Origin of the sequence: Gracilibacillus dipsosauri, from assembly GCF_003176895.1 — a bacterium.
Lineage (GTDB): Bacteria > Bacillota > Bacilli > Bacillales > Amphibacillaceae > Gracilibacillus > Gracilibacillus dipsosauri.
In genome coordinates, this window is the sequence record NZ_QGTD01000008.1 from 575,739 (window position 1) to 633,409 (window position 57,671).

General features: G+C 37.2%; 46 protein-coding genes, 1 pseudogene and 1 other annotated feature (2 of these 48 cut by a window edge). Of the genes and pseudogenes, 11 read left to right on the plus strand and 36 right to left on the minus strand.

Going from position 1 to position 57,671, the window contains the following annotated elements:
• Positions 1 to 351, minus strand: the start of a protein-coding gene (locus tag DLJ74_RS09925) for a beta-galactosidase (RefSeq protein WP_109984334.1). It extends 1,662 nt beyond the left edge of the window; 351 of the gene's 2,013 nt are visible here — the first part of the coding sequence; it begins with the start codon at positions 349 to 351; its stop codon lies off the left edge, out of view.
• Positions 352 to 558: 207 nt separating this feature from the next.
• Here DLJ74_RS09925 and DLJ74_RS09930 point away from each other — a divergent pair, with 207 nt between their 5' ends.
• Positions 559 to 1,089: a DUF6944 family repetitive protein gene (locus DLJ74_RS09930; protein WP_109984335.1), complete on the plus strand. Its 531-nt coding sequence runs from the start codon at positions 559 to 561 to the stop codon at positions 1,087 to 1,089.
• 80 nt (positions 1,090 to 1,169) lie between these two features.
• On the opposite strand, the gene DLJ74_RS09935 is transcribed toward DLJ74_RS09930, so the two are convergent.
• From DLJ74_RS09935 to DLJ74_RS09950, 4 genes are all read right to left on the minus strand, one after another.
• Positions 1,170 to 2,093: a manganese-dependent inorganic pyrophosphatase gene (locus tag DLJ74_RS09935; protein ID WP_109984336.1), complete on the minus strand. Its 924-nt coding sequence runs from the start codon at positions 2,091 to 2,093 to the stop codon at positions 1,170 to 1,172.
• Between the two features lie 95 nt (positions 2,094 to 2,188).
• Complete coding sequence (locus DLJ74_RS09940; protein WP_109984337.1) at positions 2,189 to 3,433, minus strand: glutamate-5-semialdehyde dehydrogenase; 1,245 nt, start codon at positions 3,431 to 3,433, stop codon at positions 2,189 to 2,191.
• The gene (gene proB, locus DLJ74_RS09945) at positions 3,426 to 4,553 is read right to left on the minus strand and encodes a glutamate 5-kinase (RefSeq protein WP_109984338.1); all 1,128 of its coding nucleotides are present in this window, start codon (positions 4,551 to 4,553) and stop codon (positions 3,426 to 3,428) included. The genes DLJ74_RS09940 and proB overlap by 8 nt, the downstream gene beginning before the upstream one ends.
• A 145-nt stretch (positions 4,554 to 4,698) precedes the next feature.
• Positions 4,699 to 4,910: a binding site (T-box leader), on the minus strand.
• Positions 4,911 to 4,955: 45 nt separating this feature from the next.
• Positions 4,956 to 6,029, minus strand: a complete 1,074-nt coding sequence (locus DLJ74_RS09950) for a branched-chain amino acid aminotransferase (RefSeq protein ID WP_109984339.1) — start codon at positions 6,027 to 6,029, stop codon at positions 4,956 to 4,958.
• 139 nt (positions 6,030 to 6,168) lie between these two features.
• Between DLJ74_RS09950 and DLJ74_RS09955 the strand changes: the two genes are divergently transcribed.
• The gene (locus DLJ74_RS09955; RefSeq protein ID WP_425454578.1) at positions 6,169 to 6,930 is read left to right on the plus strand and encodes a CBS domain-containing protein; all 762 of its coding nucleotides are present in this window, start codon (positions 6,169 to 6,171) and stop codon (positions 6,928 to 6,930) included.
• A 117-nt stretch (positions 6,931 to 7,047) separates the two neighbouring features.
• On the opposite strand, the gene DLJ74_RS09960 is transcribed toward DLJ74_RS09955, so the two are convergent.
• Positions 7,048 to 8,544, minus strand: a complete 1,497-nt coding sequence (locus DLJ74_RS09960; protein WP_109984340.1) for a glutamate synthase subunit beta — start codon at positions 8,542 to 8,544, stop codon at positions 7,048 to 7,050.
• 15 nt (positions 8,545 to 8,559) lie between these two features.
• Positions 8,560 to 13,113 (minus strand): glutamate synthase large subunit, encoded by a 4,554-nt coding sequence (gltB, locus tag DLJ74_RS09965; RefSeq protein ID WP_109984341.1) that lies wholly within the window; start codon positions 13,111 to 13,113, stop codon positions 8,560 to 8,562.
• 129 nt (positions 13,114 to 13,242) lie between these two features.
• Between gltB and gltC the strand changes: the two genes are divergently transcribed.
• Entirely contained in the window at positions 13,243 to 14,145 is a 903-nt protein-coding gene (gltC, locus tag DLJ74_RS09970) for a glutamate biosynthesis transcriptional regulator GltC (protein ID WP_054788443.1), read from the plus strand.
• Positions 14,146 to 14,194: 49 nt separating this feature from the next.
• On the opposite strand, the gene DLJ74_RS09975 is transcribed toward gltC, so the two are convergent.
• The gene (locus DLJ74_RS09975; RefSeq protein WP_109984342.1) at positions 14,195 to 15,073 is read right to left on the minus strand and encodes a 5'-3' exonuclease; all 879 of its coding nucleotides are present in this window, start codon (positions 15,071 to 15,073) and stop codon (positions 14,195 to 14,197) included.
• Positions 15,074 to 15,168: 95 nt separating this feature from the next.
• On the opposite strand from DLJ74_RS09975, the gene msrA reads away from it, so the two are divergent.
• Positions 15,169 to 15,690, plus strand: a complete 522-nt coding sequence (gene msrA / locus DLJ74_RS09980; protein WP_109984343.1) for a peptide-methionine (S)-S-oxide reductase MsrA — start codon at positions 15,169 to 15,171, stop codon at positions 15,688 to 15,690.
• A gap of 10 nt (positions 15,691 to 15,700) precedes the next feature.
• Here msrA and DLJ74_RS09985 read toward each other — a convergent pair whose 3' ends face one another.
• Together DLJ74_RS09985 and DLJ74_RS09990 are read right to left on the minus strand one after the other, a co-directional pair.
• Positions 15,701 to 16,351, minus strand: a complete 651-nt coding sequence (locus DLJ74_RS09985; RefSeq protein ID WP_109984344.1) for an HAD family hydrolase — start codon at positions 16,349 to 16,351, stop codon at positions 15,701 to 15,703.
• A 28-nt stretch (positions 16,352 to 16,379) separates the two neighbouring features.
• On the minus strand, positions 16,380 to 16,940 hold the full coding sequence (locus DLJ74_RS09990) for a DinB family protein (protein ID WP_109984345.1): 561 nt from the start codon (positions 16,938 to 16,940) through the stop codon (positions 16,380 to 16,382).
• Positions 16,941 to 18,018: 1,078 nt separating this feature from the next.
• On the opposite strand from DLJ74_RS09990, the gene DLJ74_RS10000 reads away from it, so the two are divergent.
• Both DLJ74_RS10000 and DLJ74_RS10005 read left to right on the plus strand, forming a co-directional pair.
• Positions 18,019 to 18,393, plus strand: a complete 375-nt coding sequence (locus DLJ74_RS10000; RefSeq protein WP_109984347.1) for an ArsR/SmtB family transcription factor — start codon at positions 18,019 to 18,021, stop codon at positions 18,391 to 18,393.
• Positions 18,390 to 19,265 (plus strand): aldo/keto reductase, encoded by an 876-nt coding sequence (locus DLJ74_RS10005; RefSeq protein WP_109984348.1) that lies wholly within the window; start codon positions 18,390 to 18,392, stop codon positions 19,263 to 19,265. Before DLJ74_RS10000 ends, DLJ74_RS10005 begins: the two co-directional genes overlap by 4 nt.
• 173 nt (positions 19,266 to 19,438) lie before the next feature.
• On the opposite strand, the gene DLJ74_RS10010 is transcribed toward DLJ74_RS10005, so the two are convergent.
• The 11 genes and pseudogenes from DLJ74_RS10010 to DLJ74_RS10055 form a co-directional block, all read right to left on the minus strand.
• Positions 19,439 to 19,939 carry a DinB family protein gene (locus DLJ74_RS10010; RefSeq protein ID WP_109984349.1) on the minus strand — a complete coding sequence of 167 codons (501 nt, stop codon included), beginning with the start codon at positions 19,937 to 19,939 and terminating at the stop codon, positions 19,439 to 19,441.
• Positions 19,940 to 20,013: 74 nt separating this feature from the next.
• Positions 20,014 to 20,931, minus strand: a complete 918-nt coding sequence (locus DLJ74_RS10015) for a helix-turn-helix transcriptional regulator (RefSeq protein ID WP_109984350.1) — start codon at positions 20,929 to 20,931, stop codon at positions 20,014 to 20,016.
• A 65-nt stretch (positions 20,932 to 20,996) separates the two neighbouring features.
• Positions 20,997 to 21,107: pseudogene (locus tag DLJ74_RS10020) on the minus strand (penicillin-binding protein); the annotation flags it as partial.
• A gap of 108 nt (positions 21,108 to 21,215) precedes the next feature.
• Positions 21,216 to 21,683, minus strand: a complete 468-nt coding sequence (locus tag DLJ74_RS10025; RefSeq protein WP_054788437.1) for an NUDIX hydrolase — start codon at positions 21,681 to 21,683, stop codon at positions 21,216 to 21,218.
• Positions 21,684 to 22,048: 365 nt separating this feature from the next.
• Positions 22,049 to 22,699, minus strand: a complete 651-nt coding sequence (gene hisIE, locus DLJ74_RS10030) for a bifunctional phosphoribosyl-AMP cyclohydrolase/phosphoribosyl-ATP diphosphatase HisIE (protein ID WP_109984351.1) — start codon at positions 22,697 to 22,699, stop codon at positions 22,049 to 22,051.
• Complete coding sequence (gene hisF / locus DLJ74_RS10035; protein ID WP_109984352.1) at positions 22,689 to 23,447, minus strand: imidazole glycerol phosphate synthase subunit HisF; 759 nt, start codon at positions 23,445 to 23,447, stop codon at positions 22,689 to 22,691. The genes hisIE and hisF overlap by 11 nt, the downstream gene beginning before the upstream one ends.
• Positions 23,444 to 24,070, minus strand: a complete 627-nt coding sequence (hisH, locus tag DLJ74_RS10040; RefSeq protein ID WP_109984353.1) for an imidazole glycerol phosphate synthase subunit HisH — start codon at positions 24,068 to 24,070, stop codon at positions 23,444 to 23,446. Before hisH ends, hisF begins: the two co-directional genes overlap by 4 nt.
• Complete coding sequence (gene hisB / locus DLJ74_RS20445) at positions 24,067 to 24,654, minus strand: imidazoleglycerol-phosphate dehydratase HisB (protein ID WP_054788435.1); 588 nt, start codon at positions 24,652 to 24,654, stop codon at positions 24,067 to 24,069. The genes hisH and hisB overlap by 4 nt, the downstream gene beginning before the upstream one ends.
• Before the next feature lie 3 nt (positions 24,655 to 24,657).
• On the minus strand, positions 24,658 to 25,941 hold the full coding sequence (gene hisD, locus DLJ74_RS10045) for a histidinol dehydrogenase (protein WP_181397496.1): 1,284 nt from the start codon (positions 25,939 to 25,941) through the stop codon (positions 24,658 to 24,660).
• Positions 25,938 to 26,558, minus strand: a complete 621-nt coding sequence (hisG, locus tag DLJ74_RS10050) for an ATP phosphoribosyltransferase (RefSeq protein WP_109984354.1) — start codon at positions 26,556 to 26,558, stop codon at positions 25,938 to 25,940. The genes hisD and hisG overlap by 4 nt, the downstream gene beginning before the upstream one ends.
• Entirely contained in the window at positions 26,555 to 27,679 is a 1,125-nt protein-coding gene (locus tag DLJ74_RS10055) for an ATP phosphoribosyltransferase regulatory subunit (protein ID WP_109984355.1), read from the minus strand. The genes hisG and DLJ74_RS10055 overlap by 4 nt, the downstream gene beginning before the upstream one ends.
• Before the next feature lie 194 nt (positions 27,680 to 27,873).
• Here DLJ74_RS10055 and hisJ point away from each other — a divergent pair, with 194 nt between their 5' ends.
• Positions 27,874 to 28,710 carry a histidinol-phosphatase HisJ gene (gene hisJ, locus DLJ74_RS10060; RefSeq protein WP_342767737.1) on the plus strand — a complete coding sequence of 279 codons (837 nt, stop codon included), beginning with the start codon at positions 27,874 to 27,876 and terminating at the stop codon, positions 28,708 to 28,710.
• A 42-nt stretch (positions 28,711 to 28,752) separates the two neighbouring features.
• Here hisJ and DLJ74_RS10065 read toward each other — a convergent pair whose 3' ends face one another.
• From DLJ74_RS10065 to DLJ74_RS10080, 4 genes are all read right to left on the minus strand, one after another.
• Complete coding sequence (locus DLJ74_RS10065) at positions 28,753 to 32,358, minus strand: dynamin family protein (RefSeq protein WP_109984356.1); 3,606 nt, start codon at positions 32,356 to 32,358, stop codon at positions 28,753 to 28,755.
• Between the two features lie 155 nt (positions 32,359 to 32,513).
• The gene (gene parC, locus DLJ74_RS10070) at positions 32,514 to 34,967 is read right to left on the minus strand and encodes a DNA topoisomerase IV subunit A (RefSeq protein WP_109984357.1); all 2,454 of its coding nucleotides are present in this window, start codon (positions 34,965 to 34,967) and stop codon (positions 32,514 to 32,516) included.
• Between the two features lie 21 nt (positions 34,968 to 34,988).
• On the minus strand, positions 34,989 to 36,941 hold the full coding sequence (gene parE / locus DLJ74_RS10075; protein WP_109984358.1) for a DNA topoisomerase IV subunit B: 1,953 nt from the start codon (positions 36,939 to 36,941) through the stop codon (positions 34,989 to 34,991).
• A 110-nt stretch (positions 36,942 to 37,051) separates the two neighbouring features.
• Positions 37,052 to 37,462 carry a CoA-binding protein gene (locus DLJ74_RS10080; RefSeq protein WP_054788427.1) on the minus strand — a complete coding sequence of 137 codons (411 nt, stop codon included), beginning with the start codon at positions 37,460 to 37,462 and terminating at the stop codon, positions 37,052 to 37,054.
• Between the two features lie 215 nt (positions 37,463 to 37,677).
• Here DLJ74_RS10080 and plsY point away from each other — a divergent pair, with 215 nt between their 5' ends.
• From plsY to yidD, 3 genes are all read left to right on the plus strand, one after another.
• Complete coding sequence (gene plsY / locus DLJ74_RS10085; RefSeq protein WP_109984359.1) at positions 37,678 to 38,262, plus strand: glycerol-3-phosphate 1-O-acyltransferase PlsY; 585 nt, start codon at positions 37,678 to 37,680, stop codon at positions 38,260 to 38,262.
• Positions 38,263 to 38,473: 211 nt separating this feature from the next.
• Positions 38,474 to 39,397 (plus strand): GTP cyclohydrolase FolE2, encoded by a 924-nt coding sequence (gene folE2 / locus DLJ74_RS10090; protein WP_109984360.1) that lies wholly within the window; start codon positions 38,474 to 38,476, stop codon positions 39,395 to 39,397.
• Between the two features lie 3 nt (positions 39,398 to 39,400).
• On the plus strand, positions 39,401 to 39,640 hold the full coding sequence (gene yidD / locus DLJ74_RS10095) for a membrane protein insertion efficiency factor YidD (protein WP_109984361.1): 240 nt from the start codon (positions 39,401 to 39,403) through the stop codon (positions 39,638 to 39,640).
• A gap of 63 nt (positions 39,641 to 39,703) precedes the next feature.
• On the opposite strand, the gene DLJ74_RS10100 is transcribed toward yidD, so the two are convergent.
• From DLJ74_RS10100 to DLJ74_RS10130, 7 genes are all read right to left on the minus strand, one after another.
• On the minus strand, positions 39,704 to 40,012 hold the full coding sequence (locus DLJ74_RS10100) for a hypothetical protein (RefSeq protein WP_109984362.1): 309 nt from the start codon (positions 40,010 to 40,012) through the stop codon (positions 39,704 to 39,706).
• Positions 40,012 to 40,434 carry an acyl-CoA thioesterase gene (locus DLJ74_RS10105; protein ID WP_109984363.1) on the minus strand — a complete coding sequence of 141 codons (423 nt, stop codon included), beginning with the start codon at positions 40,432 to 40,434 and terminating at the stop codon, positions 40,012 to 40,014. The genes DLJ74_RS10100 and DLJ74_RS10105 overlap by 1 nt, the downstream gene beginning before the upstream one ends.
• On the minus strand, positions 40,431 to 42,704 hold the full coding sequence (locus DLJ74_RS10110) for an AAA family ATPase (protein WP_109984364.1): 2,274 nt from the start codon (positions 42,702 to 42,704) through the stop codon (positions 40,431 to 40,433). Before DLJ74_RS10110 ends, DLJ74_RS10105 begins: the two co-directional genes overlap by 4 nt.
• A gap of 70 nt (positions 42,705 to 42,774) precedes the next feature.
• Positions 42,775 to 43,371 carry a TlpA family protein disulfide reductase gene (locus DLJ74_RS10115; RefSeq protein ID WP_109984365.1) on the minus strand — a complete coding sequence of 199 codons (597 nt, stop codon included), beginning with the start codon at positions 43,369 to 43,371 and terminating at the stop codon, positions 42,775 to 42,777.
• Between the two features lie 183 nt (positions 43,372 to 43,554).
• Positions 43,555 to 49,506: a metallophosphoesterase gene (locus tag DLJ74_RS10120; protein WP_109984366.1), complete on the minus strand. Its 5,952-nt coding sequence runs from the start codon at positions 49,504 to 49,506 to the stop codon at positions 43,555 to 43,557.
• Between the two features lie 438 nt (positions 49,507 to 49,944).
• The gene (acnA, locus tag DLJ74_RS10125) at positions 49,945 to 52,650 is read right to left on the minus strand and encodes an aconitate hydratase AcnA (RefSeq protein ID WP_109984367.1); all 2,706 of its coding nucleotides are present in this window, start codon (positions 52,648 to 52,650) and stop codon (positions 49,945 to 49,947) included.
• A gap of 283 nt (positions 52,651 to 52,933) precedes the next feature.
• A complete protein-coding gene (locus tag DLJ74_RS10130; RefSeq protein WP_109984368.1) occupies positions 52,934 to 54,028 on the minus strand; it encodes an ATP-binding protein in 1,095 nt (364 codons plus the stop codon).
• A 218-nt stretch (positions 54,029 to 54,246) separates the two neighbouring features.
• Here DLJ74_RS10130 and DLJ74_RS10135 point away from each other — a divergent pair, with 218 nt between their 5' ends.
• The gene (locus tag DLJ74_RS10135) at positions 54,247 to 54,732 is read left to right on the plus strand and encodes a DUF2621 family protein (protein WP_109984369.1); all 486 of its coding nucleotides are present in this window, start codon (positions 54,247 to 54,249) and stop codon (positions 54,730 to 54,732) included.
• Positions 54,733 to 54,758: 26 nt separating this feature from the next.
• On the opposite strand, the gene DLJ74_RS10140 is transcribed toward DLJ74_RS10135, so the two are convergent.
• The 4 genes from DLJ74_RS10140 to tkt form a co-directional block, all read right to left on the minus strand.
• The gene (locus DLJ74_RS10140) at positions 54,759 to 55,184 is read right to left on the minus strand and encodes a Na(+)/H(+) antiporter subunit B (protein WP_054789275.1); all 426 of its coding nucleotides are present in this window, start codon (positions 55,182 to 55,184) and stop codon (positions 54,759 to 54,761) included.
• Between the two features lie 18 nt (positions 55,185 to 55,202).
• The gene (locus tag DLJ74_RS10145) at positions 55,203 to 55,907 is read right to left on the minus strand and encodes a cytochrome c biogenesis CcdA family protein (RefSeq protein WP_109984370.1); all 705 of its coding nucleotides are present in this window, start codon (positions 55,905 to 55,907) and stop codon (positions 55,203 to 55,205) included.
• Positions 55,908 to 56,068: 161 nt separating this feature from the next.
• The gene (locus tag DLJ74_RS10150; protein WP_109984371.1) at positions 56,069 to 56,293 is read right to left on the minus strand and encodes a YneF family protein; all 225 of its coding nucleotides are present in this window, start codon (positions 56,291 to 56,293) and stop codon (positions 56,069 to 56,071) included.
• Between the two features lie 158 nt (positions 56,294 to 56,451).
• Positions 56,452 to 57,671: the 3' portion of a transketolase gene (gene tkt, locus DLJ74_RS10155; protein ID WP_109984372.1), read on the minus strand. It continues 781 nt past the right edge of the window; 1,220 of the gene's 2,001 nt are visible here — the last part of the coding sequence; its start codon lies off the right edge, out of view — the gene reads right to left on this strand; the stop codon is at positions 56,452 to 56,454.

The window sequence follows — 57,671 nt, forward strand, 5'->3', positions numbered from 1 at the left end:
ATATTGCTGTCTTGACCCAACTTGATAAGGTACACCATTCTCTTGCACGGCTAAAATTTCTGGATATTTTTTTGATAGCCATGCTGGCGGGGAAGCAGTAGCTGTAGCAAGCGCAACACCAATCCCATGTTCATGCAAAATTTCTAAAACACGGTCTAACCAGCTAAAATCAAATTGACCTTCTTCTCGTTCCAGTACGGACCAACTAAAGATCGCAACAGAGACAAGATTCACACCTGCCTCCTTCATCAATTGAGCATCTTCTAGCCATGTTTTTTCGTCCCACTGTTCAGGATTGTAATCTCCACCAAACGCTATATGTGGCATTACTTCTTGTATATTTTGGACCATGTTAATCCCCCTAAGCTACACAAGTAAAATTTTACTTATGTTTTTACTAGTAGTAATTCTATCTTATTTGAATGCGTTATCATATTCAACCCTTTTTATAAATTTCTCTGATTATTATAGATGTACAATCTAATTTTTCATGGTTACATACCATAGTAGAAGATAAGAGGTAGATCGGAAAAATTCAATTAGAAAAGGGGAAAGAGTATGAGTAAAGAGGATAAAGAGCTTTTCGGAGGCTGGATTCAAGCAATTGGAACCATCCTTTCTGCCATTGCCAACACCCCTCATTTTGGTTTATCACAAACTATATCCCAAGACTTAAAAGTTGTTGGCAATACGATGCAAGCTACCGGTAATGCACTAGCAGTAGATAAATTATCTCAAAAGGATCTATCTGATGTCGGAAACGCTATCCAATCGATCGGTAATCTAACCGTCATCGGCTCATTGAAATTTCCTGTATCCAATCAATTAAAACAAGGATTAAACATAAAAGGAAATCTACTTCAAGCATTAGGGAGCGGGATCTCCTTCTCAGATAGCTTAAAGGATTCATTCCAAATCAGTACGGTTTACAACGCCTATGGTAACCTATTACAAGCAATTGGGAATAGCATGCAGGCTCTAGCTTCAAAAGCCGGATCAAATAGTACTATGATGAATACGATCGGAAATTGGATTCAAGCAATTGGCGCGATTATGACAGCAATATCAGAAAGCTTGGAGAAACTCTAGACCAGCGAAGACTGTTTTAAATTAGAAGACTCTTTCATCCAACATAAAAAAATAGGGAGTTTTTCTCCCTATTTTTTTAACTAAAATGCTTGGTTTAATGGTGGCACAATTTGTTTTTTACGTGATACGACACCAGGTAATTTTGCGATTTTATTTTCTAATGTAACCTGGAATGCCTCTGCTACTTTTTGCTCTTCTTCTCCTACAGCAAGAACAACAGAGTCATTGTTCAAAATGTCGGTAATGACAAATACAAATAATTTTAATCCTTTATCTGCAACGGTCTGTTCAATCACTGGTTCTATTTCACTTCGAATGGCTATAACGTCGTTAACATCTACAGTATTTACTTGAGCAATCTCAACTTTATTCCCATTCATATCAAATTCTTTCGCATCTAAAGAAATAAGCTCGGTTGGCGACTTGTCACTTAGATCCGCTCCTGCTTTTAACATATCTAATCCAAAGCGTTCAGCATCTACTCCGGCAATCTCTGCCAATTCCTTGGCTGCTTGGACATCTTCGTCTGTACAGGTAGGTGATTTAAATAGTAAAGAATCTGAGATGATAGCAGAGAGCATTAATCCTGCTATTTCCTTTTGAATTTCAACATTCTTCTCTTTATATAATTTATTTAATATGGTGGCTGTACAGCCAACTGGTTCCGCACGATAGTATAAAGGATCCTTCGTTTCAAAATTAGCAATTCGATGATGATCAATGACTTCCATTACTTTGACTTGATCAATATCGTCCACACTCTGTTGACTCTCATTATGATCAACAAGTATAACTTGACCGACTTCATTTGCGACTGTGTTTACAAGTCTAGGTGCAGTTTGGTTAAAATAATCTAACGCGAAGCTCGTTTCATTATTCACTTCTCCTAGTCTAACTGCTTCAACGTGTTCCCCTAATGCTTTTTTTAATTCTGCATAAGCAATCGCAGAGCAAATGGTATCTGTATCTGGATTCTTATGACCAAAGATTAATGTTTTTGCCATGTTACTACTCCTTTTTTTACCAAGATTTATCTACCAACCTATTATATAAAAATAAAAGATAGTTGAATAGTGTTATCAAATGAGTTCTTTAAATTCTACTTAATTTGCCCATTTCCATGTAATAAATATTTAGTGGAAGTTAATGCTTCTAAGCCCATAGGTCCTCTTGCATGAAGCTTTTGTGTACTAATACCGATTTCTGCTCCAAAACCAAATTCAAAGCCATCTGTAAATCTCGTAGATGCATTATGGTATACTGCCGCTGCATCTACCTCATTCATAAATGCTACTACATTTTCGTTATTTTCTGAGATAATTGCTTCCGAATGGTTGGTACCGTATCGATTAATATGGTCAATGGCATCCTCAACGGTATCCACTACTTTCATTGCTACAATCTTATCTAAATATTCTGTTTCATAGTCTTCTTCTGTTGCTAGAGTAACAGTATCATTATTTTCAGCTATTACTTCGTCACCATGGATCTCTACTCCGGCTTCTTGTAAGGCGAACAGTAAATCTTTCAGATATTGACTCGCCCATTGTTTTTGAACTAGAATCGTTTCGATTGCATTACATACACTAGGACGTTGGGTTTTCGCATTAATCGCAATTTCAATCGCCATTTTTTTACTCGCTGTTTCATCAATAAATAGATGACAGTTACCCGCACCTGTTTCAAGTACTGGAACGGAAGAATTAGCTACGACAGTATCAATCAATTTTTTACCACCACGTGGGATGAGCACATCTAAATATTCGTTTAACTTAAACATCTTAGAGGCTGTTTCACGGCTTGTGTCCTCTAAGAGCTGTACGGCATCACTTGGTAGGGAGGATTGCCTTAGAGCATCATGTATCACTTTCACGAGTGCCGTATTGGAATGGATAGCAGATGAGCTTCCTCTTAATAGAACGGCATTACCTGTTTTTAAGCAAAGGCTAGCAGCATCAATCGTAACATTCGGTCTTGCTTCATATATCATCCCGACCACTCCAATTGGAACCCGTACTTTCTCGATTTCCAAATCGTTTGGTCTCTTCCATGATTCCAAGACATTCCCAATTGGATCCTCCAACTCTACAAGCTGAAGTAATGCATCTGCCATATCCTTGATCCGTTTTTCGTTCAACACTAATCGGTCGATGAGAGATTCATGTAAACCATTTGCACGACCTCTTTCAATATCTTTTTGATTTTCGGCAATAATAAACTCTTTTTTGTCTCTTAAAGCTTTTGATAATAGTTCTAGCGCTTCATTTTTTTCTTTCGTTGTACTTGTTGCTAAGCTCGTAGTAGTTGCTTTTGCTAGACTTGCCTTTTTTATTAAATCACTCATTTTGATAAGCCTCCTCCATTAATAATACCATTTTGTCCCGGTGAATTACTTCTGGTTTGTTTCCCATCGTGATCTCCATCGCTACCTGGCTAGATTCACCCTTCGCTAAAATCATAGCTTTCGATGAATAATTAACCTGTCCTTTCGCAATCACACGTTCATTAAAAATTACCTCTACGACAGAGCCTGCTTCAAACTCTCCATCAATCCATTTGATACCAGCAGGCAGCAAGCTTTTGCCATTGTGTACAATCGCCTCGCTTGCCCCTTGATCAACATAAATTTTGCCGGATATTGGTGAATGAAAGGCTATCCATTGCTTCTGCTTACGGATACTATTGGTTAAATGCTCCCCGATATATGTTCCGTCTCCTCGATTAGCCAGTATATCAAGTAGCTTATTTTCCCCAGTTCCTGTACCTACAAAGACCCGGACGCCAAGAGACAGTGCCGTCTTAGCTGCAAGTATTTTGGATTTCATTCCACCAGTACCAAATTTCGTTCCAGACTCATGCTTGGTTTGCTGTAATATTTGGTCTGTAATCCCTGTTAAACGATCATAGCGAACAGCCGTTGGATCAAGCTTAGGATTTTTATCATACAACCCATTTATATCTGTTAACATGATCAAAAAATCTGCATGAATTAACCCGCTAACAAGGGCAGAAAGCATGTCGTTATCTCCAAAGGTTAGTTCATCAATAGCAACCGTATCATTCTCATTAATAATTGGCAAAACATTACGCTTCATTAATTCAGTCAATGTGGAGTAAACATTGCTATACTGAACTTCATGACTAAATACGTCTCTCGTTAATAGAAGCTGAGCAGCTACAATGCCATATTTTTTGAAAGCATCTGTATATGCCTCAACGAGAAGCCCTTGACCAACTGCAGCTGCAGCCTGTTTACCTTGAATGGTAACAGGTCTTGTCGGGTAACCTAGGTCGCCAAATCCTGCTGACACGGCACCGGAAGAGATAAGGACAACCTCATAGTGCTGCTCAATTAGCTTTGCGATCGCAGCAGTATGCTCATCTATCTTCTTTAAGCTAAGGCCTCCATTTTTATTTGTTAAAGAACTACTACCAATTTTTACTACAATACGTTGCTTTGCCATCCCATTCACGCCTCAATTCAACATTTAATAATATGAGCAAAACTCAGCTTCTCGCAATCTTCTTTTAGCGAAAGGCTTTGTGTCTTATACTATAATCCATCGGGTATTTATCTTTCTGTAATAAAAAAACTCTTCTCCCCTGTATGACAAGGACGAAAAGAGTTGTTCCGCGGTACCACCTTTTATTGACAGTCAAAAGACTATCCACTTGACTCTTTAACGCAGAGCTACGATTAAGTAAGACTTAACTGTTCATAGAATAGGTTCATTGGTTGAGCGGGTAATGGAGCTTTTCAGCCTAGGAACTCCAATCTCTACTACCATCTTCCAACTACTAGTTCTAATCATCACATTATCTATTCTTCTCTTTATTATAGAAAATTTAACAAACGATCTCAAGTCTTATTTCACTTTTATTATCCAATTAAATGGATCTTCTTCTGTTCCATACTGAATTCCTGTTAATGTATCGTAAAGTTTACGCGAGATCTCACCTGTTTTCCCTTGATTGATGATCATTTTTTGATCATCCCAGTTCAATTCACCAATTGGAGAAATAACGGCAGCTGTACCAGAGCCAAATGCTTCTTCTAATTCTCCTTTTTGATAACTATCAAAGAGCTCCTGCATCGTAATTCGTCGCTCCACAACCGGAATGTTCCAATAGTTCAACAATTCAATCACAGAATTTCGCGTTACACCATTTAAAATACTGCCATTTAACATTGGTGTAATCACTTCTCCATTAATTTTGAAAAATACATTCATGCTTCCTACTTCTTCAATGTATTTCTTCTCCACACCGTCTAACCAAAGAACCTGGGCATATCCTTCTTGTTCTCCGATCACTTGGGCTTTTAAACTAGAAGCATAATTTCCAGCCGTTTTGGCTTCTCCTGTACCGCCTTTTACTGCTCTAACGTAATCATTCTCCACAGCAATCTTTACGGGGTTAATACCTTCCTTATAATATGAACCAACTGGGGATAAAATAACGATAAATTGGTAAGTACTAGATGGAGATACTCCCAAATAAGGCTCTGTTGAAATAATAAAAGGTCGAATATACAATGAAGTACCCGGAGTATCTGGAACCCATTCATGGTCAATATGAACGAGGTGTTTGATCGCATCAATCGCAAATTCTTCATCAATTGCTGGAATACACATTCTATCATTCGATCGGTTGAGACGCTCCATGTTCTTATCAGGTCGAAATAGTTGAATCTGTCCTTCTTTCGTTTTATAAGCTTTTAGTCCCTCAAACACGGTTTGTCCATAATGAAAAATCATAGCAGCTGGATCTAATGAGATCGGTTCGTACGGAATGATTCGAGGGTTATGCCAGCCTCTTTCTTCACTATAATCCTGGATAAACATATGATCCGTAAAATATTTACCGAACATTAGTTGGTCTGATGCAGGTTTTGGCTTTGGTTGTTCGTTTTTGATTACTGTAATGGTATATTGTGACATAAAAAAGACTCCTTATACATATAAATAGATTTCATCAAAGAGGAAAATAATCTCTAACCTATATTTTATTACTAAAACAAGCAAAAACTCAACTATAAATAATTAAAATTTTCAAACAATTAATTGCTGAATTCAGGTGGTGGTATTTTTGGAAGAAATTAGAGAGAAGCGTAATTTATCAGAAAGGTTCGAGGTAGCCTTTAATCAAATACACGACCAGCTTTGTATATATGCAAATGAGCCAAATCATCACATATCTTTTACAGAAGTATTGGCAAAGGCGAAATCACACCATAAAATGATTTCTACTCATTATGATTTACTAAAGCAATGTAGTAAGTTGCGTAATGCCATGGTTCATCGAAAAATAAAGGAATCCTTCTACATTGCAGAGCCACATGAGGAGGTTGTTAGGGAAATCGAAAAACTAGCTGATGTTTTACTCTCACCTCCCACTTCAAGCAGTATTGCTTCACACCCTGTTGAATTTTTTTATGTAGATGCACCACTAAGCAAGGTACTCGCTTGTATCGAAGAAAAGAAATTTTCTCAATTTCCCATTTATGAAGATAAGCAATGTTTAGGATTGTTAACAGAAGGTGCCATCTTACAATGGATTGCTCGGCATTTATTAAGCAGTAAACAGACATTACAGGATATTTCTATTCAAGATATTTTTCACACAGAAAGAATATCAGATGTTGTTTTTTGTTCTACTTCTTCTACGATATTTGATGTACAAAGTCTTTTTCAATCATATGTAGAAAAGAAGCAGCAAAAATTAGAAGCAATCGTGCTAACAGAAACTGGTAGTAATCAAGAACTACCAAAAGGCATTATTTCTTCCTGGGATTTAGTCCAATTAAGAGTTGGATCATTTCCGCTTTTGCGTCATACATAAGCTATTGCTGACGATTTCACCATGGAACATAGCGACTTCAGCTAGTCATTTTTATTTCCTCCTCTTTTAATATATAGTACAAAAAGAGGAGGAATTTTAAAGTTACATGTGTTAGTGCTACACATTAACGACAGTAGGTAGTTCTGTCTCCCCCATTAAATATTGGTCTACTTGATAAGCTACTTCTCTTCCTTCATTGATAGCCCAAACAATTAAGCTTTGTCCTCTACGCGCATCTCCTGCCGCAAAAACATGCTCCACATTTGTTCTGAAATCTCCATATTTCGCCTCTACCCGATGTCGATTTACCTCTACTTTAAATGCATCTAGTACTGGTTGCTCTACCCCTTCGAATCCAATTGCAATTAGTACAAGCTGGGCAGGCCAATATTTTCCGGTACCAGGTAATTCTTCAAAAACAAATCGACCATTTTCATCACGAGTTTTCTTCATTTCTACGGTATACAATGCTTCTAATTTTCCATTCTCATCTGTGATAAATTGTTTGGTCTGAATCGAATATTGACGTACATCTTCTCCAAATTTTTCTTTCGCTTCTTTATGGGCATACTCCAAGCTATAAACATTTGGAAAGGCTGGCCATAGATTACTATTATCACGTTTAATAGGTAACTGTGGATGTTTTCCAAACTGGACAATGCTCTTTGCTCCTTGACGGAGTGCTGTGGCAATACAATCGGCACCAGTATCTCCTCCGCCAATTACAATAACATCTTTCCCTTTCGCATTCCATTTTTCTTCTATTTGTAAGTTTGAATCCAATAACGATTTAGTAGAAGCCGTTAGGTAGTCCATAGCAAACTGAACACCTTTCGTCTTCCTTCCTTGAATAGGTAAGTCCCGATGCTTTTGAGCACCTGTACATAGAATGACCGAATCATAATTAGCTTTAATTTCTTCAGCAGATAGATCCTTTCCTACCTCTGTGTTTAAAATAAATGTGATTCCTTCTTCCTCTAGTAGACGTATACGACGTTTGACAACATTTTTGTCTAATTTCATATTAGGGATACCATATGTTAATAGTCCACCAGCTCGATCCGCCCTCTCAAAAACGGTCACGGAATGTCCAGCTTGATTTAATTGGTCGGCTGCGGCAAGCCCTGTAGGACCTGATCCGATGATCGCTACTTTTTTACCGGTTCTTTTTTTTGGTATTCGCGGTGTAATCCAACCATTTTCAAAGCCTTTATCAATGATCTTTTGTTCGATATTTTTAATGGAAACTGCAGGATCGTGAATCGCCACTGTACAGGAGCCTTCGCAAGGTGCTGGGCAAACCCGTCCCGTGAATTCAGGGAAGTTGTTCGTTTTCATTAGACGCTCCAATGCTTGCTTCCATTTTCCTCGATAAACTAAATCGTTCCATTCCGGGATTAGATTGTAGACAGGACACCCTGAAGTTGCCCCTTCAATTTCCATACCAATATGACAGAATGGAGTTCCGCAGTCCATACAACGAGCTCCTTGTGTTTTCGCAACTTCATCAGAGAAAGGAGTAGAATACTCCTTCCAATCTTGAATCCGTTCCAACGGATCTCTTTCATCGGCTGTTTCTCTCTCGAATTCGATAAAACCTGTTGCTTTTCCCATCAATACGTCTCCTTTCTACTGCGTTATTTCCTGTTTTTCATCAGAGTGATCATTCATTTTATTGTCTTTTTTAGCCATGAAAGCCTGATAACGAGCTGCCTCTGTTGAGAAACCTTGACTCTCATACCATTGAATTTTTTCTAGCATCTGTTTATAATCTGTAGGGATTACCTTGACAAATTTCTCCCTTTCATTTTCCCAATCTTGAAGAATAGTTGCTGCTTTACTACTATTCGTGTAAATATAATGTTTGGTAATAAATGTTTTTAGTTTTTCTATTTCCTTCGGATCTTGAAGCCCTTCAAATTGTATTAACTCATCATTACATAATTTTTTGAAAGCTTCGATATGATCTGGCTTAATATAGGCTATACCGCCAGACATACCTGCTGCAAAGTTTTTCCCTACATTCCCTAGAATAACGACATGACCACCTGTCATATATTCACAGCCGTGATCTCCGACACCTTCTACTACAATATCCGCACCTGAATTCCTTACTGCAAAACGTTCTCCAGCATATCCATTAATAAAAGCTTCCCCACTGGTCGCTCCAAAAAATGAAACATTTCCGGCAATCACATTATTAGCTGGGTCAATCGTAGATTCCTCAGGTACCCGGACAATAATTTTCCCTCCTGATAAGCCTTTCCCAACATAATCATTGGCATCTCCTGTTACTTCCATAGTCATCCCTTTTGGTATAAACGCACCAAAGCTTTGACCGGCAGAACCTTTAAATTTAAGAGTAATGCTGTCTTCAGGAAGACCTTTTTCTCCGAATTTTTTCGAAATTTCACTTCCTACGATCGTTCCTGTTACACGATTGGTATTTTTAATTGGAAAGGATGCTTCCATTTTTTTACCAGACTCGATTGCATGCCTCACTCTAGGTAAAATATCTGTCATGTCTAAGGATTGATCTATTTTATGATCTTGCTTTCTACGAGAACTAGCATTTCCTTCAGGTCGGTAAAGCAATGTGGTCAAATCCAAATATTTCGCTTTCCAATGTTCGTTCGCACGATCAGATACCTCTAAGATATCGGTACGACCTACCATTTCATCCATTGTTCTAAAGCCTAGTTCTGCCATCAATTCTCGAACCTCTTGTGCAATAAATGTCATAAAATGAACGACATGCTGAGGATCACCCGTAAATTTCTTTCGAAGCTCTGGATTTTGTGTTGCAATTCCAACTGGGCACGTATCTAAGTGACAGACTCGCATCATGACGCAGCCAACCGCAACTAGTGGAGCGGTCGCAAATCCAAATTCTTCCGCACCAAGTAATGCGGCCATCACTACATCTCTACCTGTTAATAATTTTCCATCTGTTTCTAAAATTACTCGATCTCGTAAGCCATTGAGCATTAGGGTTTGATGTGCTTCAGCAAGCCCTAATTCCCATGGTAATCCCGCATGTTTAATACTCGTTTTTGGAGAAGCACCTGTCCCTCCATCATAGCCGACTACTGAAATAACATCAGCATTGGCTTTCGCTACACCTGCTGCAATGGTACCAACTCCTGACTTGGCCACAAGCTTTACACTAATTCGTGCATCCCGATTGGCATTCTTCAAATCATGAATTAATTGTGCTAAATCTTCAATAGAATAAATATCGTGATGTGGCGGTGGCGAAATCAAGTCAACTCCTGGTGTAGAACCACGTACATCTGCCACCCATGGATATACTTTCGTAGCAGGTAATTGTCCGCCTTCGCCAGGCTTCGCACCTTGTGCCATTTTTATTTGTAATTCCTTCGCATTCACAAGATAGTGACTTTTGACCCCGAATCGACCGGAAGCAACTTGCTTAATCGCACTGGAACGCCAATCTCCGTTTTTGTCCACAACAAAACGACTAGCATCTTCGCCACCTTCTCCACTGTTACTTTTTCCACCTATTCGGTTCATTGCGATCGCTAGTGCTTCGTGCGCTTCTTGGCTTATAGAGCCATAGGACATAGCACCTGTTTTAAATCTTTTCACGATTGATTCCACTGACTCTACTTCCTCAATCGATATAGATTGTCTTTTTTTGAAGCTAAATAAGTTACGTAGAAAACCAATTCTTTCTTCATTCGCTGCTTTAGTGAATTTCTTAAATAATGAATAATCACCTCTGCGACACGCCCACTGTAAGGTATAGATAGTATGAGGATTAAAAGCATGGTGCTCCCCAGCTTTTCGCCATCTATATTCACTTCCTGAGTCCAATGATGCCTCTATCACCTTCTTGTACCCTTCTTTATGTCGCTTTTCTGTCTCTAATTGAATGATAGATAGATCAATTCCATCAATTTGTGAGGCCGTCCCAGTAAAGTACTCTGCAATAACCTTCTTACTAATCCCGACTGCTTCAAAGGTTTGCGCGCCACGGTAGCTTTGAACTGTAGATATCCCTATTTTTGACATAACTTTAACGATTCCTTCTGTCACAACATCGATAAATTTTTGCTGTGCTTCAGCAAAAGTAATAGGTAGATCCTGATTTTGAACCGCTACATTCAACGTTTGGTAGACTAGATATGGATGAATGGCATCAACTCCATAACCTAACATTGCCGCAAAATGATGAACCTCTCTTGCTTCTCCTGTTTGCGCAATAATACTTGCCTTCGTTCTTAAACCCTCTCGAATTAGATATTGGTGTAATCCACTTACCACAAGTAATGTTGGTATTGCTATATGGTTTGCATCTGTTGCTTTATCTGATAAAACAATGAGATTTATTCCACTTTGAATAGCGTTTTTCGCCTCATGAAATATTTCTTGTAATCTATCTTCCATATTATGTTGGTAAACCGAATCGATCACTTTTGCATGGAGGCCCTTGATAGATTGACCTTCCAGTTTTTCTAATTGATCACTCGATAATATCGGAGATTCTAAACGAATTCGAATTGCTTTCTTTTTGCTCGGATGTAAGATATCTCCTTCTGCCCCTAGCCAAGTAAGGGTAGAAGTTACGAGTTGTTCCCTATAGGCATCTATTGGCGGATTGGTTACCTGAGCAAACAATTGTTTAAAATAATGGAACAAAGACTGCGGTCGTTCTGACAAAACAGCTAGCGGAGTATCATTCCCCATAGCCCCGATCGGATCTTTTCCATCTATCACAAGTGGAAGGATATATTTCTCAATATCTTCCGTCGTATAGCCAAAGGCTTTTTGCAATTGTAATAATTGTGGTTCAACATCTTCTTCCTCTATCGCCTCAGCAGGAAGCTCTCTGACCTGATCTTCTAACCATTCTTCATAAGGATAGGCAGTTACCATCTCCTCTTTAATCTCTTTGTCAGATATAATACGACCTTGCTCTAGATCTACTAGCAACATTTTTCCTGGGCGGAGTCGTTCTTTGAGTAATATATTTTCTTCCTGATAATCAATTACTCCAACTTCAGAAGAATAAATAATATAATCATCTTTCGTTACATAGTAACGAGCAGGACGTAATCCATTCCGATCTAGTATGGCTCCAATTTGCTTTCCATTTGTAAAAGTGATGGAGGTAGGACCATCCCACGGTTCCATCATCATACTGTGATATTGATAAAAATCGCGTTTTTTGGGATCAATATTCGAATTCTTTTCCCACGGTTCTGGGATCAACATCATTGCAGCATGTGCAGGGCTTCTGCCTGCTAATGTAAAAAATTCTAAGGCATTATCCAGTGTGGCAGAATCACTACCATCTGAATGGACAATTGGTAATACTTTCTCCATATCTTTCCCAAATGCGTCTGATATAAATTGTTTTTCCCTTGCCCTCATCCAATTGATGTTTCCGCGCATTGTATTAATTTCTCCATTATGAATTAAATACCGATTAGGGTGTGCTCTCTCCCAAGACGGGAAGGTGTTTGTACTAAATCGGGAATGGACTAGAGAAAAAGCGGAAACGAAATCTTCATCCTGTAATTCCACGTAAAATTGATCTACTTGATCAGGAGTTAATAACCCTTTGTAAACAATCGTTCTACTTGATAAACTTGGAAAATAAAACCGGATTCCTTGTTCATTTGCCCAATTTTCTGCCTGTTTTCGAATAACATATAGCTTTCTTTCAAAGTCTAATTCATGTTGAATAGACCTTCCACGCTCAATAAATACTTGCAGAACCTCTGGCACCGTTTCTATCGCACTTTTTCCGATTTTAGAAGAATCTGTAGGCACCCTTCTCCAACCGATCAATTTTTGTCCTTCGGATGCAATCAGTTCATTCATTTTTTCTTTCGCTAATTGTTGTTCTGCCATATTTTGAGACAAAAATAACATACCAACGCCATACGAACCAACAGCTGGTAGTTGAAAGTCTTGACATTCTCTTCTAAAATATTTATCAGGGATCTGTACCATTAATCCGGATCCATCACCAGTAAGTGGATCACTGCCCTGCCCACCTCGGTGTTCTAATTTACACAGCATTTGTAAACCTTTTTTTACGATATCATGCGTTTGTTTTCCTTTAATATGTGCATATAAGCCAATACCACAAGCGTCATGTTCGAAATCCGGATGATAAAGCCCCTGCGGAGTAGGCATATCTCTATATGTCATATAAGTCTCCCCCAATCTAATCTTGCGTTTTTCGTGTGTAATTACATTGTATGTTTTCTTATTAATCTAAACAATATATAATAAGTATTATATTGTTCTCAAATTGATATATATTATGAGGTGAAGCGTGTGGAATTACGTCAATTGCGTTATTTCGTAGAGGTTGCAGAGCGAGAGCATGTATCAGAAGCTGCAATAGAATTACATGTTGCTCAATCTGCGATAAGTCGACAAATAGCGAATCTAGAAGCAGAACTTGGTGTCGAATTATTTGAGAGAGAAGGTAGGAATGTACGCTTAACTCATATCGGAAAGATATTTTTGACACATACCAAAACAGCATTAAAAGCTATCGATCATGCCAAAAAGCAGATCGATGAATATATTGATCCAGAAAGAGGATCGATAAAAATCGGTTTTCCTACCAGCTTGGCAAGTAATCTATTGCCTACCGTTGTTTCAGAGTTTAAAAAGAAGTACCCAAAAATAGGCTTCCAACTAAGACAAGGCTCCTATAATTTTTTAATTGAATCCGTAGAGAACAGAGAGATTGATGTGGCGTTTCTTGGCCCAGTACCATCTGAGCATCCTGAGATTATCGGAGATATTTTATTTACGGAGAATTTTTATGCGCTAGTACCTAGCTCTCATCCATTAGTCAATCAAGAACATGTCAATTTGCGTGATTTGCATGATGAGGATTTTGTTTTATTCCCAGAAGGCTATGTTTTACATCAGTTAGTCATTGATGGATGTAAACAATCGGGATTTACGCCAAAAGTGTCCTCCCAAGGAGAAGATTTAGATGCGATTAAAGGTTTAGTAGCGGCTGGTATAGGGATTACCCTATTACCCGAAAGTGCTTTTAATGACTTGAATCCACATTATAGTGCAAAAGTAGCCATTCAAAACCCTGAATTAAAACGAACTGTTGGCATTATTATTCCGAGAAATCGAAAACTCGCACCGTCAGAGCAAGTGTTCTATGAATTTATCAAGGACTTCTTCTCCAATTTAGACAGATTTCAGTAAACGAAAAACGATTACCAAGCAGATTATTTTGCGAGGTAATCGTTTTTCGTTATGAAAGGTTTTTTAACCATCTAACTGGATTGTTAAATTCTAGTTCTTCTATTAAATAGGTTTCGATTGTAGAACGATCTCTTTTCCAAATAGCAGTCTCTATAGCAAATTCTATAGGTACATCCGTCATAATCGCTGCTAATTTTCTAGATATCATCAAATCTTCTTTATATTGTTCTAGCTTTTTCTGCATTCCTTTAGGTAGGGAATCTTTTTCCTCTAATAGACGATCAATCGAGCCATATTGATCCAATAATTTTAGGGCTGTTTTTTCACCTATTCCTTTCACACCTGGATAATTATCAGAAGAATCCCCCATTAACCCTTTTAAATCAATAATTTGTAATGGAGATAGACTTTTCTTTTCATAGAAGTTATCCATCGTGTAGACCTCATAATTCCCTTGACCTTTCTTCATGATAGCTACATTTATCTGACGATCGACAAGTTGTAACAGGTCTTGGTCACCACTAACGATAGTAACGACAAACTCCTCTTGCAAGCGTTTAGCCAGCGTACCGATACAATCATCTGCTTCATAGCCAACTACTCCTACATTTGGAATATCAAATGCCGAAACAATTTCCTTCGCCAAATCAAACTGTGGGATTAATTCTTCTGGCGGTGTATCTCGATTTGATTTATAGTTATCATAAAGCTCATTACGGAATGTTTGACTTCCCATATCCCAACAACATACCACATGGGAAGGAGCAAAAGTCTCGATTGCATTGGTGAAATAGTTTAAAAAACCAAACAATCCGTTTCTTGGTATCCCTTTACTATTCACCATAAAATTACCGGTAAAGGCTGTTGCAAAAAAACCTCGAAATAATAATGCCATACCGTCAACAATTAGTACATGTTGTTTATTCATAAAATCTCTCAACCTCTTTCAAACTTCATTATTTACATCTTAACATATAAAGAGTATATTTGTGTTATTCTTGTTTTAAAAAGGAGGGGCACTAAATGAGAAAAATAGAAAAGGCAACCTTTGCAGGGGGATGCTTCTGGTGTATGGTAAAGCCATTCGACCAATGGGATGGGGTGATAAGTGTGGTATCAGGTTATACTGGTGGAACAATAGAGAACCCTAGCTATGAGCAAGTAAAAACAGGGACTACCGGCCATTATGAGGCGGTTCAAATAATGTATGATTCTTCTATCATATCCTATCAGACGATACTAGATTTATATTGGCCTCAAATTGATCCAACCGATGCTGGTGGACAGTTTCATGATCGAGGTCCGCAATATCGTACCGCTATTTTTTATCATAATGCAGCACAAAAGGAGACTGCCATTAATTCCAAGAAATCATTAAAAGAATCAAATAGGTTCCAAAAAGAGATCGTTACAGACATACTACCAGCTCAACCGTTTTATCCAGCGGAAGACTACCATCAAGCATTCTACAAGAAAAATGAAAAAGAATACAAATTAGATAGAGAAAAATCAGGTAGAGATGTATTTATTCAAAAATATTGGTAGTACATTTTCATTACAAGAAATGGAGGATTTCTAACAAATCGTCAATTGTATACTCTGTAGTGGCATGCTTCCAGTGCTTGTCCTTCTTCCAAACTCCTTTCATCCCAACTGCTGTTGCAGCTATTACGTCATTCTCGGGGTGATCACCAATAAAGAGACTTTCCTCTGGATTAACTTCAAGGTCCTGTAATGCTTTGAGAAATATATTTGGATTAGGCTTTTTCATCCCTTCCCACTCGGAAACTAAAATCGAATCAAAATATTTTTCGATTCCTAATGCCTGGATGTTATCCATTTGAAATTGTCCTCTTCCATTCGTGATCATACCGATTGCTATATTTCTTGTTTTCAATTCTTCTAGCATCTCAATAAGGTGTGGAAATGGAATACAGCTATATTTAAATTCACTTATATAATCTTGGAGCAATTCCTCCCATGATATTCCTATTATTTCAAATTCTTTTATCATTTGCTGATAAACTTTATCCTTCCATACATATCCTCTATTATCTAACTGAAGAAAACGTTCTATATATTCTTTTTTCGTAATAGAGTCCAGAAGATGCTCGAAACGGTCATATTGTAAATCAATAAACCTTCTTACAGATGCATCTCGATTAAGTAAGGTACCATCTAAATCGAATAAGACAGCTTTTATCATATTTCTTCAACCACCTTTATAAATCTGCTTAATGGTTATACTTGTTTTTATTACTATCTATTACATTATAATACTTCTCGCATAAAGAAAAATGATGTTTCTCATGTATTCCAAGCAAATGAATGCTTTCGATCAGGTTGGGGTTGCTGGCTAGCGGATCTATATAACGTATGTGTCCAGCTACATCGTCGCTAAGTTTTAACACGATTTTTTCTATTTGCTTAGTCTCTTTGTCTAATTCATTGACTAACCATCCAAAATCTACTTGATCCTTGGGCGGAACCAAAATGAAGGGTGCTTTCATTGGTTTCTTTTTTTCCAATTGATATTGTTTATAAATATTAGTGCTATGGACTGGATATGGTTTATTCTTTCGTAATGTTGCAAAGGGTATGGCTAAAGGAATGTAGATTTTACTCAGTCTTCTAAACCATCTCATCATTAAATACAAATGATAATATGTTTCCCCCCAAGACCATTTATCATCAGAGGGTCTTTGCCATTCCTTGCCTTTCCATAATTCGATTTTTATTTCTTTCCTCTGTTTATATATCCTTTGAAAATGTTCAACTAAATATATATTTTTCAAATTAACCTTTCCTCTCTATTAACGTGGATTTCCTTAAATACTGTATTAATGTTATTAGTACCATACTTATGACAAAAATAGGGATGAAATAGAGAATTGCATATTGAACCACTAAATATAAATTTGTAGTATCACTTACATCCCCGATTGCTAGACATAGTCCAATTATCAAAAGAATCAATCCAGTGATTATATAGCTATTTTTTTGTCGAAGTCTTATGAAAATAAAGGAAAGGCCAAAAACCGGAAATAAAGCAGCAGCTAATAAGGTGGTATTCCACAATAGATTCCATCCGACTCCATCTAATAAACCGGTAATTAAACAACCCCAAATAATGAAAGCGGAAATCGTAGTAATTACATTTATAAAGGCTAAATCCTTCTTTTTTAGATAGACAAAAATAATAGGACTTAACGTGATACAAAACATTATATAGTGAAAATTCTTATATCACTTATCTTTATCAGCTAGTAATCCTCTCACCATACAATTACTTTTTTGAAAATTAAATCTTTCATAAAATTCGTTGGCATCTTTCGTAGCTAAAGCAAAACGAGTATTTTGTACTTCTGGATGTGTCTACATACATTCAACCAGCCAAGAGCCCAAACCGTTGTCCTTATTACTACTATTAAACTTCCAAATATACTTAAATTGGTCTTGTTCTCACTCCAATTCGATTTTAACATAAAATACCAACAATTAGTCTAAAATTAGTCTAAAATTTTTAAAAATAAGGGTAGTACCAGCGAAGCTGACACCGCCCGCCATAAGGAAATCTCAAGATAATAATAAGTAATAAGTTGTATAAGTTAAATACTTCCCACTGTTCAACAATCGCGCCCGATTGAGCCCTATTGGAAGCATCTTTAATACCAACGAATGGTAGGTTTAATGTTTTAAAAGTTAATGATCTCGATTTTCTTTCTCGATGTGGTTTTAAGATAAAAAACGTGATATTCTTATTCCGTCGAAGGAAGTAATCCATTAATCCAATAGAAAAAAGCAGTTTCTGAAATAAATTTGGAGAAAAGGGTTTTGTTTGTTTAAAAATATAAACCACCAGGGAGAGGAAAAATGATTAATCAGGGAGACGAAGAAAATCTGGTAAACAAATTCAAAGAAAATCAAGATATATTATTTGCAATCGGAGATCAAACTAGGCAAGCCATCCTTATTACCCTAATGCAAGGGCTGCAACATCCCGGTATGCGAGTGGGAGAGATTACGGCAAAAACACATCTTTCACGCCCAACCGTATCCCATCATTTAAAAATATTGAAGGATGCGCAGATCATCAGTGTGCATAAAGAAGGAACCATGAATTATTATCACCTAGACTCCAAAAGCAAGCTCTTGACACTTAAAGGTCTCGTCGATCAGATCGAGGAAATGTTTTTGCAATGTAAATCAGACACTATCCTATATCAGGACGAAAGGAACAGGGTATGAAAATGACTGTAGAAACTAAGACAATTGAAGCGGTTAATGGCGTAAAAATCCCTCAATTGGGTTTCGGGGTTTACAAAATAAAGAAAAAAGAAGAGTTTGAAATGTCGATTCGTGAGGCTATCCGGGTAGGTTTTCGCCATTTTGATACGGCAAAAATTTATGGGAACGAAAAAGCATTAGGAACAGCCATTGAAAAAAGTCAGATCCCCCGAGAAAAATTTTTTATTACTTCGAAGGTGTGGAATACGGATCACGGTTATAAAGCCACTAAGAATGCGTTTGAACAAACCTGTAAAAAGCTTAATGTAAAATATCTTGATATGTACCTCATCCATTTTGCTTCACCTCATTATTTGGAAACATGGAAAGCAATGGAGGAACTATACATGGAGGGAAGGATTAAAGTAATTGGCGTTGCGAATTTTGAAATTCAACACCTTGAAAACATCATGAAACATTCTGAAATCGCACCGATGATTAACCAGATCGAGACTCACCCGGAGTTCCCACAAAATGAACTTCATGACTACCTCAAGAATCACCACATCTTACATGAGGCTTGGGGACCGTTGGGACAAGGGAATAAAGCATTACTAGAACATCCGGATTTAAAGACAATTGCTCATGAACATCAGAAAACGGTAGCTCAAATCATTCTACGTTGGCATCTACAACGAGGAATTATTATTATTCCCAAATCATCAAATCCACAAAGAATTAAAGAGAACAGCGATATTTTTGATTTTGTGTTAACCCATGAAGAAATGGGGAAAATCAGCCAACTCAACACGGGTAGAAGGTATTCAATTAAACCCACTGGCTATATGATTAATCCATTTTACAATAGATTGATGAAAATTTTCATGAAGTAAGTCAGTGAATAATTTTAATGCCATTACCTACCTTTTAGTAATGAAAAACCTAGATTGTCTCATATATAATGAATTCTTTTGTCTATTAATTTAAAAAAGCTTAATTTCTCTATTTAACATGAAGAAATTAAGCTTAATTTGGCTGAAAGTTATGGAATTTCTACTACTTTTTTCTAACTTTGGTACCAATACAATGCAACATCATTCATAGCGGAAGCATATCCTAGTTGTCTTAACATCGTGGTAATATTTCCTCGATGATAAGTACCATGATTGGCAACATGAAATAATATTTCTGAATACGCGGTTTCTCTAGGACCTGTCCAAGGATTATTCAGATTTATTCTCTTTTCTAAATCTGATTGACTATTTATCCATTCTTGATATTGTATAGCAAGTTCTTCATTAGACTCTATAAATTTATTTGCAGAATAGGAATTTGTCTCCTCTACAAGCGCCATAGACACTTCTAATGCTTCTTGCATATCCATTCCTTTCAGTGTTTCTAGCCACATAACATCTACCACATAGATGTGACTAAATGTTTTAGCGATGGTTGGATAGGAACTGCTAACCTCATCATATAGGACATTGCTCGGTAATTCTCTCATTCTTTCTAGTAATACCTTATTAGCCCAAACGTGATAATTGTACATATTTTTTGCATGATTCATTGAACAACCACTCCTTAACTTCTGTTTTTTTGTTTCTATTTGTATTATAAAAAAAGATATATGACAGCAGTTTGTCATACATCTTCATAAAGTTTAACTATTTTTTTTGCTTCTTCTATTAGGATGGCTTGCAGTTCAACAGGTTTTATAATTTTCACCCCACTACCAAAACCTAACAGAATAGATTTAAGCCACCTGGCATGTAGAGGTTCATAAACAGAAATGGTAAATGTCATACTTCCATCACGGTTAAGGACCTTCGGATAATTCCGGAATTGGTCTAATGCTCCTGATAAGGAGTTGGGATGCACCCAAATTACTACATCTTCAAATCGTTCCATATCGGACTTTGAATGTGATAACTCATCATCATTAATTTTATGATTTTGAAGATACGTATCTTGTGTTATGGTTATATTCATCATACGTGAGATCCGAAATTCTCTGTAATCCTTCCGTTCTCTACAAAAACTATAAATGTACCAGTTTCGGAACCGATAACGAAGGTGAATAGGTTCTATTTCTCGTGCAGTAAATTCATTTTTACTACTTACATAATCAAAACGAATTACTTTTTTATCAAGTATAGCCATTCGTAGTTCGGTTAACAAACGCGGCTCTGTTCTATGACTAGCCAAGTCAATCAATAGAGATTTATCGTAACCGGTTGGATCCACTGCAGACAACTTATCCATCGTATGTTGCATGTTTTTATCTTCAAAAATTCTCGACAAGCTACTGAGTACTGTAAGTAGAATGGAAATATCATTAGAGCCCATGAAGCTCTTGTCCATTTTGTATCCCTCAATGATCCCGAAACCACCGTTCGTACCTTGATGCGAAACAACAGGTATTCCAGCTGCACAAATAGCATCGATGTCTCGATAAATAGTCCGTGTTGTTACTTGAAATTCATCAGCTAAGCGAGAAGCTGACAAAATTTCATTATTTAGGAGTTTAAATATAATGGCTAGCAATCGTTCTAATTTCAATGCTTCTTTCCTTTCTTTAGTAAAATAATTTAACTCGGATATAGCTTAATTGGTACATTTAGGAGTTAATCAAACATATCCGCTACTAAGTTACTGAACTCTCTCAAATAGTGAAGATAATTGCCCACACCATAGTTATACATTTTGTTGTACATCTTTGCAACGACAAGATTATGTTTAGGCATATCAATAATATTCGAGATGAAAGGTTTTTTTGTATAAGTTGGTCTTCGAAAACCTTGATGAATCTTTTTACAAACATTCTGCATTTATTAAAAAGATCATTATTTTATTACTGGCTGTGAAACTCCATTTACCCAGTCTAGTATAAATGGAGCCTGGTGATTGTTTAAGCTTTTTGGTATTTCATTTTTATGTAAGAAGGCTAAATCTTTACTCTCATTATTCGCAATAAGTTTTCCATTGAAGTCGGTTACTTTAAATATAATTTGAACACTAAAAACTTTATCTCCATTTGAATAGTGTGCAAATCCGTTTTCACCAGAATAAATACCAAACAGTTCTACCTTGTTTAACTGAAGATTAGTTTCTTCTTGTACTTCTCTTTTTACTGTCTCCTCAAAAGTCTCACCAATCTCTAATATGCCACCAGGTATTCCCCAATGGTTATAGTCCGTTCTTTTCTGTAATAAAATTCTTCCTAAACCATCTTCAATAATCGCCCCACAACCAACTGTTATTAGAGTCTCTTTTCCAATCAACTTTCTCATCGTTTTTATATAATCATTCATATTTTATTCCTCTAATCAACATTTTAATAATTAATTTCCTAATAATAGATAGTAATGCTAGTCTCAATCCTGGTTGTCTCGTCAAGGATTTTAATTATTACCAAGTGTTTATCTTGGTTATCTTGCTTGCTAGCATGACTTTTGCCAAGATATATCCTTTTATCTTGGTTTTCTTTCCTGCCAGTTTGACTATCACCTAGATATATTCTTTTATTTGCTAATCACACCATTCCTTGCGATTAATTATAGAAGAAGAGGTTAAACATGTAAAATTGTTTCTCAATAAGGAATAACAGAAAGTAATTCAAAAAACCATCCTAAAAAATGTAGGATGGTTCTTTCTGCATCTATTCTAGAATCTAATCTTACCAATCTTTTATTTCGGGTCGGTCCCCTTTACTATTGCCTTTTTTAGCAAAGCGATTGGTTAATTCTTGTTTAACATCCTCGAGGCTTACACCTTGATTAGCCATCATAACGAACGTGTGGTAGAGTAAATCACTCACCTCATTGGTTAATTCTTCGTTATCCTTATTTTTCGCTGCAATGACAACCTCTCCGGCCTCCTCGATTACTTTTTTACCTATTTTGTCAACACCTTTTTCATATAAGTAATTCGTGTAGGAGTTCTCTACACGATGTTCTTTTCTATCTTCTACCTCTTGCATAACTTCCTCGATGATCGCTGAATGGTAAGGAGAAGTGCCATTATCCTTTACATGATTGAAGAAGCAAGAGGTTTCACCTGTATGACAAGCAGGACCATTTGGAATGACTTTAATGTGTAACGTATCGTGATCACAATCTAAATCAATCGATTGCACCTGTTGTGTATTTCCAGAAGTTGCCCCTTTATGCCATAATTCTTCTCTTGATCGTGAATAGAACCAGGTCTCATTGGTTTCTATTGTTTTTTGATAGGCCTCCTCGTTCATATATGCTAGCATGAGAACTTCTTTTGTCTGTAAATCTGTAATAATTGCTGGAATTAAACCTTTTGAAAAATCAGGCTTCACGAATAGTCACTCCTTGCTGTTTACATGCTTCTTTTACTTCTTGAATTGTAAAGGTATTTTCATGAAAAATCGATGCTGCAAGTCCTGCTGATACATCTGTCTGATTAAATACTTCTGGGAAATGCTCTGGCTTTCCTACACCTCCAGAAGCTATAACCGGGATGCGCACGGCAGCCACAACAGCTTCTGTTAAGGGATGATCAAATCCATTCTTCACACCATCTGTATCCACACTTGTTAATAAAATCTCGCCTGCACCTTTTGTTTCTACTTCCTTTGCCCATTCAATCGCATCAATTCGCGTATCTTTTGTTCCTCCATGTGTCATGACGTGCCATTTGTCACCAACACGTTTCGCGTCGATTGCGACAACAATACACTGTGCACCAAATCGCTCAGAGGCTTCCGATATGAGAGAAGGATTTTGGACAGCAGCCGAATTCATGCCTACCTTATCTGCTCCGGCTTGTAATAAGCGATTCACATCCTCTATCGAGCGTACACCACCCCCGACTGTAAATGGGACAAACACATTTTTTGCAGTCTCTCTTACAATATCAACCATTGTTTGGCGACCTTCATTGGTTGCTGAGATATCTAAAAACACAATTTCGTCTGCTCCAACCTTAGAATAATTAGATGCCATTTCAACTGGGTCTCCTAATTCTCTTAGTCCTACGAAATTTGTCCCTTTTACAACTTTTCCTTCCTTTACATCTAAACAAGGAATAATTCTTTTCGCAATCATGCGTCCATCCCCCTAATAGGTGAATATTCTTCCGTTAATTTCATCACGATTTTTAACAGCTCCACGCCAACCTCTCCGCTTTTTTCTGGATGAAATTGAATACCAAATACATTCCTATCCCTTACCATTGCAGGTACCCTAGCACCATAGTTTGTCGTAGCAACGAGATATTTTTGCTGTGTTGTAGCTTGATAAGAATGCACAAAATAGACATGTTTGTCCCGAAGCTTAGCAAATGCCTCGTTCTGATTTTCAATTTGAAGCTGATTCCATCCGATATGTGGTAGAATAAAGCTTGTTTCTATTCTTTCAACCGTGCCTGGAATTAATCCGAGTCCTTCTGTCAGACCATTTTCATAACCCTTTTCAAACAATAACTGCATACCAAGACAAATTCCGATAAAAGGTTTTTCCTTCGCTAGCTCACGTAATGGCTGCATTAGACCTCTCGTTTCAATTTCTTCAACTGCTGCTTTAAAGGATCCGACACCAGGTAAAATGATATGACTTGCTTTTTTTAATCGTTCAACTGAATCCGTTATTTCTATCTCATAGCCTAATTTCTGAAAGGCAGTTGTTACACTTGCTACATTACCCATTCCATAATCTACGATGGCAATCATTCGATTAACCCCTTCGTAGAATTAACCCCTTTTATTTCTGGATTAATCCGAATAGCCTCTGATAAGGACCGACCTAATGCTTTAAAGATTGCCTCGATCTTGTGGTGAGTATTTTGACCATATAATACCTTAGCATGAAGTGTAATGCCTGCTTGAAAGGCAAATGCTTGCAAAAATTCCTGAACTAATTCTGTATCAAAATTACCTAGTTTTGAGTTATCAAAGGATGCATCAAATACAAGAAACGGTCTACCACTAATATCCAGTGCAACAAATCCAAGTGATTCATCCATTGGCACATAAGCACTGCCGTAGCGATTAATCGATTTCTTATCACCTAACGCTTCTTTTATTAACTGACCTAAGACAATTCCGACATCTTCAACAGTATGGTGACTATCAATATGCAAATCTCCATTTGCTTTTACTTCTAAACCAATTCGACCATGTCGCGCGAATAACTCGAGCATATGATCAAAAAAACCCACCCCTGTATCAATGTTGACTTCACTTGGATCATCTAAATGGACCGATATACTAATCTGGGTTTCAAATGTCTTTCTCTGTTTACTAGCTGTTCTCATCTATTATTTTCCCTCCAAGCGCTTGGAAACGGCTCTTCCGTGTCCTTCAAGCTGTTCTTCATTTGCTATATTAATGACATGTTCACTCGCTTCTTTAAGTGCGGTTTCTGAGTAATAGAGATAGGTAGTTTTTTTAACAAAATCATCGACTGATAGTCCTGAAGAGAATCTTGCCGTGCCGGATGTTGGCAATACATGGTTTGGACCTGCATAGTAATCGCCTAAAGCTTCAGGTGTATAGTGTCCTAGAAAAACGGAACCAGCATGTCTCACCTTATTCAAATAACTGATCGGATCCTTGACTTGAACTTCTAAGTGTTCTGGTGCAATTTTATTTGCGATTTGGAACGCTTCTTCTAGTGTCTTCACTACGACACCTGCACCTTTTTCTGTTAATGCGGCCTCTGCTATGGACTGTCTCGGTAAATCATCACATTGATTCTCAAGCTCTAGCTGTACTTGTTTCATCATTTCAGAAGATGTGGTAATTAAAAATGCACGTGCATTTGTATCATGCTCTGCTTGAGCGATTAGGTCTGCTGCAATAAAGATTGGATTTGCAGTTCCGTCTGCAATAATTGCTACTTCACTAGGACCAGCGATCATATCGATACCTACATCTCCAAACACTAGTGATTTAGCTGCAGCTACATAGGCATTTCCTGGGCCTACAATCTTATCAACTGCAGGGATCGTCTCCGTTCCATAAGCGAGTGCTGCGATTGCTTGTGCGCCACCAACCCGATAAATTGTTGTCACTCCTGCGATATCTGCTGCAACCGAAAGGATCGGTGCAATTTCTTCTCCATTTCTTACTGGTGTGACCATAATGACTTCCTCAACGCCAGCAAGTACTGCAGGAATGGCATTCATTAAAACAGAGGATGGGTAACAGGCTGTACCACCTGGAACATAAATTCCGACACGATCAATTGGACGGAAGAGCTGACCAGAAATAATACCATTTTCCGCTTGCATCATTCGTGAGTTATTAAGTTGCTTTTGGTGAAATGATTTAATATTTTCGGCTGCTTTTTCCAGTGATGTAATGATTTTTTGATCAACCTTATCCCATGCTTGTGTACGTTCAGCCTCACTTACAAGAAAAGAATCTGGTGCTTCTCCATCAAATTTTTCGATAAATTTGCGAACAGCTTCGTCTCCTCCACTTTGGACCTCGGCAATTATTTCACTAGCAGCTTGTATAAATTGCTGTTTATCTTGACTGTTTGTCTTGGTTGGATTGGCATGTGTTAAAAAATCCTCCACTGAAAATAATTTAATCATGCTTCTTTCACCCCTTTTTTGAATGATTCGATTACAGGAACTAATTGATCTCTTTTTATTTTTAAGGAAGAGCGATTGGCAATTAATCTTGCGCTAAAACTTAAGAACTCATCTTCTATTACTAGACCGTTCTCCTTTAATGTCGTACCTGTTTCGACAATATCCACTATAGCATCTGCTAAACCTAAGATAGGAGCTAATTCAACTGAACCTTCGAGTTTAATAATATCGACGGATTCGCCCTTATTACGGAAGTATTCCTTTGTAATATTTGTAAATGTACTAGCAATCCTTTTCTTGCGATTCGGCCATTGGTAGTTTGCCTTCGTAGCTAAGGCCATTCGACATTTGCCAAAAGGTAGTGGAAATAGATTGTAAACATCTGGCTGATGCTCAATTAAAATATCTCCACCGACAATGCCAAGGTCTGCAATCCCGTTTTCTACATAGGTGGTCACATCGGCACCCTTGGCAAAAAAGAAAGAAAATTGCTCTGTTTCCACTTGAAGCTTCCTACCTTTATTGAAAAGTGGCTCTATATCATAATTTAATTCTTGGAAAAATGCTAGAAATTGCTTTTCTAAACGCCCTTTTGTTAAGGCTATAACTGGCTTCATCGTTCAACCACCTTATATTGATTGTTTTCCTGAATAATTTTATAGAGTTTATCATACATCCCATCTGCTTGAACATCATATTGAATATCCACAATAGCTTCTGGCAACTCTTTTCTAAGAGATTCTGCAATGGCATGTGTTTTAGGACTAGCTAATATACAGGCTTTGTTCCTAGACGCCTCTGTAACCATATGCTGTGCAAGAATATCAACATCAAAAGCTAGACCTACAGCGGATGTCTCCTGTTTAAACTGTTTATAGAGTTTATCATATCTTCCGCCAGAAAAGCAGATAGAACCCCCCGATGTTAAAAACCCTCGGAACATAATCCCATCATAATATGGCAAGTTTTTCACACGCCCTAAATCAACGATAACCTCCGTCTCACCAGTCTGTTCTAATAAGTGAATAAGTTGTTCCAAATGGTTTAATATTTTTAATAGCTCTGCTTGGTCGTGCCATAAGTCATGGTATGTTGATAAAATCTCTTTGGAGCCATAGGCATCAATTAATTGTATTAATTGATCCTTTATCGCTAGGAGTCCTTCCTCCTCCACGATTTGTTCGACCAAATCACTTCGTTTATCATGCATCGCTATCCGCAGATTCTCTTCCTGCGCTTCTTTCAAGGAATAAGGTGCAATGATAGTTTCAAAAATTCCCGTATGTCCTAGTTCGATAACATATTGATCGATATTTAATGTATTTAAATATTGGACAGCAGTTAAGAGACACTCACTTTCGCCAAGAAACTGATCAGCATGCACAATCTCAATCCCTGCCTGCCTGCTCTCAATTCCATCTTTATCATTACGAAAAATAGAGCCCTGGTACGACCACTTCTGGAACGACGGATGTTGTTTAGCAATTGCCCGAGCTACTGCTGCCGTCCAATCAGGTCGCAATACTTCGATTTCTCCTTCATGATTAAACCATTTCAGCATGTTTTGAAGGTCCATTCCTGCGATTTCGTTCGTAAATGTATTGGCATATTCCACGACTGGGGTGGAGATTGCTTTGAAATTGCGTTTCTCTACTACTTGTCTAAACGTTTCTGATGCTTTTAAACGATTGGAAATAAGAACACCTGTCTCATCCTGACTACCAGCTGGTAAAAACATTCATTGTCACATCCTACATCTATACTTTATTAGTTTACCACTCTACTGTGGTAAAGCGATATTTTCTTCCTTAACTTTATCAAAACTCCTGTCTCCTGTCAATGCAGTTTTTATGTTAACTTAGATAAATGAAGTTCTTTTCATTTTCATGCAAACAGATTATAATAGCAGGATATAAATAAAGGAGATTAAGCATGATGAAATATTACGGTGATTATCATATTCATACTCATTTTTGCCCTCATGGTACTAAGGATACCATTTCAACCTATATCGAAAAAGCAATATTGCTCGGACTAAAAGAAATAAGCTTTACCGAACACGCCCCTTTACCTGAGGGTTTTACAGATCCAACACCGAATAAGGATAGCGCGATGAGATGGGCCGATGTAGAGGATTATATTCGTCAGATTCAACAATATAAAAAAGAGTACCAATCTGACATAAAAATCAATCTAGGCTTTGAGGTAGATTATATCGAAGGCTTTGAGCAAGAAACAAGGCAATTTCTAAATCTGTTTGGTGTAGAAATCGATGATGCCATTCTTTCTGTGCATATGCTGAAAACACCTGCCCAAAGCTATGTTTGTCTCGATTTTAGTAAGGAGATGTTTGCAGAAATTATCGATGAATTCGGCAATGTGGACAAGGTGTATCAAAAATACTATCAAACGATGGAACAAGCAATTCTTTCCGACCTTGGAACTTATAAACCAATACGTTTAGGGCATCTAACCTTAATTGAAAAATTCAAAAAGAGATACAAACCAAAAGCTGATTATGAGCGTACCATTACTTCATTATTGTCCTTAATCAAAGAAAGGAAAATGGCACTAGATGTTAATACGGCCGGTCTTTTCAAGGAAGATTGTGAGAGTATCTATCCATCTCTGCATTATGTAAGACTAGCTGAAGAAAAACAAATCCCTTTAGTACCAGGATCCGATAGCCACACAGCAGAACACCTAACTCGTGGGTTCGATCATATGCCAGCAGATATCCTATACAGTAGACCAACTGACAGAAAATAGATAGGCCCTCTAAATATGAATGACAAACAGCTAGGAAACTCCCTAGCCGTTTGTCCGGTTCATTAATTCTTGATTCAATTTCTCGAGTAATTCGATATTCTCGAAGTTATCTGTTAAGCCTTTCTTCACATTTTCAAAATAAGTAGATACTTCATTTGAATAATTTGCCCATACCTGTTGATCCTCTTTAATCCAAAGTTGTGCGTAGTGATCCTTTAAAGCTGATTGAATACGTGAAAATTCTTCTTGCCATTGCTTACTAAATACTTGTTTGAGTTCCTCTTCCAGTTTGTCACGATCATTTTGAGCAAAGAATGTTTTCGTATCTTTAAAGATATGGGCAAAACCTTGTACAGTTTTATCCTCTAGATCTATCTTCTGAAAAAGATTAGCTTCTTCTACTGACATTTCTTCTAATTCTGAAAGGGAAAAGCTTGAATCAACTTTTTGAAGCTGTCGATTGATTTCATTCCTCCATTGTTTCCATTCCACATTCCAAAAAGCATTTATTCGAATTAGGATTGCTTCTAATTCATATTTCATTCGTTCATTTATTTGTTTATTGAGTTCTTTAATGGCGATAACTAATTCTTCTTTCCCTTTTCTGCCATTCGATTGAATCGATCCAGGACTAATGAAATCCCGAAACATGTCAATAAATTGGATCATAAAACGTTGCATGACATAAAAGCATTGCTTTTCTAGTTTTTGTTCAATGGATTGAAAATAAGTGGATGTATTCCTTTGTTCAATGATATGGTGCATTTGTGCTTGATTATTTTCATTTTTCGCTAGGAATGCTTCACGCTTTGTTTGATCACTATGACTTAATTCTAGCCATTTGGTCACTAATGCATGAATTCGAGAGATATCGGTATAGATCGATTGCATGCTTAATTGGGTTAGCTCCTCTGTAATAAAAGAATAAAAAGAGCTTTCGAATGCCTTCATTCCAGATGGTGTCGTTGTTTGTCCCTCTTTTTTTAATTGCAATGCTTGCTGACTGGATACAGGGTACATTCTAGGATGATGAATATCAAAGCTTTTTAACTGTGTCTTTACATAGTCTGTAACGAGATTAACCTCCGTTTGATCCTTGGCCAGATCCATTGCATTGACGATGAAGAACATTTTATCCAGTTGAAATGCATCTTTAACACTTCCCAGCTTTTCTAAAAATGCTTTATCAGGCCGCGAAAAGGGATGGTTATAATACGTTACAAATAATATGGCGTCAGCATTTTTAATATAGGAAAAGGCAAGTTCTGTATGTCTAGCGTTCACAGAATCTGCGCCAGGTGTATCGACTAAGGTAATATGTTGCCGAGTTAATGGGCAATCATAATAGAGCTCCATTTCCTTCACAAAGCAGGATATCTGTTCTTCACGCACATAATTAGCAAACTGGTCAAAATGAATCTTAAAGGAACTACCAATTTTATTCTTCAGATTAGGAAGACCTGTATAAAAAGCATGTAGAAAGGTTTTATGTTGATCCTCGATTTGTAGTTTATCTATCTTATGTTTATGAATCCATTTCTCCACTTCGTCTAAATTTTGAAAAGCTACTTCACCCAAAATGGAGGTGATATCTGCAATAAGTTCACCTTCACTCTTTAAGTGAACATAAACTTCCTTGTGTTGAAATTCTTCATTTGGTGGACTTATTTTATTGATCGCTGCTGTCGTTGGGTTTGGTGAAACAGGCAGTACCCTTTCTCCCATCAAAGCATTAGCAAAAGACGATTTGCCTGCACTGAAAGCCCCGAACAGTGCAATGGTAAAATGACGATTTTCTAACCGCTCTCGTTTTTCCATTATTTCTTTTATAAATGGTTTTAATGAGTCTATTTCCTTCGTATGCTCCACCAACCATTCCACATCTTCTAATGTGGATTCCATCTGATAACGAGCATTTTTCTTCAAGGGAGGAACATTCTCATTTATATGTCCATCCTCTGTATCCTGGAAATTCCATTCCTTCTTCATAAGTTTTTTTATTTGCTCGCGCTCTGTTAATGTTCGTTGAAACGCTTCTATTTGTCGTTGATCTATTCTAAAGTCAGATGATAAATGCTCCTCGAGCTCATTTTTATAATGCATGAACGCTAATTTTTCTGCTTGAATTTCTTGTTTGATTTTTTGCGACTGTTCTAACACCTTAATCCTCTTATCTAATTGATCAATTTTTTCATTAAACTCACGAAATATCTCATTACTCTTCTCATGCCATTTGTCTTTATAATATTGTCTATATAGTTTCTTCAATTGGTTGGCAAGCTTGTCAGTATATACTAGAACATATTCACCAGTTGTCCTAACATTATCATTCATTTGTTCTACTAATTGTTCCTGACTAAATTGTTTGTCGAAAATAGACTCATTTAAAGCTGTCGACGTATATGGTAAAAGGAATTCAGTTACCTTATCACGTAGCTTCCATTCCAAAGTGGTTTCCACTTGTTTTTGGAGTGCTTGGTAAAAGGCTTCTAAACGTCTCGTGCGCTCAAGTTCCGTTTTTTGTTTCGATTTGAATAATCCTATTTTAAAAGTTGGCTCATATGCTTGTAGCATATCCTTTGCAAGCTCACGAAGCTCAAACGGCATTAATGGAGCATTTTTCAAGGTCTGCTCCACCATTTTCCTATACGTAGACTCTACATCATTTTTCGCTGTAATTAGATCAGCCTTCTTACTTTGTAGCTCTTGTTTACTTCGATCATCTTGTATTTCGATAGCACCCAATTCATCCTCTAATTCCGTCAGCTTTTGATCCATTTCTTCTTGTTTTTCTGCTATGCTCTCCTGAATGATATGATTAATCCCATGATAGGAGGTTTGATCCACTAGTTCTTGACATGGTTGAACCATTTTTTGTTGAATATTTGTTTGTAAGCTAGACCATTGATTGTCAGTCCATGCTTGTTCTTCTTTTAAAGATGTAAAAAATACATCAGTTGGTTGAATACCCCATTGTTGAAAGACTTTCTCGAGGCTTGATTTAAAATCATCGAAAGAGATTTCCTCTTCTTTATGCTTATCCATTTGATTAATGATCACCGCATAAGGCTTATTTAATGCTTCAAGATGTTTCAAAAATGAAGCATTCACTTCGGATTGGACATGATTGTAATCCATTACATAATAAAGAAAGTCAACGACATGCAGAGCAGATTCGGTCAGAATTCGATCTGCATCATCTGCAGCATCGATTCCAGGTGTATCCATTAGGGTTACCTGTGGTGGCAAATCCGTATTGTTTTTTATTATTTCCACCTTACAGATTTCTTCGCCATCTCGGCACAATGCATGTAACTCACTAAGAGAGATACTCGAATCTAATCTCACCGGCTTTTGCTCGGTAAAATGAATGATGTATGCATCTTCACCACGTTTTATTTCTACAATATTTGCACTGGTCGGAATGGGACTCTGTGGTAACAGTGCTTCATCTAATAAATGATTTAGAATGGTCGATTTACCTGCAGAGAAATGTCCACAAAAGCAGATATGCTGCATTTGTTTTTCCTTTTTCTGATAAAAATCAACCATTTTTTCTTTACGCTCCAATTGTTCATGTTGATCAAAATAGCAATACAATCCAACCATTTGTTCTAATTCATAAGACCTGACAGTTGTTGTCCCCATTTACGAAAACTCCTTCTCTTTAGACAGAAAACGCAGAAATATAATTTAATTATTTATTATACTAGTTTTAACACATTTCGCCAATAGCTCTTTTAACTACTTAAAGCTTTAGCATTATCCTATTTAAAAAAGAAAGCCGAGCACTAGTGCTCGGCTTATCCTTCCTCTGTATGAAAAGGTTTTTGTAACCTTGTATGGAGCCAGATTCTTTCCACTTCACCTTCTGTGTCTGTGTCAATTACGTAAGAACCGTTACTATAGCGCTCACTTAGAGGCAGCTCAAGTGGTGATAAAACGAGAGAGGTACCTTTTCGCGTTCGTAAAACAACTTCGTCTAATTCATGTAGTAGCTCTAAACCAATTAAACGATGTGGTTTAGACTTTAATTCACGAAGCATGACAGAACCTTTTTTAGCTCGTGAAGATTTATCGAATTGATCTATTTTCATTCTTTTACAAGCTCCCCTTTGGGTCATCACAAATAGGTGCTCTTGTTCCTTCCATTCAGGGAAGACAATACCATTCACCACATACTCGTCTTTCTTCAATTGAATGGCTTTCACTCCAGCAGCTCGTTGGCCAATTGCTGAGACTTCTGTCTCGTCATACCATAGGCCATATCCTTTATTCGTTGCAATAAACAGATTACTGCTACCATTTGTTAGATGGACATTAAGTAACTGATCATCGTTCTTTAAATTTAAAGCAATGAGAGGTCTCGTGTATCGTTGTGATTGATATAAATCTAAACAACTTTTCTTTACCATTCCATTTTTTGTAAAGAAGATCAAGTTTTGTTTGGCATCAAACTCTCGTATTGGTATTGCCTTCACAATCTCTTCCTCTTTATCCGTAGAGGTAATATTGGATATATGTTGGCCCAGATCCTTCCAACGAATTTCAGGCAACTGATGTACTGGTATTGGCATATAGCGACCTTTATTTGTAAACAGTAATAGATGATCTGTCGTATTTATCTCAAACAAACTGAGTAGATAATCGTCATCTTTCATCATGAAATCATCGATCGAGGAGGCACTATAAGACCGAATGCTCGTTCTTTTCACATATCCTTGATTGGTGACAGAAACCACAACGTCTTCACTTGCAACGGTCACTTCTACATTTATTTTAAGTTCCTCTATTTTATCCTCAATAACAGTTTTTCTTGGATCTGCATATTTCTTTTTCATTTCACGTAAATCTTTTTTAATGACAGTGAGCAATTTTTTCTCGTCGTCTAAAATGAGTTGCAACTCACGAATAGCCTCTCGCAGTTCGTCTGCTTCCTTTTCTAATGCGGTAATATCTGTATTCGTCAAACGATATAATTGTAATGTTACAATCGCTTCAGCTTGCTCTTCTGTAAAACCGTACAATGCTTTGATTTGATTTTTGGCATCTTGCTTGTCCTTAGATGCACGTATCGTTTGAATAAGTTCATCTAATATGGAAACCGCCTTTATCAAACCTTCTACAATGTGTGCCCGCTTTTTCGCTTTATTTAAATCAAATTTGGTTTGTCTTGTAACAACATCCTTTTGATGTGAAATATAGGCATCAATAATTTCCAATAACCCTAACAGTCTAGGCGTCTTATCTTTAATCGCCACCATATTAAAGTGATACGTAATCTGCAGGTCTGTATTTTTATATAAATAATTGAGAATCCCTTGACTATCGGCATCCTTCTTTAATTCCACCACAATTCTTAAGCCGGTTCGATCCGTTTCATCTCTTACTTCTGCGATTCCTTCGACTTTTCGGTCTATTCGTAATTCATCCATTCGTTTGACGAGAACGGCTTTATTCACATCAAATGGTATCTCGTCGATCACAATTTGTTCTCGACTCGCCTTTAATGGTTCAATTTTCGCCTTTCCTCTAACTACTACTTTCCCTTTTCCGGTCTCGTACGCTTTTTTTAAGCCTTCCTTTCCTTGGATTATTCCTCCTGTTGGAAAATCTGGCCCTTTGATAAATTGTAACAAGTCATCAATGGTTGCACTTGGTTTTTCTAATTTTTTAATAATGGCATCGATGACTTCACCTAAGTTATGTGGAGGTATTTCTGTTGCATATCCTGCAGAAATACCTGTAGAACCATTCACAAGAAGGTTAGGAATTTTTGCAGGCAGAACAACAGGTTCTTCAATTGAATCATCGAAATTAGGAATAAATTCTACCGTTTGTTTATCAATATCCCGGATCATTTCAGCCGCAATTGCTGATAACCTTGCTTCCGTGTAACGCATTGCAGCTGGGGGGTCGCCGTCTAAACTACCGTTATTTCCATGCATCTCTACTAGTTCGTTTCTTACCTTCCATGTCTGACTTAATCGAACCATAGCCTCATAGACAGAGGAATCACCATGAGGATGATAGTTACCAATGACCGTACCTACTGTTTTCGCTGATTTTCGGAATGGTTTATCATGTGTGTTCCTCTCTTCGTACATTGCATACAATATTCTACGTTGTACCGGCTTTAAACCGTCTCGTGCATCCGGAAGTGCACGATCTTGAATGATATATTTACTATACCGACCAAAACGATCTCCCATTACTTCTTCTAATGGTAGATCAAGATATTTTTCTTCTATTGCCAAAGGTATTCCCCCTAAACGTCCTTATATTTGAATATTCTCATTATCAATAATATTCTCATCTTCATCTAAACTAAACTGCACGTGTGATTCAATCCATTTTCTTCTTGGCTCTACTTTATCACCCATTAGTGTCGTAACACGCTTTTCCGCTCGTGCCAAGTCATCGATTGTTACGCGAATTAAGGTTCTAGATTCTGGATTCATCGTTGTTTCCCAAAGCTGCTCTGCGTTCATTTCACCAAGACCTTTATAGCGTTGTAGTTGATAGCCTGTTTTATATAACTTAGTGATCTTTTTCATTTCCTCTTCATTCCATGCATATTCTATCTTTGCTTTGGCCCCTTTACCTTTTGTTATTTGGTAGAGTGGTGGTAGAGCTATAAATACTTTACCTTCCTCAATAAGTGGTCGCATATAACGATAGAAAAAAGTAAGTAATAAAACTTGAATATGAGCACCATCAGTATCGGCGTCTGTCATGATGACAATTTTATTATATTGGATATCTTCAATGGAAAACTCACTTCCGACACCTGCACCGATCGTATGAATAATGGTAGAGATTTCTTCATTTTTCAGAATATCGACAAGCTTTGCTTTTTCTGTGTTAATTACTTTACCTCTCAGTGGTAAAACGGCTTGAAATTTCCGATCCCTCCCCTGTTTTGCAGAGCCTCCAGCTGAATCTCCCTCCACTAAATATAATTCATTCTTTGCAGGATTCCGTGATTGGGCTGGTGTAAGCTTCCCACTTAATAAAGCATCTTTACGCTTTTTCTTTTTCCCACTCCTTGCTTCTTCTCTTGCTTTTCGTGCTGCAAGCCTCGCTTCTTTCGCACGAATGGCCTTCTTGATCAACATCGAGCTAACATCTGCATTCTCTTCAAGGAAATAGAGTAAATGTTCTGCCACAATCGTATCGACAACGGATCTAGCCTCTGCTGTCCCGAGCTTTCCTTTTGTTTGACCTTCAAATTGAAGCTTCTCTTCTGGAATTTTGATCGAAATGACTGCAGTGAAGCCTTCACGTATATCATTTCCTTCTAAATTCTTATCCTTTTCTTTCAATAAATTAATTTTACGAGCATATTCGTTAAAGATTCGTGTAATCGCTGATTTTGCACCAATTTCATGGGTTCCACCATCCTTTGTCCGAACATTGTTAACAAAAGAAAGGATGCTCTCCGCGTATCCATCGTTAAATTGGAAAGCAAAATCAAGCTCCATCCCTTGCTGCTCTCCTTCAAAATTCACGACAGCATGTAAAGTATCCTTATCCTCATTCAGATATTCAACAAAATCCTTTAGGCCTTCTGGATAATGATACGATTCTTTTTCGTTTTCATTTCTTTCATCGATTAGCTCGATTGTAATCCCTTTGAGTAGAAAAGCTGCTTCTCTTAGTCTTTCTGCTAATATGTCAAATTGATAAACATCCGTAGAAAAAATCGAACGGTCTGGCTTAAAGGTAATGGTAGTACCCGTTTTCTTTGTTTTTCCTTTTTTCTCCAGAGTCGTTACAGGCTTTCCACCATTTTCAAATCTTTGATAATATAGATGACCATCTCGTTCAATTTTTACCTCTAACCATTCAGATAAAGCATTAACAACGGATGCCCCGACACCATGTAGCCCTCCACTCGTCTTGTATCCACCTTGCCCAAACTTACCACCAGCGTGCAAGACCGTCAGAATAACCTCAGGAGTCGGTCTACCGGTTTGATGCATCCCTGTTGGCATACCTCTACCTCTATCCTGAACCGTAATACTTTGATCTTGATGAATGGTCACACGTATAAGGTCTCCAAAACCGGAAAGCGCTTCATCAACTGAATTGTCCACAATTTCAAACACAAGATGATGTAACCCTCTCGCATCCGTACTACCAATATACATTCCTGGGCGTTTCCGAACAGCTTCTAGCCCCTCTAATACCTGTATTGAATCATCCGAATAGGCTGTATTCTTCACCATAAAACACTTTCTCCTTCCGCACATATAGGAAACCTAAGTTTCTTCATTCTTTAAGTTTCGTTTATTACTTCTATAGTATCGAACCTACGTTCTGTTTGTAAAGTTATTTATTACATAAGTATCGAATGAGCAACTTTTATACAACGATCCATGATGACCTCTTTACCATGTTGTTGTAGAAATTGATAGGCAGATTCATTCACAACCCCCTGTTGCATCCAAACATAAGGAGCTTTAACTTGAACGATTTCTTCTGCAATTTCTTCTAAATATTCTGGTCGTCTAAAAATATTCGTAAGTTGAAAATCTTCTTTAATATCAAGGACAGATGCATAAGCCTTTTCCCCTAATACATTGTCAACATTTGGATTAACGGGAATTATCTTATAACCTGCATTTTGCATGGCCAAAGCGATTTGGTAGGATGTACGGTAAGGCTTATCAGATAATCCTACCACTGCAATCACTTTAGTTTCACTTAGTATTTTTTTCATCAATTGCTTTTCTTGATCCATGTTCATAAATAACACCTCATTTTATTGATTAAACCATTTTCCGCCAATCCATGCAAGTATAGCTATTATTTTATCGGAAAGTTTGACGACCTTGTCAAGTGATATTTCATTATTTTTGGTTTATAAACAGTCGGTTTATGAAAAAAATAATGAGAGAATATACTTTTTTTAAAGAATACATGATAGAATAGGGATACTACTTGTTAGTTAGGAGTATACTGATGGACTATTTTATTTTTATCGTTATTGCATATTTGCTTGGTTCAATACCTACAGGTTTAATAGTAGGAAAAGTCGGCTTCAAAATAGATATAAGAGAGCATGGTAGTGGGAACCTTGGCGCAACAAACACCTTCCGTGTCCTGGGAATAAAAGCAGGTATCATTGTAACGGTTTGTGATATTCTAAAAGGTACTTTAGCTGCAGTATTGCCCGTGATCTTTCATGCAGAGCAAGTTTATCCACTAGTAGTCGGACTATTTGCTGTGCTAGGTCATATCTTCCCGATATTCGCTAAGTTTAAAGGAGGAAAAGCAGTTGCAACCTCTGCAGGGGTTATCTTAGGTGTTAACCCATTATTATTTATTATCATGATATGTAGCTTTCTAATCATCTTATATATATCTAAATATGTATCTTTATCATCAATGGTTACTGGTATTATTACAATAATCGTTACGATCATTCAGCAAGAGGTCGGTTTAATGATTGTTACAAGCATCTTAACTATCGTGGTTATTTATCGGCATAAGGCGAATATCAAGCGAATTATCAACAAGACAGAACCTAAAATAACATGGATGTAGAGTTGAATGAAAGGGGTCTTACAGATCTCTTTTTTTATACGTTAGAATAAGTATATAACTTCTACACGGTAGAAGTTTTCACACTGCTATAATTTTAAGGTATAGGAAAAACTATGTAAATGATCTTGCTAATCAGTTTTTAAAATTGAATAATAAGCCATAATTAAGTATACTAATAGGATAATTGTATTAGTTTGAAAGGAGCTTATCCATGGATCGTAACTATCCAATTCAGTTACCAAATAAATTAGAAAGACATAAACTATTCGGATCAGTAGAACCAGGTGAGAAAACGAAACCGACAGAAAAGGAAAAAATGCCAGACTTACAAAATACGAAAAAAGATTTTTTGTTCGATATAGATCACGTGGGGATAACCAATGTGAAACACCCTATCCTGGTTAGTAGTGAAACAAAGCCAACCACCCAAACAACGATTGGTACCTTGACGATGACCTCATCCATTAAAAAGAATCATAAAGGAACAAATATGAGTCGATTTACCGAGCTACTTCATGACTATTCTAACGGTGAGCCATTTGATATATCGATTAATAAACTCAAAGCATTTACGAAGGAGTTAACCGAGAAGTTGGAACAGGAAGATACACAATTACAAATTTCCTTCCCATGGTTTTTCGAGCGCAGTGGTCCAAGCTCAGATAAGACGGGGATGAATCACGCAAATGCCATGATCACTATCCACTATCACAAAAACACAGGCTATCAATTAGAAGTGGCATTAGAAGGAACGGTAACAACACTTTGTCCATGCTCTAAGGAAATCAGTGAGTATAGTGCTCATAATCAACGCGGCATTGTAAAAATGGCTGTAAGACTAGCTCCAGATTATACGGAGGATCAAAAGGATTGGAAGCTTGCATTATTAGAAGCTGCGGAGAGTAATGCTAGTGCTCGAATCCATCCTGTTTTAAAACGACCAGACGAAAAAATGGTAACAGAACAAGCATATGAGAACCCTCGTTTTGTTGAAGATATGGTGAGACTTGTTGCAGCAGATCTATATGAATTACCTTTTGTAGAACAGTTTTCTGTAACCTGTCAAAATGAAGAATCGATTCATCTCCATGATGCCATCGCTACTATTAACTATGATAAATCACTTGCGAGATAGGCGATGAAAAAGATTTTTATTGGTTTGATACGGTTTTACCAGAAATGGATCAGTCCAATGTTTCCACCAAGCTGTCGCTTCCAACCGACGTGTTCGCAATATAGTCTGGAATGCTTTCAGCAATTTAATTGGTTCAAAGCAACCTATTATTCCATAAGGCGTATCTTGAAATGTCATCCATTTCATCCAGGTGGCTATGATCCTGTCCCAATTGAAAAAAAACACACACAAACGACCGAGTGATAGCTTTCACTCGGTTTTTATACTTCCATACCCGACAACGGTTAATTAGCTAAACCGATTAGGCTATTTAGTACTGGGATGAAATTTTTCCAGTTGATCCCATTGTTCTTCTGCAAACAAGATTTGTTTTTGGCGATCTCCGAACAGATCAAAATGAGGATACCGCTCATCTCGGTGAATCCATTCTTCTCTCAAGCCGTACTTACTACCCCATTCGGATAATTGTTCGTAATTATTGCAACCAACCTTCGTGACAGAAGTACATCCTGGAAATCTGTCATCTAGCCAATAGTGGGTTAAAAAAGCAATTTCCCCTCTGTCTACTTTTCTTTTCCATTTGTTTAACGTATTACGATCTATCCCAAATGCCATTACTGATTGTCCTCTAATGCTTGTTGATACGCATGATGCCAATGAGGAAACTTTTTTCTGAGAGATAGTGGTTTAAACGTTTCTTTATCGACTATTACGTGCTGCGTTTTTCCTGTAACTGCAACTTCCTTTTTATCATTTAAAATCCGATAGCCGTAGGTTGTACGAATCCCATTATAGTCTTCTATCCATGTCTCTACAAAAGCATCGCCGCCATAGCGAATCGGCTGTTTAAAAGAGATACTAGCATCCACCACTGGAGAAACCACTCCTTCTGCTTCCATCTCGTGATATTGAAATCCGAGCTCTTCAATAAATGCTGTTCTTCCGATTTCAAACCAAATTAAATAGTTTGCATGATAGACTACTCCCATTTGGTCTGTTTCTTGATATCTTACTTTTATTGGTGATGTTACTTTCATTGTTCAATCCCCCTACTTGATTTCCATGCTAGTTCAAAATCTTCCTTCTTCAATAAGGCAAGTTGATTATAGGAATCTGAATCTATATCCATACGTAATGCTTGGTATTGAATGGCTTCATTAATTAAATTCACGACAAATCGACCATTTCCACTAATCCTTGCATTTGAAAATTGCTCTAGCAAATAGTCTTGAACGTTTGGAGCTAGCTCATATTGATAGGCATCTATATGGTATAAAACCATCTCCAGTAATTCTTCCTTCTTATAGTCTTCAAAATGGAAGTATTTTTTAAACCTAGATTCTAAGCCTGGATTACTTTTAATAAACCGTTCCATTTCCTCTTTATAACCCGCTAAGATGACGACTAGATTTTCATTATGTTTGGTCATTTCATCAACTAATGTATCGATTGCTTCTTTACCGAAGTCCTTTTCACCTCGAAATAAAGCATAAGCTTCATCAATGAATAGTACGCCACCTAGTGCCTCTCTTATTTTATTTTTTGTTTTAATAGCAGTCTGTCCTACATAACCTGCAACTAGATCTCCTCTAGAGGCAATGACGAGATGTCCTCTTTTTAGTAGTCCACAATCCTTTAAAATCTTCGCAAATATTTTAGCAACCGTCGTTTTCCCTGTACCCGGATTACCAGAAAAGACGGAGTGTAACTGAATAGGGACATTTGGAAGATCCATTGCTTTTCTTTTTTGTTGGACTTTAACAAATGCCGAAAGCTTCTTCACTTCTTCTTTGACATGATTCAGACCAATTAATTGATCTAATTGCTTCATTGGGTCCTCGGAATTTCTCTGTTCATCTAACCGGTTGATGTCATGCGCGGTAATTCGCATGTGTTCAATCCAATTTTCTTTATCAGGCATGTTTTGAGTAGCGCCCATATAGAATATTACTTTTAATACTAAATCTCTTACCGTTCTCGCATTACCAAAGGATTCGTCTACTCTAGAGTTTTCGATTAATCCTTCGAAGGCTCGTAATGCATCCACTGTGAAAAAATAATCATTTTGTAATGCTGTTTCTTCCGCTATTTTGACTAATTCATTATCGGTGTAATCGGGTAGTTCAATAAAATTACCCTCTGGAAATCTACTTCTTAAGCCGGGGTTAGACCAAAGAAATTGATTCATTTCCTCTGGATAGCCTGCTATAATTACTGCAAATTTATTCGCATATTCTTTGGCTGTCATACTGGAAACTAATGTATCAATAACGGCTTGTCCATAATCATTACCCGTTTGGTCAGCACGCTTTAAATTATAGGCCTCATCAATAAACAAAACACCACCAAGTGCTTTCTTAACATAATTCAAGGTATTTTCTTCACTTTGTCCCATAAAAGAGCCCACTAATTGGGAACGATTCACTTCAATTAATTCATTGGACTCCAGCAATCCGAGCTGATAGTAGATGTTAGCTAGTAACCGTGCAATAGTAGTTTTACCTGTACCCGGATTTCCAGTAATCACCATGTGGAGACCTTGCTCATCAATCATCTGAAATCCTGCTTCTTTTCGTCGTTTTTGGTACTTGAGGTAGTGATAATATTGATTAATATATGCTTTTACTTGGGTTAACCCTATCATCTCATTTAGTTCTGTAAGAGGATCGGTCTCTGTTTCCTCTTTTAGAAATGATGGCAATGCTTGATAGAAAAACTGAATTAATCTCGTTAGTTTTTCAATTTCTTCATTATAAGAAGAGATTTCTTGAATCGATTTTTTTTGCTCAAGTCCGTGACTAATCATGTTCGCAATATCGATTAATTTTTCTACCTGATCAAAAATCGACGATGCGGCCGTTTTTATTTCTGACGTTCCTTTTGGTAGATAGCTTTGCAATGATTCAATATTCTCTAACTGTTTAATGAGTGCATTAACCTTTTTTAATTTAACTGGATCAAAGTCCGTCTCACGCACATAGTATTGTGAGAGATCTATATCGGTTAATTGATTATTTAGATACAAATATTTTTTTAATGATTGAACCTCTTCTACTACCGGATGATCTGTTTCTGTCATTAATTCAGTCAAAGATGAGTTCAAATGGTCATCTGTCACGTTGCGTTTTAAACGATAATAAATCAGCATAGCATAGAGAATGGCTAAGGCATCTTTACTTTCTAAACGGAGGGTATGTTGGTTAACTTCATCCATGATTCGCAAAAGCTCTACTTCTGTGAAAGGTGGATTCTTTTCTATATTCGTCCAACTATATATTTTCTCTTTTATTTTATCTATATTATTCAAATCATTTATCCCCCTTTATTTATCACAATCGATAGAAAAAACCTCTTAGTTCGCTAAGAGGAGACAATGGTTAGCTATTAATCTCGTGGAAAATTTGTTCCATCTGTTCAAGTGTCATGGGACCTCTCACCATTTTTACAATTTCAAGTGTTTCCGAATCAATGAAAAAGGAGGAAGGTACTCCAATAATGGAATAATTTTCGTATGTAGTCCCATCTTCATCTAACAGAATTGTAAATGCATAACCACCTTCCTCCACGAATGGTCTAATCTTCTCGCGTTTCGTTTCAGTGGCGGTAGCATTAATGGCTAGGACCTTTACTTGATCGCCATACTTATCCTCAAACTGTTGAATGGCTGGCATTTCCTCTACACACGGCTTACACCAAGTCGCCCAAAAATTAACTAAAATAAGGTCCTTATCAACATCTGATAAAGATAATTGCTGACCTTGTAAATCCTTTAAGTGAAAGATTGGGGCAGTATCTCCTTCTTCCAGTACCTGATGATTAGGTGAAGTGATCATACCACCTTCAACTGATGTATCACCTGTGACATCAAATTCATTCGGTCCAGTATCTTCATTCGAGTTATTAGTGAAATTAGTATAGATAACAATGCCAGTTAGAATGACCAGAATTCCTAGTCCAATTATATTTTTCTTCATTATGTTTCATCCTTTTATATATTCCATTCTCATTATAAGCTAAACGATGGCGTTCGTCTAATAATCCAGTTAAGCTAGGGCGCAAAAGTATACGATGCAATATCTTTTCTATGATTTTATACTTTCCAAACCTGTTAATAATGAAAAGCCTGGAGCGGCATTAACCACCCCAGGATTACTTTTCTAATTTCTTAATTTTCTTTTTCTATTCCCAATAAAGGAGAGAATACCTAAAGCTAATAAGGTGAAGCCAATTGCTATCCAATTAAATATATTGGTAGAAGTATTAGGCAATGGGTATTCCAATCGTAGATTTTCATCGTTTTGATGTTGATCGTTAGACTTTAAATGAACATCGTTTGCTTCTTGATTTTCATCGTTAATAGGCATCGGTTCTTCATTTGGTTCACCGGACTGGTCGTCTTCTGGCTTTACTGCTGTTTCCCTATCATCCAGTTCTCCGCTATTACCTGATGGGTCATCATCCTGATTTTTATCACCAGGTTGTTCCCTACTTGTATCATCGTCATTTTGATCAGGTTTTTCCACTTCTGGTGTAAAGTCCCCAGTAGTGAAACGGTAAATTTCCGAACGACGTGTCGCACCATATTCATCCGTAATATTCATATACCAATAATAGGTTGCATTTGGTTTCAATCCGTTCCATTCAATAGAAGCAACATCACCAGATACGACCTCTTCATCAACACCAATGACATCATCCTGATAAACATTTACACTAAAATAATCTGTCGCAACACGCTTATGAATATCGGCAAATTGAAATTCTTCGGTAAATTTCTCCTTCTCAGGCTCAAAAAAATGATAATCATCTAAAATAGGAGAATATGTGTCAACAGATACTGTGCCATTCGTTGGGTCAAAGCTCAAATAACGGACATATCCATCTCCACCATTTGGTCCACCTTGATAGTCTGCAAGCATTTCTAGCACTTGACGTGTTGTACCATCTTCATTTTCAATTTCAGAAATTCGTTTCGTAACTCCATGATAGTGGCCACCGATGACCATTTTTACATTGTCGTTCGGCACAACAATTTTATCATATACATTTTGAGACATGTTAGACAATGTCGCATCATATTCTAAATATGCATGCATACCAATGATAGCATTACGGTCCGCATGTTTTTGAAGAGCCTTATTTGCCCATTCAATCGTTTCTGGCGTATCCTCTGTACCAAAACCAAGATAGAGGATAATAAAGTCATGGCCACCAAAGGACATCAGATCATAATGGTTGCGGTTATTATCCATTGAGCCACCATACCACGGTTTATCTTGATAACGATTTGCGCCTACATACTTATGATAGTAAGAATAATCTACACCATCAATAATCGCGTCATGGTTTCCAGCAAGTACACCATATGGCACATTCGCATCATCTAATTTTTGTAAGTTTCGATCTGCTACTCCCCATTGGTGATCACTGTTTGCTACATTCACAATATCTCCCGTATGAATCACGTATTCAAACTGATCCTTTTGATACGAATCGACAATCCAATCACCTAATCCATCCCAAATATGTGGGTAAGATTCTGCATAATATTGGGTATCTGTCATCCATAGCATGTTAAATGGTGCATTTGGGTCTTCTATTTCATCTTGTACCATTGCTTGAATTTTACCATCTCGGACAAATCGTTCCTGATCGACTTCTACAGAAAGTGTCATATCACTTTCCGCAGTATCACCTGTAGCAGCAGTCTGTGCAACCCATTCCTTTGTTTCGTAATCCCATGCATATAAGGTCACAATTCGATTCGGGAAGGTTTTTCCTTTCCAATATAATTCAACTGTATCCCCTTCCGTTAACTCATCCTCAACAGTTATTTCAAAACGATGGTATGGAAAACCTAGCTCTGTATCATTGACTAGGTATTTACCATCTTCATAGGCAATCTTTTCCTTATCTACTTCCCTTAGTTCAGTTTCTCCACCAGGATTTATAGCTAAGGGCGGTTCACGATCTGCAACATTTGTATACCCTTTTATGCCTTCTTCACTGGCAAAGTCATACTTTCTTCCTTGCATGAAGGTTACATCCATTTTATCCCCAGCAGGGTCTGTTACTTTCGCATCTAAGGTAACACTTTCGCCGATATCTTCTCCAAAGTTATCAGGGGATAAAGCATCTGGAGCTTCTGGTTTTTCTGTGGCAATCTTAAATGATGTCTTGGCAATCGCCTTATTCTTAGCACCATCATATACATGAACTTCTAACTCATACGTTCCTGGCTCTAGCGAGGCACTGGTTGATTCAATTGGATAGGCGACCTGTTCACCATCTAAGAAAGCTTCCACACGGTCAATCCCTGCCAAATTATCCTTGGCATTTACCGCAATATAGATGTTACCTTTGAGAGATTCTCCTTCTGATAAAGCAATTCCTTCTTTATTAATAAATCCTTCTATTACAGGCCTAGTATTATCGACGGTGACTTCTATCTTTTCCATTTGTTTGTTATTTTGACTAAGTGCTACTTCATATTTACCGTCCTCATAAGCAGTTGAATCCACTTCAAAATAAGTCGCGGTTTTCTTTTCTTCTGGGATGTTAAAAATAAAATCGCTCATCATCGGCTTAGCCATATTCGTATTAGTTGGTGCATTTCCATCACCTAATGCATATTCTACATTATCTCGGTATACTTGTTCTGTCTTGTTTAGATTTCCTAAATAACTATGAACCTTTTCTGGCTTGATCGTTGAACCATCAGGTAAAATTAGATGAACGTTTTTTACATTATAATCATCAAAATTTGTTTTGTTAAAGTGCTCCTTATGATTCTCTAAACTGTAAGGAACATTCTCACTCCCAGAATGTATCGTCACCTTTTCATCAGCAATAAAGTATTTTTGTGACACATCATAGGTATACCAAGCATTTTGGACATAACTAGGTAAAATTCTCGTGAAATATTCTGGTTGTCCATTCGCTTTAATGGCACTTGCCGATGCTTGATATATATAATCGATACCACTTGCTTGGAAATTGAGTTGGGCTGGTGCTGGTAGAGCCTTTTCACCGGCGATAGTTTTGCCATCAATGGTGACAACTGCTTCCGATGTACCTTGTGTTCCGTAAGCATAAAAAGGTACATTGCCACTTATCATTTCCCCTTTTTCTAAAGAAAGACCTGGATCCGGTAACTCTTTGCCAAGTGTTCCGTCAATCACTGTAATTGGATTTCCACGAGAATTATAAGGAACGCTAGTTCGATTCCCACTCATGTCCTCCGTTTCGATCATATAACGGTAAGAACCAGCCTTGTCTAGTTGTAAATCTGCCCCGTAAGTATACTTTCCATCTGATGTATCCAATAACTGCATTTCCGTTTTATTCGTGTAATTTGTTATTTCTTCCTCTGCTGTCCCATACATTAAGGTTGCTTTTGCTAATTCTTCAGGGGTTGTAATTATAATTTGATAGTCTACCCCTTGTTCTATTCGATAAAAAGGCTGATTGTGTTCAATCTTTGGCGCTACCAAATCTTTACCTTCTAAATCTGGTACTTGTCCGCTATCCAAATTTCCAGGGTTCGAATAGGCTCTTGTCCCAATTCGCTCCATTACTTTTCCGTCTTTTGGATATTTAAAAAGCACAGAGCTATTGCGTATCTCATAAATCATGCGGTCTTCACCATCATTGTCCGCATGATACCAAGCTTCAACGATCAAATCATCTAAACTATCCGAACTAGAAAAGGCAAACCCACGATTTAAAGAATTGGGTAAATTAAAGTCACTCGATTCCGAATTGTCGTATAATACCACATCATTCTCATCTAATTGGACATTAAAATGGGTATTCAAGTCCTCTACTGTTGCAACGTCATCACGAAGTGCTTCCTTTGCAAACCAAATAACACCTGTACTATATGGCTCGATTGCCGTATCCTGTTCGATTTTCCATTGTTTTGGGGTACTTGTTGCGCTAGGATACAAATAGAAGAGTGTATATCCCTTTAAATTCAATACCTCATTAGAGTTATTATAAATTTCCATAACCTCATATTGATTTCCGCTACCTTTACGATAATCTCCTGACGGATTCGGTGTCATTTCCGTAATTAAAATACGAGGCGGTTTATTATTTTCAGGGCTTTTGATACCTATTTCCACAATGTCCGTTTCAACAATAACTTCTCCATCGCTAGCTTCTATATAATATTCAAATACATAGGAGCCTACTTCATTTCCTGTAATGGTTGACGAATAAGTATCATTTTCGCCCTTCATCATTTCCATTTCTGCAAATTCCCCATAAGGATTACTGCGATAGAAAAGTTTTACCGTTAAGTCGTCATCCTCTGGATCCGTTACCTCTGCTTGTACCGTAAAATCCTTATTTGCTTCTATTTCTCGTACATCAGGTAGGATAATGGATGGCTTATTATTAGAAGATGGCACAAGCTGCTCCTGGTCAACAATACCAGCAGTTGGTTCCCCTTTGCGCTCATAAGCATCAACTGTAAACCCCTCTTGTGGAAATCTTGTATGATAGCTTAATCCATCAGATGTATCCTCTTGCGTAAAACGAATCTCACTAATGATCTCATGATTATCCCCTTTTTTTGTAATATAAAAGCTTCGATCACTGGCATTCGGTAAGCCATTTTGTTCGCGAACTTTAAATACAGGAACATCACCTGGAACATTATGATAAGAACGGAAATCCTCCTCAGTTAGTTTTGCTGCATCCCCTGATACACTCGTACGATGTACCCAAAAAACTGCCGAATTATTTGCCGGAACCGTTACATCTTGATCATCTGCATTGTCTGCCGCTGTTACTGACAAATCCTTTGTTCCTGATCTCCAATCATAACGAATTTTATAGCTTTCATTAAACTTTATCGGTTGATCGCTATTATTATAAACTTCTACAAACTCATATAGATCCGAACTTCCTGCTCCTTCAATATGACTGTTGCTTTTATCATTTGGGTAAATTTCCGTAAAAAATATTGATTGATTGCCAGTGTTCGTTTCTTCTTCTGGTTTTATGCCCTCATCTGGTTGTATATCTTCATCAGGTTCAATGACTTCTTCCGTTTCTGAATCATCTCCTGTATGCTTGTCTTCATTTGGCTCCGTTTCTTCAGAAGGAGCTTCTTGTTGGGAACGAGTAATTTCCACCTCGAATACATTAGACTCATACAACGTTTCCTTCCTGTCTATAATTGAGAAATAATAGGAGATGATATTACCTTTTAACTCTAAAGCAGGAACGGTATAAGTATATTGACCGTTTGTCTCGGTCATACTAGTTTCTTTATAGTCATTCATATCTGAAGTTTTGTAAGATACATTTACTATAAAAGTATCTTTTTCAAAATTTTCTGGAACAGCAATTAAATTTAATTCTTTATCATAATTGATCAATTCTTTAGGTTGGTGTTTTAAGGAAGGTGCTTTATTTGTGGCTGGTACTAGCTGGTCTTGGTGAACTTCTCCTGGGGTTGCTTTTGCTTTTGGTTTAAAAATATACATTGTTGTCCCATTACTAGGAATCTTGGTATGCAGACTTAGTCCATCACCAACAGCTTCACTAGCATAATGGACATGACTAATCACGTCATTTTTATCGTCTTTATTTGTTATATAAAATCCTCGATCCTCATTATTTAATCCATCTTGTCCTTTTAGCATGTACACAGGGACATCATTAGGAATATTATGGTAAGATCGAAAATCCTCAACTGATAAATCAGATGCAGGGCCCACTATATTGGTATTCGTACGTTCTACCCATAAGACAGCTGGGCTATTTGCGGAAATGGTTACTGTTTCTCCTTCTGTCGCAGAAGCAACTTCCAAATCCTTGCTACCGGAATTATAATCATACCTTACTTTATAGGCACTATTAAAATCTATATCCTTATTCGTGTTATTATAGATTTCGATATATTCATATAGATCATTTGCTCCTGCCCCTTCAATATGACTGTTGTTTTTATCATTTGGGTAAACCTCTGAAATAAATATTGGCATCGTATTCTCATCTTTTGTTTCTGTTGCTAAGGCTTGAATAGTATTGGTGTAAGGTCCAAATACCATAAGGAAACATAAAAAAAGAATGAGAGCTTTTTTTATTTGATTCATCCAATCCTACCTTTCTTAAAGCTAATATAATAGAAAATGTAAAATGACAGAATATACGCTCTACCCTCCTTTTTTGACAATTTATCATTGCCTCAAAAACTATTATAACCATCAAATTTTAAAGCTCTATTAATAGTTAGTAGATTTATTTGAATTTTATGTAAAGGAAGATTTACAGGAAAAAGGCTTGAGGAGCCATACAATAAGAAGAATTAAAGAATAGGTGTAAATTTTGGGCAAATTAATTGTACCTTTTAGCTAGAAATTTTAACTGATTTTACTCCATCGAAAAATTGACCAAAAAATCAAGAATCATACCATTCGCTTTTTTACTAAAGGTTAGAAAATTCTCAGTCGCTTTCTTTTAACAGAAAATGTGAATTAATGAGGATAAAAAAGAGACAGCCAAGAAAATGGACTGTCTCTTCGTATTTACTATTAATTAGCAAGTTTGTTTCGTAATACCATTTGTAGAATGCCACCATGGCGATAGTAATCAATTTCTACATCACTATCAAAACGGGCAATTACTTCAAATTCAGTAGTTTTACCAGCTTCATCTGTTGCAGTTACTTTGATTAAATCACGAGGTTTAACAGTTTCATCAATTAGTACCTCAAATGTTTCCTTGCCAGTAAGCCCAAGTGAGTCTGCACTATCTCCTTCTTGGAACTGGAGTGGTAATACACCCATCATAACTAGGTTGGAACGATGAATACGTTCAAAGCTTTCAGCAATTACTGTTTTAATTCCTAAAAGATTTGTTCCTTTAGCCGCCCAGTCACGAGAGCTTCCCATACCATAGTCATTTCCTGCTAATACAACAAGTCCAGTACCATCTTGCTGGTATTTCATTGCTGCATCATAAATAGGCATTACTTCATTATCAGGCCAGTATGTTGTAAATCCACCTTCCGTCCCTGGAGCCAATTGGTTCTTAATACGGATATTTGCAAATGTACCACGCATCATCACTTCATGGTTTCCACGACGAGATCCGTAAGAGTTAAAGTTACGAGGTGATACACCATTAGCTTGTAAATATTTACCTGCTGGCATATCCTTTGCGATCGCACCAGCTGGTGAAATGTGGTCTGTTGTCACAGAATCTCCAAATTTACCAATTGCACGCATTCCGGAAAGTGTTTTTACTTTTCCTGCATCCTTGGAAAGTCCTTCAAAGAACGGAGGATTTTGAATGTATGTTGAATCACTATTCCATGAATATAATGGCTCGTCGGTTGTGTCGATTTCATTCCATTTTTCATTGGAATCGAACACATTCTCATATTCTTTACGGAAAATTTCCGGTGTTACAACTTTATTAACTTCCTCACGAACCTCATCCATTGATGGCCAAATATCATTAAAGTATACATTATTGCCGTCTTTATCCTTGCCAATTGGATCATTTTTAAGGTCGATATCAACCGTTCCCGCTAGTGCATATGCCACTACTAATGGTGGTGAAGCCAAATAGTTAGCTTTTACAAGTGGATGGATACGCCCTTCAAAGTTACGGTTACCAGATAACACAGAAGCAACTGTTAAGTCATTATCAGCAATACCCTTTTCAATTTCTTCACGTAATGGACCAGAGTTACCAATACATGTTGTACAACCATAACCAACAAGGTTAAAGCCTAATTGATCTAAGTATGGCATTAGTCCAGAGTTTTCTAGATAACTAGTAACAACCTTTGAACCTGGTGCCAATGAAGTTTTGACATATGCAGGCACTTCCAGCCCTTTTTCGACAGCTTTTTTCGCAAGTAATCCTGCTCCTAACATTACGTATGGGTTGGATGTGTTCGTACAAGAAGTAATTGCTGCAATCGCAACTGCTCCTGTTTCCATGACAGACTGCATGCCATTAGGATGATCGATTTCTACCTTTTTATCAAATTCTGACTTTTCTAAGCCAAACCCTTGATTTCCTGCAGGTGCAGTAATGGCTTCTTTAAAGGATTTTTGCATATCTGATAATGGAATTAAATCCTGTGGACGTTTTGGTCCTGATAGATTTGGTTCTAATTCTGATAGATTAATTTCCACTAGATCTGTAAACTCTGGATCTGGTTGATCAGCAGAGTACCATAGGCTGTTCTCTTTGCAATATTTCTCAACAAGTGCTATCTGATCTTCACTTCGTCCTGTTAGACGTAAATAACTTAAAGCCTCGGCATCCACTGGGAAGAATCCACATGTTGCTCCATATTCTGGTGCCATGTTTGAAATCGTTGCACGGTCAGCAAGTGGCATATCCTTTAATCCAGGTCCGAAGAATTCTACAAATTTACCAACTACTTTTTTCTCACGCAACACTTGTGTTACCTTAAGAGCTAAATCGGTAGCAGTCGTTCCGTTTGGAAAGCTTCCAGTAAATTTTACTCCGATTACTTCAGGTGCTGGAAAATAAGATGGCTGACCAAGCATTCCTGCTTCTGCTTCAATACCACCTACACCCCATCCTAATACACCTAAACCATTAATCATGGTTGTATGGGAGTCCGTTCCAACCAATGTGTCTGGGAATGCTTCTACTTCACCGTCTGCATTCTCTACTGCATGAACAACATTTGCAATATACTCTAAGTTCACTTGGTGGACAATTCCTGTTGCAGGTGGAACGGCACGATAGTTATCAAATGCTTTTTGTGCCCAGTTCAAAAATTCATATCTTTCTGCATTTCGTTCAAATTCTAATTCCATATTCGCTTGAAGTGCGTTCTTCGTTCCATACTCATCTACTTGCACAGAGTGGTCAATAACCAAATCTACTGGTACTTCAGGGTTAATTTCTTCTGGAGACCCTCCCATATCCACCATTGCTTTACGTAAAGAAGCAAGGTCAACTACTGCAGGTACACCAGTGAAATCTTGTAAAATAACTCGTGAAGGTTTGAATGGAACATCTTCTACTTTTCCTTTACCCCAGTTTGCTAGACTCTTTACATGGTCATCTTTAATAACACGTCCATCATGTTGACGTATTAATGACTCTAGCAATACACGAATTGAAAATGGTAAACGGTCAATTTTACCAAGACCAGCATTTTCTAATGCTTTTAACTGATAGTAAGTATACTTTTTACCGTTCAAATCAAATTCCTTTTTAGCTTGAAATGCATTCTCGTTAGTCATTTCTTAGCGTTACCCCCTTCAAAATGTTAGACCGAAAACCGACCTATTCCTATCTCTTCAGATACTACATTATAGTATGCACCTTACTATTTTAAATGAAATCGGTTTATAAGTAAAATGATTCAACATATTTATCATAGTGAACCGTATAAGCCCCACTTAGGGTAATGGACAGTTCACATTCTATTCTTATACCATTAGTAGGAACAGGAACTAGAAGTCTCACTTTATTATATCACTAGATTCGATTCTTTTCACTCTAAGTAGATTGCTAGAAACGAGATCACGATATAGGTAGTCGAATACTAAATGTGCTTCCTTTTTTGACATCTGAAGTGATTTCTAAATGTCCATGATGGTTTTCGATGATTTGATTAGAGATCATTAACCCTAATCCTGTCCCGTGTTTCTTCGTTGTAAAAAAAGGTTCCTTCAATTTATGTAAAAGGTGTTTAGGAATACCTGGTCCCTCATCCTTGACATCAATGACACATGAATTTTCCTTTTGGCTAATTCGGAGTTCAATATTTCCACCATCCGACATTTCTTCAATCGCGTTTTTCACCAAATTAATAAACACTTGTTTCATTTGGGAGCGATCACAATGAATACTAATGTCATGGTCAACCACTAAGGATAACTCGATATTAAATAATTGTGCTTGAGTTTTTAAAAGTGTAACAACATCTGTTAGCATGTCCTTGACATTTTCTATATTTTTCTCATCTGTCATTGGTTTAGAAATAAATAATAACTCAGATGTGATCGTATTAATTTTTTCAATTTCATCCATCATAATTTTGTAATATTCCTGTTTATTATCCATTCCTGCTTGTAATAGTTGAATAAAACCTCTTAATGAAGTAAGTGGATTTCTAATTTCATGAGCGATACCTGCTGCTAATTGTCCAGCAATTGACATTTTTTCAGATCGAATAAGCATCTCCTCTGCTTGCTTCTTATCAGAGATATCCCTTGAAACAGTAAGTATTTTCTTTTCTCCATTCTCACATGTAATCACCTTCATGACCGATTCAAAAATAATATATTTTCCCATGGCATGACGGAAATGCAAATAATATTTTTGTTGTGACTCTTCCTCTACCTGGAAGGTTTTTCGAACATTTTTAAAATCGTCTTGCATGATATATCTCGAAACCGATTTTCCAATCAAATCCTGCTTCGCATATCCTAAGACACGTTCAACGGAATCTGAAACAAACCAAATCACTCCAGAAAGATCACTTATCGTGACAAGATCAGAGCTTGCTCGTTCAATTTGTTTGAGGATATCGCTTGGTAATTGGGATAGATTTGACTCTTTATCGAATGTTTGATTAGCTTTTGAATTTTTGTTGAGTCCTATATGACCTAACATGTATCCCCCTCCTCTCCATCTTAGAAAACAATTACATCTGTAACAGTGTAAAAAGTACAAATTTGTCGTTATTCATGCTATAATAGCGTGGTCCTATTCCATCATATGCGAATATTACATTTTTATGTCTATTAGTAGGATTCATAGTTATATTACTATAATTTTCCGCGAAAGCAAATGTTCTAGAAATTAGTTATATAAATAAGTGAGGGAAGACTATGACTTTTGAATTTATGATGTTCATTGTCGTTTGGACATTTATATTGATTGGACTCCTAGCAATCGGTGGCTATTTCATGTTTCGCAAATTCTTGAAAAGCCTACCAAAGAAAGATGGGAGATCTGATTTAGATTGGGAAAAATATTATTTGGAAAAGTCCAAGCATTTGTGGAGAAAGCCTGAAAAGGAATTTCTAGAAGAACTAATCTCACCAGTTCCTGAGCTTTTCAGAGATGTTGCTCGACAAAAAATAGCCAGCAATGTAGGAAAGCTTGCACTAACAAAAAAACAGTCTCAGATAACGCAAGAAACGTTAATCGAAGGATATATTCTAGCAACACCAAAAAGGGATCATAAATTTTTGAAAAAGAAGCTACAAGAACACCATATCGATGTCACTCCATATAACGACCTATTTAAGCTCTCCCCTGACGATTATAGTAATAAAAAATACACAGCAAAAGCACAAAAAAACTCTCGATAAATTTGTGCGATTGCTGTGTTCCTTTATTAGCGGTCTTCTGAGATATTGGTGATAATCGTTAACGTTACACCGATTACGGTTAAATAAACACCTAAATCAAATAACAGAGCAGTTGCAAGCTCCACTTCTCCAAAGATAGGAAAATGGAAGTAACCAAACGTTTGACTTAAGAACGGTTGCCCAAATAGGAAAGAACCTAATCCAGTAACCAGGGCAATGAGTAACCCGATGGAAATGAGCAATCGATAGTTAAGTGGTAGAATTTTGCTTAATGCTTTTTCCCCATAAGCCATATACATTAGCAGAATGGCAGCAGAGGTCATCAGCCCACCTACAAATCCACCACCTGGTGCGTTGTGTCCTGCTAATAATAAATAAACAGCGAATCCAAGCAAAATAAAGGAGATCAATACCGTCATTGTCCGTAAAATAAGATCATTTGTCCTCACCATACCATTACCTCTTTCTATTTAGAATCCTTTAAAATTAAAAAACCCTGATAAAAACGATGTTAGTTTTGTCATGAGATCGAAAAATAAGAAAAATCCCATAAAAATCATGACATAACCGCCTATTTTTACTAATTTGTTACTATTACGCTTAATCCAATTTAATTTACCTATGAAAAACGCTAGAATAAAAAAGGGAACTGCAAAGCCGAGTGAGTATGCTGTCATTAAAAGTATACCCGCTTCTGTATCTGTCGCCGCTAAAGAGATCACCGCCATTAGAATAGGCCCAGTACAAGGTGTCCAGCCAAGTGAGAAAGCCATTCCAATAAAGAAAGATCCTATAAAACCTGCTGGGCGATTTTTAAAATGAATTTTCTTTTCCTTCATTAAGAAGGAGAAATTCAATAGCCCCACGATGATCAAGCCAAAGAAAATAATGAGGATCGCTCCAACTTGTCTAATAAGGTCCTCCCAGCGAAATAAAAACTCGCCAATAAAACTTGTTGTAAAACCTAGTAAGATAAAAATGCTAGAAAACCCTAGAAGAAAGCATAACGTATGAATAATACTCTTATAATTAAACATACCTTGCTCTTCTTTTATATCATTCACGCTCATCCCGGTAATATACGATAAAAACGCAGGATATAGTGGTAGCACACATGGTGATATAAAAGACAAAAAGCCAGCGCCAAAAGCAATAAAAATGTTTATTTCCTGCACGGAAGTCACTCCATCTACCATATTCTTATTTCAAGTAGTATATTAATGGCAGTTATGGATTATGTATATTAGTTCTTAGCTCAACTGCCAAAATACCCTACATATAGCATAAAACCCTTGCTTCATAATAGCAAGGATTCTAATTCGACAATTATGTTACATTATTTATTATCCATTTGATTGTTCATCGCACGCATCATCTGTTTGATTTTCTTTTGCGATGGCTTCTGGCCCATTTGCATCATCATCGTGCGTAACATTTGTTCATTGATTGGTGGGTTTTTCTTTAAGTAGTTCATCATATATCTTCTCGCGATAAAAAAGCCAAGTGCAACACCGGCTAATAATGCAACCACGATAAATATAATCCAAAGAAAAGTGCTCATTAAAACGTTCCTCCTTCAAATTCTCTCTCATACAGTATAGTAAATGTCGATTAATAATACAAGCATCGGTAATAGAAAAATTGTGCTAAACGACAAATTTAAACAGATATGAGGCAAGTAAAAATCCTTAGCTCATGAGCTAAGGATTTCTACGACCATTAAAATAATGAATGAACATGCTTCACTACATTTTCTACTGTAAAGCCATATTCTTCGATAATTTTATTTCCATTAGCTGATGCACCAAAACGATCAATCGCAATGATAGCACCTTCTGTACCTACATAACGCTCCCAACCAAGGGATGATGCCATCTCAATACCTACACGCTTCTTGACTGCTTTAGGTAGTACAGATTCTTTATATGCTGCATCCTGCTTGTCAAAACGATCCCAAGAAGGAATACTTACAACACTCACATCTTTTCCTTCCTCTTTAAGTGCTACTTGTGCTTTTACCGCTAATTGCACCTCAGAACCAGTTGCTACGAGAATCGCATCAGGTGTTTCTTTAGAAGATGGGCTTACGATATATCCACCTTTTTTCACACCTTCATACGCCTTTTCCGCAGTCCCTTCAAGTGTTGGAAGGTTTTGACGTGTTAGAACAAGAGCTGTTGGTTGATCTGTTGATTCTATTGCTAAACGCCATGCAGCTTGAACTTCATTTCCATCAGCTGGACGAATCACTGATAAATTAGGCATTGCTCTAAATGCTGCTAATTGCTCAACAGGCTCATGTGTTGGTCCGTCTTCTCCTACTGCAATCGAGTCATGTGTTAATACATAAGTTACTGGTAAGTTTTGAATAGCAGATAAACGTACTGCTGGACGTAAATAGTCACTGAATACGAAGAATGTACCACCAAATACTTTTAATCCACCGTGAAGTGCCATACCATTTAATGCAGCTGCCATCGCAAATTCACGTACACCGAACCAGATGTTACGTTTGTCAGGCTCTGCTGCAGAGAAATCACCAGCATCTTTTAAGTTAGTTTTATTAGAGCCTGCTAAATCAGCGCTTCCACCAAATAAGGATGGTACAGTTTTAGCGATAGCATTTAATACTTCACCAGATGTTGCACGTGTAGCGGCTGTATCTTCTCCTGCCTTATATACAGGAAGGTCTTTATCCCAATTTTCTGGCAATTTATTTTGAATTGCATCATCTAGCTCTTTAGCTAGTTCAGGAAAAGCATTTTTGTAAGAAGCAAATAATTCGTTCCATGCTTTTTCTTCAGATTCGCCTTTATCCACAATTTTAGTTTGGAAATCTTGGTATACTTCGTCAGGAACGTGGAATGGTTCATGCTCCCACTTATAAAATTCTTTTGTTAAGGTCACTTCATCTGCTCCTAATGGGGCACCATGAGATG

What these genes read in the sequence shown, in the direction of transcription:
- DLJ74_RS09930 (WP_109984335.1), top strand. Translation starts at nt 559, where the DNA reads ATGAGTAAAGAGGATAAAGAGCTTTTCGGAGGCTGGATTCAAGCAATT.
- DLJ74_RS09935 (WP_109984336.1), bottom strand. Translation starts at nt 2,093, where the DNA reads ATGGCAAAAACATTAATCTTTGGTCATAAGAATCCAGATACAGATACC.
- DLJ74_RS09940 (WP_109984337.1), bottom strand. Translation starts at nt 3,433, where the DNA reads ATGAGTGATTTAATAAAAAAGGCAAGTCTAGCAAAAGCAACTACTACG.
- proB (WP_109984338.1), bottom strand. Translation starts at nt 4,553, where the DNA reads ATGGCAAAGCAACGTATTGTAGTAAAAATTGGTAGTAGTTCTTTAACA.
- DLJ74_RS09950 (WP_109984339.1), bottom strand. Translation starts at nt 6,029, where the DNA reads ATGTCACAATATACCATTACAGTAATCAAAAACGAACAACCAAAGCCA.
- DLJ74_RS09960 (WP_109984340.1), bottom strand. Translation starts at nt 8,544, where the DNA reads ATGGGAAAAGCAACAGGTTTTATCGAATTCGAGAGAGAAACAGCCGAT.
- gltB (WP_109984341.1), bottom strand. Translation starts at nt 13,113, where the DNA reads ATGACATATAGAGATATGCCTACTCCGCAGGGGCTTTATCATCCGGAT.
- DLJ74_RS09975 (WP_109984342.1), bottom strand. Translation starts at nt 15,073, where the DNA reads ATGAATAAACAACATGTACTAATTGTTGACGGTATGGCATTATTATTT.
- msrA (WP_109984343.1), top strand. Translation starts at nt 15,169, where the DNA reads ATGAGAAAAATAGAAAAGGCAACCTTTGCAGGGGGATGCTTCTGGTGT.
- DLJ74_RS09985 (WP_109984344.1), bottom strand. Translation starts at nt 16,351, where the DNA reads ATGATAAAAGCTGTCTTATTCGATTTAGATGGTACCTTACTTAATCGA.
- DLJ74_RS10000 (WP_109984347.1), top strand. Translation starts at nt 18,019, where the DNA reads ATGATTAATCAGGGAGACGAAGAAAATCTGGTAAACAAATTCAAAGAA.
- DLJ74_RS10005 (WP_109984348.1), top strand. Translation starts at nt 18,390, where the DNA reads ATGAAAATGACTGTAGAAACTAAGACAATTGAAGCGGTTAATGGCGTA.
- DLJ74_RS10010 (WP_109984349.1), bottom strand. Translation starts at nt 19,939, where the DNA reads ATGAATCATGCAAAAAATATGTACAATTATCACGTTTGGGCTAATAAG.
- DLJ74_RS10025 (WP_054788437.1), bottom strand. Translation starts at nt 21,683, where the DNA reads ATGAATGATTATATAAAAACGATGAGAAAGTTGATTGGAAAAGAGACT.
- hisF (WP_109984352.1), bottom strand. Translation starts at nt 23,447, where the DNA reads ATGATTGCGAAAAGAATTATTCCTTGTTTAGATGTAAAGGAAGGAAAA.
- hisH (WP_109984353.1), bottom strand. Translation starts at nt 24,070, where the DNA reads ATGATTGCCATCGTAGATTATGGAATGGGTAATGTAGCAAGTGTAACA.
- hisB (WP_054788435.1), bottom strand. Translation starts at nt 24,654, where the DNA reads ATGAGAACAGCTAGTAAACAGAGAAAGACATTTGAAACCCAGATTAGT.
- hisD (WP_181397496.1), bottom strand. Translation starts at nt 25,941, where the DNA reads ATGATTAAATTATTTTCAGTGGAGGATTTTTTAACACATGCCAATCCA.
- hisG (WP_109984354.1), bottom strand. Translation starts at nt 26,558, where the DNA reads ATGAAGCCAGTTATAGCCTTAACAAAAGGGCGTTTAGAAAAGCAATTT.
- DLJ74_RS10055 (WP_109984355.1), bottom strand. Translation starts at nt 27,679, where the DNA reads ATGTTTTTACCAGCTGGTAGTCAGGATGAGACAGGTGTTCTTATTTCC.
- hisJ (WP_342767737.1), top strand. Translation starts at nt 27,874, where the DNA reads ATGATGAAATATTACGGTGATTATCATATTCATACTCATTTTTGCCCT.
- DLJ74_RS10065 (WP_109984356.1), bottom strand. Translation starts at nt 32,358, where the DNA reads ATGGGGACAACAACTGTCAGGTCTTATGAATTAGAACAAATGGTTGGA.
- parE (WP_109984358.1), bottom strand. Translation starts at nt 36,941, where the DNA reads ATGGTGAAGAATACAGCCTATTCGGATGATTCAATACAGGTATTAGAG.
- DLJ74_RS10080 (WP_054788427.1), bottom strand. Translation starts at nt 37,462, where the DNA reads ATGAACATGGATCAAGAAAAGCAATTGATGAAAAAAATACTAAGTGAA.
- plsY (WP_109984359.1), top strand. Translation starts at nt 37,678, where the DNA reads ATGGACTATTTTATTTTTATCGTTATTGCATATTTGCTTGGTTCAATA.
- folE2 (WP_109984360.1), top strand. Translation starts at nt 38,474, where the DNA reads ATGGATCGTAACTATCCAATTCAGTTACCAAATAAATTAGAAAGACAT.
- yidD (WP_109984361.1), top strand. Translation starts at nt 39,401, where the DNA reads ATGAAAAAGATTTTTATTGGTTTGATACGGTTTTACCAGAAATGGATC.
- DLJ74_RS10100 (WP_109984362.1), bottom strand. Translation starts at nt 40,012, where the DNA reads ATGGCATTTGGGATAGATCGTAATACGTTAAACAAATGGAAAAGAAAA.
- DLJ74_RS10105 (WP_109984363.1), bottom strand. Translation starts at nt 40,434, where the DNA reads ATGAAAGTAACATCACCAATAAAAGTAAGATATCAAGAAACAGACCAA.
- DLJ74_RS10115 (WP_109984365.1), bottom strand. Translation starts at nt 43,371, where the DNA reads ATGAAGAAAAATATAATTGGACTAGGAATTCTGGTCATTCTAACTGGC.
- DLJ74_RS10120 (WP_109984366.1), bottom strand. Translation starts at nt 49,506, where the DNA reads ATGAATCAAATAAAAAAAGCTCTCATTCTTTTTTTATGTTTCCTTATG.
- acnA (WP_109984367.1), bottom strand. Translation starts at nt 52,650, where the DNA reads ATGACTAACGAGAATGCATTTCAAGCTAAAAAGGAATTTGATTTGAAC.
- DLJ74_RS10130 (WP_109984368.1), bottom strand. Translation starts at nt 54,028, where the DNA reads ATGTTAGGTCATATAGGACTCAACAAAAATTCAAAAGCTAATCAAACA.
- DLJ74_RS10135 (WP_109984369.1), top strand. Translation starts at nt 54,247, where the DNA reads ATGACTTTTGAATTTATGATGTTCATTGTCGTTTGGACATTTATATTG.
- DLJ74_RS10140 (WP_054789275.1), bottom strand. Translation starts at nt 55,184, where the DNA reads ATGGTGAGGACAAATGATCTTATTTTACGGACAATGACGGTATTGATC.
- DLJ74_RS10150 (WP_109984371.1), bottom strand. Translation starts at nt 56,293, where the DNA reads ATGAGCACTTTTCTTTGGATTATATTTATCGTGGTTGCATTATTAGCC.